Origin of the sequence: Streptomyces pactum (genome assembly GCF_002005225.1) — a bacterium.
GTDB lineage: Bacteria > Actinomycetota > Actinomycetes > Streptomycetales > Streptomycetaceae > Streptomyces > Streptomyces pactum_A.
Genome location: NZ_CP019724.1, coordinates 2,292,017 through 2,349,687, shown reverse-complemented (window position 1 = coordinate 2,349,687; position 57,671 = coordinate 2,292,017). Strand labels below are relative to the sequence as shown.

The window sequence follows — 57,671 nt, the reverse complement described above, 5'->3', positions numbered from 1 at the left end:
GGCCTCGGCCTGACGGTCGGTGGAGCCGGTGAGGCGGTCGCGGTGGCTGGCCACGGAGCGCGGCATGAGCACGTCCGCATAGGCCGACCCCGCCGACGCCGCAGGTGCCGGGGGCTCCTCCACCTCGGGCTCCTCGACCGGTTCCTCCGCCGGTTCCGGAGCGCGCTCGGGCACCACCAGGTCGCCACGGAAGCTCGGTACCGCCTCCAGCAGGCTGGTGAGGGAGTCGCGTTCGCGTTCGGCCGACGCGGTGGCCGCGGTCTCCTCGGCCGGCTCGGACGGCGGCGGAGGCAGGCTCGGCCGCTCCCGCTGTTCCCGGTCGAGAGTGCGGTCCAGCGGCCGGTCGCGTGGCAGCCGGGCGATGCGCGGGACGAACGGGAAGCTCGGCTCGGGCGCGGCGAGGTCGTCGTCGGACTCGCCGATCAGCGTGCGTGCCTCGGCGTCGACGGCCTGGACGAGTCGCCGGGGCGGGTCGTAGGTCCAGCTCGCCGAGTGCGGCTCACCCGCGACCAGGTAGACCAGCAGGACTTCCCAGGTGCCGTCGTCGCGGCGCCAGGAGTCCCACTGGACGGTGTCCTTGTCGGCGCCGCGCAGCAGCAGCCGTTCCTGGACGGCCTCGCCGAGGGGCGGCCCGGAGTTCTCGCCGGGACGACGGACGGGGGTCTTGCGGGCCCGCTCCGCCATGAACGCGCGCTCGGCCAGCACGGGTCCCTCGAAACGCCGTACGCGGTCGACGGGGATGCCGGCCATCTGGGCGACCTCTTCCGCGGTCGCGCCGGCTCGTATACGGGCCTGGATGTCGCGGGGGCGGAGATGACTCTCCACCTCGATCTCGATCTGGCCGAGGCGGGGACGGTCGCCGCGTACGGCGGCCCGGAGCCGCTCGTCGATCGGAAGCGTGTACTCCGTGCTGTCCGCAGCCTTCAGCACCAGTCGTGTGCCGTCATTCGAGACGGCCACGACACGCAGTTCGGGCATGGGGACCTCCCGGGTGGTGCCTGCCGACGTCACGTGCGTCGCTGCTCCCGCTCTGTCGAGTGTGGCCTGCCCGGGTGCAGCCTGCCACAACCTTGCCGAGTTGCCCGGCGTGTCGGGCACGGGCCCTGGATCGCCGTTATGGCACGGTTACCTATTCGCAACGCTAAGTGACCAACTGCGTCACCCTGTGCAACTAGCCCCCTCCCGGCGGTCCTTCAAGATCCTGAACCCCCTGTCGGGAGACCGGACCCAGGGCTCGCAACAGTACTCCATTCGGGCCACGTGCGTGGATTGGCGCGCCGCCCAACTTCTGACGAGAGGCGGCACTTGGCCGCCCCGGCCGGATTTTCGCGATCTTGGACGTGGCGTACTTCACGGAATCGCCAGAAACGGAACTAATGGTTTCGTCCGCACGTCCCTTTCTCGTGCAGTTGATCGATCATGTATGGGAAAGACAGGCAAGGTCCGGTGATGCACGAAAAGCCCGATGACGCAGGCGAGATGGATGCGCGTACGGAGGTGAAGGCCAAGCGAATCGACCTGAGCATGCCCCAGGTCGCCGGCAGTGCCCTCGCGGCGGTGGTGGCCGCGAAACTCGCCTCCTCCTTCGGCGTGTACGGCACGATCCTCGGGGCCGGCCTGATCAGTGTGGTGGCCACGTGCGGAGGGTCGGTCCTCCAGCACTTCTTCAAGCGCACCGGCGAGCAGATCAGGGTCAAGCGCTCCGTCGGCGCCGTGCGGGCGGGCGGGCGGGCCGCACCGGTTCCGGGCGGGTTCACCGAGGGCACCGTCTACCGTGCGCGGACCAAGGGCTGGAAGCGCCCGGTGATCGCGGCGGCCCTCGTCTTCGGCGTCACCATGGCCGGGATCACCACGTACGAACTCGTCTCCGGCGAGAGCCTGAGCGGCGGCCGCAGCACCACCGTCGGCAGCGCCCTCACCGGCCACGACAAGTCCGCGTCGGACCCGGGGGAGTCGGGCGGTTCCGGTGGGTCCGAGTCGGGCGGTTCCGGTGGGTCCGAGGAGGGCTCGCAGGGCGATCAGGACGACCGGGGCAACCAGGACTCCGACGGGACCGGCGGCTCGACGGGCTCCGGCTCCGGCGACGACACCCCGGCGGCCACCCCGTCCGGACCCCCGGGCGAAGCCGGCGACGGCGCGTCGTCGGGCGGCACCTCCACCGAGGACGGCGGTACGGAGCCCAGCGCGACGCCCACCCCGGAGGCCACCGGGACCGACGGCTCCGGCGACGCCACGAGCCCGGCCCCCGACGCCTCGGCTACGGTCCCAGTACCCGGCGCAGGTAGTCGTTCCGGAACAGCCGGTCAGGATCTAGACGGTTCCGCAGCGCCGTGAACTCGCCGAAGCGCGGATACACCCGGGAGAGGTACTCGGCGTCCCTGGTGTGGATCTTGCCCCAGTGCGGCCGCCCCTCGTGCGCCGTGAAGATGCGTTCGGCGGCGGTGAAGTACGCCTGGTAGGGCGTGCCCCGGAACATGTGGACGGCGATGTACGCGCTGTCGCGGCCCGATGCCGTGGACAGCGTGATGTCGTCGGCCGGAGCCGTACGGACCTCGACCGGGAAGCTGATCCGGAGCCGGGACCGGTCCACCATCGCCCTCAGCTCACGCAGGATCTCGACGACGGCCTCGTGCGAAACGGCGTACTCCATCTCAACGAAACGCACCCGGCGCGGAGAAGTGAAGACCTTGTAGGGGGTGTCCGTGTACGTCCGCGCGGACAGCGCCCTGCTGGAGATCCGGGCGATCGAGGGAATGGTGGCGGGCACCGCGCGGCCGACCCAGTTGGCCGCCTGGAAGACGCCGTTGGACAGGAACTCGTCCTCGAACCAGCCCTGGAGCCGCCCCACCGGCTGATCGGGGCCGGCACTGCGGTTGTTGCGCTTGGTGTTGGTGCTCCCGGTGTGCGGGAACCAGTAGAACTCGAAGTGCTCGTTCTCGGTCCACAGTTCGTCGAAGTCGGCGAGGACCCGGTCGAACGGCATCGGCTCCTCGCGGGCCGTGAGCAGGAAGATCGGCTCCACGGCGAAGGTGATCGCGGTGACGACGCCCAGCGCGCCCAGGCCGATCCGGGCGGCGGCGAACACCTCGGGGTTCTCCCGCTCGGAACAGGTCAGCACCGAGCCGTCCGCCGTAACCAGCTCCAGGCCCCGGATCTGGGCGGCGATCGAGGCCGAGTCGCGTCCCGTGCCGTGGGTGCCGGTACTGGTGGCCCCGGAGACGGTCTGCTCCATGATGTCGCCCATGTTCGTCAGCGACAGGCCCTCCCGCGCGAGGGCCAGGTTGAGCCTCTTGAGCGGTGTGCCGGCCTCGACCGTGACCGTCATGGCGTCCCGATCAATATCGCGGATGCCGGTCAGCAGTTGAGGGCGTATCAACACACCGTCCGTCGCGGCTATGGACGTGAAGGAGTGTCCGGTGCCGACGGCCTTGACCGGCAGTCCGTCCCCGGCCGCCCGGCGAACGGCCTCGGCCAGTTCGTCCACGGAGGCGGGAGTGACCTCCCGCGCGGGGCGCGCGGAGACGTTGCCGCCCCAGTTACGCCATGTGCCGTTCTTCCCGCTCGTCATCCCGCTCGCCGTGCGTGTACTGCTCAACGGTCCCTCCCCGACGCGGATCCGGCCGCTTGAGCCGGCGGTACCCGAGGAAACCGACCGCGACCGCGACGGCCCCGGCCACCGCCGGAACCCCGTATCCCGCACGCGCCCCGGAGGCGTCGATCACCCAGCCGCCCGCGGAGGAGCCGAGCGCGACCCCGACCGCGAGGCCGGTGCTCACCCAGGTCATGCCCTCGGTGAGCTGCGTGCGTGGTACGTGCTCTTCGATGAGGGACATCGTCGTGATCATCGTGGGAGCGATGGACAGACCCGCAACGAACAGCGCCGCGGCCAGAAACAGCAGGTTTCCGACCAGTAGGAGGGGGATCATACTCACGGCCATCGCACAGACGCCCAGCAACCAGCGCCGTTCCGGCGGTCCGGCGAAGCGCAGCAGCCCGAAGACCATGGCCGCCGTGCACGAACCCGCCGCGTACAAGGCGAGCACCAGGCTGGCCGCGGCCTTGTGCCCCTCCTCCTCGGCGAAGGCCACGGTGACCACGTCGATGGCCCCGAAGATCGTGCCCGTCGCCACGAACGTGGTGACCAGGACCTGAAGCCCCCGGGAGCGCAGTGCGGTGCCGCCGCCCCTGTGCTCGCGCGGATGCGGTTCCGGCTCGGTGGCACGCTGCGCGGTCAGCCAGAAGACACCCGTGGCCAGGAAGCAGGCGGCGAGCAGCGGTCCGGCCTCCGGGAACCAGGCCGTGGACAGGCCGATGGAGATGATCGGTCCGAAGATGAAGCAGATCTCGTCCACCACGGACTCGAAGGAGTACGCGGTGTGCAACTGGGGGGTGCCCCGGTACAGGGCCGCCCAGCGGGCCCGGACCATCGCGCCGAGGCTCGGCACGCAGCCGATGCCGACGCACGCGACGAACAGCACCCAGTCCGGCCACCCGTAGTGCGCGGCCGGCAGCAGCACGGCCGCCGCGGTGAGCGACACGAGGGTCGCCGGGCGCAGCACCCGTCGCTGGCCGTACCGGTCCACCAGGCGGGAGACCTGCGGCCCGGCCACGGCGGCGGCGAGCGCGATGGTGGCCGACAGGGCCCCGGCCAGTCCGTACCGCCCGGTGAGCTGCGAGATCATCGTCACCACGCCGATGCCCATCATCGACAGTGGCATGCGGCCGAGGAAGCCCGCGGTCGAGAAGGCCTTGGTGCCGGGGGCGGCGAACAGGGCGCGGTAGGGGCTGGGCAACGAGGTCTCCGGGAACGACTCGGTACAGCTCAGTAAGGTGCGAACGCAGTCGATACAGCTTACTCGTCGGGTCGCGCGGAAACACCCCCGCGGACCTGGCCGAACGCACCCTCGGTACCCCACCGTTTCCCCGCTGTCAGTGCCGGGTGGCAGGATCGAGACATGCCAGACGTGCTCGATGCCAGCCCCTACGACGCCCTGCTCCTGCTCTCGTTCGGCGGCCCGGAGGGCCCGGACGACGTGGTCCCGTTCCTGGAGAACGTGACGCGCGGACGCGGCATCCCCAAGGAACGCCTCAAGGAAGTCGGTCAGCACTACTTCCTCTTCGGCGGGGTCAGCCCCATCAACGACCAGAACCGCGCCCTGCTGGACGCCCTCCGCAAGGACTTCGCCGAGCACGGCCTGGACCTGCCGGTCTACTGGGGCAACCGCAACTGGGCGCCGTACCTGACGGACACCCTTCGGGAAATGGTCCGCGACGGCCGCCGCCGCATCCTCGTGCTCGCCACCAGCGCCTACGCCTCGTACTCGGGCTGCCGGCAGTACCGCGAGAACCTCGCGGACGCGCTCGCCGCCCTGGAGGCGGAGGGACTGGAGTTGCCGGAGATCGACAAGATCCGGCACTACTTCAACCACCCGGGCTTCGTCGAGCCCATGGCCGACGGAGTCGTCCGGTCCCTGGCCGAGCTGCCCGAGGAGGTCCGGGACGGCGCGCACATCGCCTTCTCGACCCACTCGATCCCCACCTCCGCCGCGGACACCTCCGGGCCGCTCGAGGAGCACGGTGACGGCGGAGCGTACGTACGCCAGCACCTGGACGTGGCGCAGGTGATCGCCGACGCAGTCCGCGAGCGCACCGGCGTCGACCACCCCTGGCAGCTCGTCTACCAGTCGCGGTCGGGCGCCCCGCACATCCCGTGGCTGGAGCCCGACATCTGCGACCACCTGGAGGAGCGCCACGCGGCCGGCGCCCCCGCTGTGGTCATGGCCCCCATCGGTTTCGTCTCCGACCACATGGAGGTCCTGTACGACCTCGACACGGAGGCCACGGCCAAGGCGGAGGAGCTGGGTCTGCCGGTGCGCCGCTCCGCCACCGTCGGCGCCGACCCGCGGTTCGCCGCCGCGGTCCGGGACCTCGTTCTGGAGCGGGCCGCCGACGAGCGCGGGCAGGAGGTCGCCCCGTGCGCGCTCGGCGCGCTCGGCGCGAGCCACAACCTGTGCCCGGTCGGCTGCTGCCCCGCCCGTGCCCCACGCCCCGCCGCCGCGGGCGCCGACAGCCCTTACGCATGAGGAGCCCCGTGACCGACGTGACGCCCGACCCCCTCCATGCCGAGCTGCTGAAGATCGCCCAGGAGGCCGCGCACCGCGCGGGCGAGCTGCTGCGCGACGGCCGCCCGGCCGACCTCGCGGTCGCCGCAACCAAGTCCAGTCCGATCGACGTGGTCACCGAGATGGACATCGCGGCGGAGAAGCTGATCACCGGCTTGATCGCCGACCGCCGCCCCGACGACGGCGTCCTCGGCGAGGAGGGCTCCGCCACCGAGGGCACGAGCGGTGTCCGCTGGGTCATCGACCCGCTCGACGGCACGGTCAACTACCTGTACGGACTGCCCACCTGGGCGGTCTCGGTCGCCGCCGAGCAGGATGGCGAGCGGGTGGCCGGGGTGGTCGTGGCCCCGATGAGGGGTGAGGCGTACCACGCGGTACTGGGCGGTGGAGCCTGGATGACGGGAGCCTGGGAGGGCGAACGCAGGCTCGCCTGCCGCCCCGCGGCACCGCTCGACCAGGCGCTGGTCTCCACCGGTTTCAACTACGTCGCCGACGTCCGCGCCGAACAGGCCGACATCGCGCGGCGGCTCATTCCGCTGGTGCGCGACATCCGGCGCGGCGGCTCGGCCGCGATCGACCTGTGCGACGTGGCCGCTGGACGACTCGACGGCTACTACGAGCGCGGGCTGCACCCCTGGGATCTCGCGGCGGGCGACCTGATCGCCCGGGAAGCGGGCGCGGTGACCGGTGGACGCCCCGGTGAGCGTCCGTCCGGCGATCTGACGATCGCGGCCACCCCGGACGTGTTCGGGCCCCTCCAGCGGCTCCTGGTGGACTTCGGCGCGTAGGCCCGGCCGGCGCGGACGGGGTGGGGCGGATCGGGTCGGGATCGGATCGGGTCGAGCGGTGCGCCCGACCAGCGCGGCAGGAAGCGCCGCCTCCCTCATCCCGGTGTCTGCGGCGTGATCCGCGCAGGACAGGATCCAGCGCCGACTGCCCGTACGGCCGACCGGCACAGGGAGGGGCAGCGGCTGACGCTCCCCGGCGGCGCTCCGCCGTGGGCGGTTGCCGTCGTCGGGGCAGGATCTCCGACTGACGCGGCCCGAGGCCGACCCGCTGGGCGTTGTACCCCGCGCGGTTCGGAGCGGGTGTTCGTCGTGGCGCCCGTCGGGCCGCGGTGTGCGGCAGCCCGGTGCTGTCCGGTGCGCCGTCCAGCGGGACCCCTGGGGCCGCTCGGTGTTGGTGACCTCGGTGGTGGCCGGTCGGGCCGCGGCCTTCGTGTGTTCCGGTGCTGATGTCCGGAGCCCGGTCCGGCGGGGCCTTCGCGCGGTTTGCCGCCTGACGTGGTTCTCCTGCGGCTCGACGACGGCCTCCTCGGGCGATGGCACGGACTCGCGGGTGTGGGTGGTGGAACGTCCCTGTGCGGGCGGTGGCGTGTGGCGGCGGCGCGTCCCTGGGGCGGGTTGCGCGGCACGGTGTCGGCGGGTGCCGCTGAGCCCGCCTCCCAAGCGACTGCCTTCCTAAGCGCTCGGCTTCGCTCGAGCGGGTCTCATCGCCCGGTGGCACGGCTGCCCGCGGCAGGCCCGCTCCGACGGCCTGGTGCCGCCCGGCCGGGGCGGCACCGGCGTGCGGTCCCTCCGGCGTGCGGTCCCTCCGGCGGGCCGTCCACCCTCGTACCCCCGCTCGCGCCGGGCGTCCCGGCCCCCGCCCGCTCACCGCCGGACGGCAGCACGCACGACGAGGCCCCGGCGCCGGATCGACCGGATGCCGGGTTCTACTGATCCCCGCAACACCCTGGAGTTCAGGGAGCTGCGGGGATCGTGGATTTTGAGGTGCTGAAGGCGAAGTTCTTCGAGGCGCTGGATCGGGAGGGCGGCAGCGTCACCGCTGCTGCTCGCGCGGTCGGAGTGAACCGCAATACGGCGTTCGGATGGGCCCGCCAGGCTGGTGTCCGCGGTCGCGGTAAGTCCGGCACGTCTGGGCATCCCGGTCGGGCGGAGTACGAGCGGCTGCGTGCGGCCGGAGTCCGACGCCGGGATGCCGCCGCGCAGGTCGGTGTCCACGTGCGCACGGCCCACGACTGGGACCAGGGCATCCGGCAGATCGGCCATTCGCGACTGCGCCCTGACGGCCGCCTGATCGTCTATAAGACCGGTGTGACCATCATCCAGCCGCCTCTCGCGGCGGTCGACGCGCCGCTGCACCCCAGGTTCCTGAACGTGGCCGAGCGGGAGACGATCGCCGACATGCACCGGGCCGGCCACTCGCTGGGGGCGATCGGGCGGGCTCTGGGACGGCCGGCGTCCACGGTCAAACGGGAGATCGACGCCCGGGCAGTCGACGGCGTCTACCGGCCGCACCGGGCCCAGCGGACCTGGGCCGAGAGCCGGTCACGGCCCAAGACCTCGAAGCTCGCCGCAGACGGGCCGCTGCGTCGATACGTTGAGGACAAGCTGCGCGAACGCTGGTCTCCAGAGCAGATCAGTCACGCTGTGGTCATCGAGTTCCCCGACGACGAGAGCATGCGGGTGAGTCCGGAGACGATCTACCAGGCCATCTACGTCCAGGCCCGAGGCGGCCTGCGCCGTGAGATCGCGGTCGCACTGCGCAGCGGTCGCACCCGCCGCAAGCCTCACCGCAGCCCGGAGCAGCGCACTCGCCGCTTCGTCGACGAGATGGTGATGATCTCCGAGCGGCCTGCCGAGGTGGAAGACCGGGCGGTTCCCGGCCACTGGGAAGGCGATCTGATCGTCGGTCCCCGCAGCGACAGCGCGATCGTCACCCTGGTCGAGCGCTCCACCCGCTACGTCATGCTCGGACACCTGCCCGGCGGACACACCGCCGAGGAAGTCCGCGACGTGCTGGTGCCGCTGATCCAGACCCTGCCCGAGCACCTGCGCGGCTCGCTGACCTGGGATCAGGGCTGCGAGATGGCCTCCCACAAGCAGCTCACCGTCGCCACGGGAGTGCCGGTCTACTTCTGCGATCCGCACTCCCCCTGGCAACGCGGGTCGAATGAGAACACGAACGGCCTGCTGCGGCAGTACTTCCCCAAGGGCACCGACCTGTCCGCGCACAGCGCCGAAGACCTCGAACACGTTGCCCAACAACTCAACGGCCGGCCACGCAAAACGCTCGGCTGGAGAACCCCAGCCGAGTGCCTGCGTGATCTACTGACAGCCGCGTAAGCCATCAGGTGTTGCGAGGACCCCGAGAATCCGCCGATCCCGCCGGGGCCTCGTCGCTCACGGGCAGATCAGACGCCGGTCGCGCCGACCTCCACACCGTGCTCGGCAGCGAGACGGCGCAGGTCGTCGAGCTCTCCCAGCTCCACCTCGACGAGGAACTCGTCCCCCTCGTCGCGGGCCCGGGACAGGTCGGACTCGGTCGTCTTTATGCGCTGCAGAAGTCCTGCGGTGAAAGCGTCCATGCTGCGCCCCCTCGTCCTGGGTCGTGGGTCGGTGGCACGGGGGTGTGCCGTTCGGAAGGGACGATCACGTCTCCGGTGGAGTGCCCAGCGCTGCCCTGCCGGGCGGCGACGATGCCGGACACCCACGCCCGCTCTGCGGAAGCGGACCGCGGCGTACCGCGCGGTAACGCGGTACAGGCAGAGCGTGATCGCGGGGTGTAAAGCCGTCCTCCCCCCACTCCCTTCCGCGGAAACCTCAACCGCGCGAGAAAATCCCGCATTCCCGCGTCCGCCGCCTTTCCCGGCCCGGCCGGCCGGCGCGGGCCGCTTCGGGACCGGCACCGGTTCCCCACCCGCCTTACAGCCGACTTATGGCCGAAAAGGGCAGGATGGAGGCAACACCCACCAACCCCCTGCCCTCGTGCGTCCGAGAAGCGCTACGCGGGTGGACACAGGAAGGACAAGCGACGTGCGCGTACTCGTCGTCGAGGACGAGCAACTGCTCGCCGATGCGGTGGCCACCGGACTGCGCCGGGAGGCCATGGCCGTCGACGTCGTGTACGACGGTGCGGCCGCCCTGGAGCGCATCGGCGTCAACGACTACGACGTGGTCGTCCTCGACCGCGACCTCCCGCTCGTGCACGGCGACGACGTCTGCCGCAAGATCGTCGAGTTGGGCATGCCCACGCGCGTGCTGATGCTCACGGCCTCCGGTGACGTCAGCGACCGGGTCGAGGGCCTCGAGATCGGCGCCGACGACTATCTGCCCAAGCCCTTCGCGTTCAGCGAGCTCATCGCGCGCGTGCGCGCCCTGGGCCGGCGCACCAGCATGCCCCTGCCGCCCGTCCTGGAGCGTGCCGGCATCAAGCTCGACCCGAACCGGCGTGAGGTCTTCCGGGACGGCCAGGAGGTGCAGCTCGCCCCCAAGGAGTTCGCCGTGCTGGAGGTGCTCATGCGCAGCGAGGGCGCGGTCGTCTCCGCGGAGCAGTTGCTGGAGAAGGCCTGGGACGAGAACACCGACCCGTTCACCAACGTCGTGCGCGTGACGGTGATGACCCTGCGCCGCAAGCTGGGCGAGCCGCCCGTCATCGTCACCGTCCCCGGCTCCGGCTACCGGATCTGATCGACCGTGGCGACGACACCCGCGCCCCCCGGGGCGCCTCCGAAGCCCACCTGGGACCCGCGGTCGGCCACCCCGCTGCCGTGGCTGCGGCCCACCATCCGGATAAGGCTCACGCTGCTGTACGGCGGCATGTTCCTGATCGCCGGGATACTGCTGCTGTCGATCATCTACCTGCTCGCCGCCCAGGCGGTACGCACCGGCAACCAGCCGCTCTACAAGATCGTCGATTTCCAGGACCTCCAGGTCGCGAGCAACGACTGTCCCGGAGTCACCAACGGCAACCTGTCGCTGTCGCAGTTCAACGCCGCGATCAGCGACTGCATCGACCACCAGCGCCAGGTCGCCCTGGACCGACTGCTCAGCCGCTCGCTACTGGCCCTGCTGGGCCTCGCCGTGATCGCGTTCGCCTTCGGCTACGCCATGGCCGGGCGCGTCCTGTCGCCACTGGGCCGGATCACCCGCACCGCGCGCGCGGTGGCGGGTTCGGACCTCTCCCGGCGGATCGAGCTGGACGGCCCGGACGACGAACTGAAGGAACTGGCGGACACCTTCGACGACATGCTGGAGCGGCTGCAGCGCGCCTTCACCGCCCAGCAGCGCTTCGTCGGCAACGCCTCCCACGAGCTGCGCACACCGCTGGCGATCAACCGCACCCTCCTGGAAGTGCACCTCTCCGATCCGAACGCCCCGGTGGAGCTCCAGCAGCTCGGCAAGACGCTGCTGGCCACCAACGAACGCAGCGAGCAGCTCGTCGAGGGCCTGCTGCTGCTCGCCCGCAGCGACAACCAGATCGTCGAGCGCAAGCCGGTCGACCTCGCCGAGGTGGCCGGCCAGGCCATCGACCAGGTGCGTGCGGAGGCGGACACCAATGACGTGGAGATCCGGGGTACGCGGGAGCCCGCCGTGGTCCAGGGCAACGGCGTCCTGCTGGAGCGCATCGCCCTGAACCTGGTGCAGAACGCCGTGCGCTACAACGTGGCCGGACAGGGCTGGGTGGAGGTCACCACCGCGGTCGAGAACGGCCATGCGGTCCTGGTGGTCACCAACACGGGCCCGGTGGTGCCGGCGTACGAGATCGACAACCTCTTCGAGCCGTTCCGGCGGCTGCGGACCGAGCGCACGGGCAGCGACAAGGGCGTGGGCCTCGGCCTGTCGATCGCGCGGTCCGTGGCCCGGGCGCACGGCGGGCACATCTACGCACAGCCGTGCGAGGGCGGAGGGCTCGTGATGCGTGTGACGCTCCCCGTCTGAGATCATGACCCCGACATCTCACCGAGACCCAAGGATGTTCGCTTTGGGCGGAATTCGCAGGCCATCGGACCTGGAGTCGCCTGTGTGATCGATCACAGCGGAGACTTTCCCGCCATTCACTCTCGGTGATCATGCACCCTGTCGGAAAGCCGGGAAAATCCCGGTTTTCAGGGGTCCTGATCACGGGAAGTACACGGTGGGACGCCTTTGAAGTGCGGTATTAGGACCGTGTACGGTCCCCATCGCCATCCAAGCCGATCACTCATGAGGGGTCCGGTTGGGTGTCGATTGAGTAACAGACCTTGATGTGAGGCAAAATCTCCGCCTCAGGTCGGGCACAAGTCCGGCCTCTCACGCGTTACGTGCGCTGGAGACACCCGCAGACACCCAGAGGGGGAGAGCGACCATGGCAACCGATTACGACACTCCACGCAAGACCGACGACGACGTCGACTCGGACAGCCTCGAAGAGCTGAAGGCCAGGCGGAACGACAAGTCCGCCTCGGCCGTCGACGTCGACGAGTTCGAGGCCGCGGAAGGCCTCGAACTTCCCGGCGCCGACCTCTCGAACGAGGAACTGGCCGTCCGTGTACTTCCGAAGCAGCAGGACGAGTTCACCTGCATGAGCTGCTTCCTGGTGCACCACCGCAGCCAACTGGCCCGGGAGAAGAACGGCCAGCCGATCTGCCGCGACTGCGACTGAGGCGGGGTCGGCCGTGACTGGCTCGACCCCTCCCTGGAAGCGCCGCTTCTCCCGGCGGGAAGCGGACCAAGGACCGTCCGACGGTCCCTACAGCGCGCGTGACGACGAGCGGGGCCCGACCGATACGGGGACGGCCTCGCTCGAATCAGTGGTCGACCGGGGTGACCTCCCGGCGACCGCTCAGACGCCGGCGCCCGCTGCCCGGCGCCGGGCAGCGGCGTACCGGCACAAGGCGCGCCAGGGCGTCCGCACCGGCGGCCAGCGCGCCAGGGCCGCCCTGGCGCACCTCGCCGACCGGATCATCGATCTGGCCCCGCGTGTGCCCGTACGGGACCTGGCGACGCTCCGCGGGCAGTTCCCGGGGCTCGGACCCGAGGAGCTCGCCGACCGGCTGGTGGCGGGCGCCGCCAAGGGCACCGCGACCGTCGGCGCGGGCATCGGCGCGGCCGCGATGATGCCCGTACCGCCGGCGATGCCCGCGGAACTGGCCGCCGAGATCACCGGCGTCGCGGCGATCGAACTGAAGATGATCGCCGAACTCCACGAGGTCTACGGCGTACGACCGCCCGGCAACCTCGCGCAGCGCAGCACCGCGTACCTGAACTCCTGGTCGGACGAGCGCGGCGTCGACGTGTCCAAGCCGTCGACTCTCGGTTCGGCCATGAACGGTCACATGAAGCGCCAACTGCGTCAGCAGATCATGAAGCGGATGGTGCGTGACCTGCCGAACCTGATGCCCTTCATGGTGGGCGCGGCCGTCGGCGCCGTCATGAACCGCCGCGACACCAGAAAGCTGGCCGCCAGAATCCGCGCGGACCTGCGCAGGAAGCAGGTGCCGTGGAGCGCCCTCGGCGAACTCCCGGCGCTGGAGGGACCGCGCGACGCGCTGGACATGGGCGCTCTCACGAAGGGATTCGGTCCGAAAGGGCTCGGCCGCCGCCCAGGCGGGGACGGCGAACGCTGACCCCGCGCGTGCGCTACGCCGCGGCCTTCGCCGCCGTCAGGGCCTCCACCAGCCGCTCCGGCTCGCGGGTCGACAGGTACAGGTACGGAGTCGGGTCCTCAGGATCCGTGACCACCACACGCACGGCCCTCGGGATGTAGGCGCGCAGCAGCAGGAAGGCGCGGGTGTCCGCCTTGTGGGTGCGCCAGGCGCGGGCCTCCTCCGGGTCGAGGATCTCCGCCTCGCCCAGGGCCGAGACCGGCACCTTCGCCTCGCCCGCGATCAGCGAGTCGCCCACCACGCGGATGCGGACCGCGCCGTACGAACTGGCCGCCACCGCCGCCACCGCCGTCCCGCCGGCCAGGCCGCCCAGCATCGGCAGCGTGCCGAAGGGCAGCAGGATCAGGGCGAACGAGAGCCCCACCAGGAAGGAGACCAGCCACCAGGAGCGGGGCGCGGTGAGGCGTTCTTCGTACGGGGCGGTGGAGAGCGGCATGAACCAAGCTTGGCACGGTATCGGTGTTCGGCCGACGCGCGGGTAAGGTCTGCGCCTGTGAGTGGTACTTCCCCAGGTCTTCAGCCCCCCGCCGACGCCGTGAAACCCGTGCGGCATCCTGACGCGCCCGCCCCCGGCGAACTGCTCGGCGCGCACTACGGCCAGTGCTTCGGCTGCGGCGGCGACCAGCCCCACGGGCTGCACCTCCAGGCGCGGGCCGGCGAAGGCGTGTCGATCACCGCCGAGTTCACCGTGCAGCCCGCCCACCAGGGCGCCCCCGGCCTGGCGCACGGCGGCGTGCTGGCCACGGCCCTGGACGAGACCCTCGGTTCGCTGAACTGGCTGCTGCGCACGATCGCGGTGACCGGACGGCTGGAGACGGACTTCCTGCGGCCGGTGCCCGTCGACACGACGCTGCACCTGGAGGCCGAGGTGACCGCGGTGGCCGGCCGCAAGATCTACTCCACCGCCACCGGCCGGATCGGCGGCCCCGACGGACCGGTGGCCGTGCGCGCCGACGCGCTGTTCATCGAGGTCAAGATCGATCACTTCGTGGACCACGGCCGCGAGGAGGAGATCCGCGCCGCCATGGACGACCCGGACCAGGTCCGCCGCACCCGCGCCTTCGAGGTGAACCCGTGAGCCGCGAGCCCAGGCCGGAACTCGACGTCCTGATCCGCCGCGTCGACCCCGACGTGCCCCTTCCGACGTACGCGCAGCCCGGTGACGCGGGCGCCGACCTGTGCACCACCGCCGGCTGTGAACTCGCCCCCGGCGAGCGGGCCGTACTGCCCACGGGTGTGTCTGTGGCGCTCCCGGAGGGGTACGCGGCCTTCGTGCACCCACGTTCCGGGCTGGCCGCCCGCTGCGGTGTCGCCCTCGTGAATGCCCCGGGGACGATTGATGCCGGGTACCGTGGGGAGATCAAGGTGATCGTGGTGAATCTCGACCCGCGCGAAACTGTGCGGTTCGAGCGCTTCGACCGGATTGCCCAACTGGTCGTCCAGCAGGTCGAGAGGGTCCGCTTCCGCCAGGTCGCGGAGCTTCCCGACTCGGCACGGGCCGGAGGGGGCTTCGGGTCCACCGGCGGTCACGCCGGGACGGACCGTGCAAGCGGCACAAGCGGTCAGGTCGCCGAGGGCGGCCCGACGGGTGGGAATCGATACGCTTCGGTCGTATCCGACCGGGAAGGACAGTGACGTGTTCGGACGTCGCAAGAAGAAGGATGCCGCCGAGGACGCGGCCGGCGAGACCGAGCAGGTCGTCGACAGCGTCGACACCGAGGCGGACGAAGAGCGCGAGCGTGTGCGGCTCGAGCCCGAACCGCGGCCCGACGGGCCCTGGGACAGCACCGAGGTACGCGACCCGTCCGAGGGCCGGGTGGACCTGGGCGGCCTGTTCGTACCCGGAGTCGACGGCATGGAGCTGCGCGTGGAGGTCGCGGGTGACGCGATCGTCGCCGCGACCGTCGTGCTGCGTGACAGCGCCATCCAGTTGCAGGGTTTCGCAGCGCCCAAGCGCGAGGGCATCTGGGGCGAGGTGCGCGAGGAGATCGGCTCCGGCATCACCCAGCAGGGTGGCATCATCGACGAGGTCGAGGGCCCGCTCGGCTGGGAGCTGCGGGCCCAGGTGCCGGTGCAGCTACCGGACGGCACGGGCGGTTTCCAGGTCGTGCGGTTCGTCGGTGTGGACGGTCCCCGCTGGTTCCTGCGCGGAGTGATCTCGGGCCAGGGTGCGGTGCAGCCGCAGGCCGCCGGTCTGCTGGAGCAGATCTTCCGGGACACGGTCGTGGTCCGCGGTGACGGCCCGATGGCCCCCCGCGACCCGATCGTCCTCAAGCTGCCGAACGACGCGCAGATGGTCCCCGAGGGCGTCCAGCAGGAGGAGGGCTCCCGCTTCGCCGGCGGCATGGGCCAGCTCCAGCGCGGACCGGAGATCACCGAGGTCCGCTAGGCAAGTACCACCACGGAAGGGCCGCGCCCCGCACGGGACGCGGCCCTTCCGCACAGCCGGGCACGATGACGAGCCGGGCCGCGCCGGACCGGACCGGACCGGACCGCTGAGCCGAGCGGCGTCCGCTCGTGAGACCGGTGCCCGGTTCCCGGTTCCCGGTAGGGAGGGCCCCCGGCCAGATGGTCACCGGGGCCATGGTGCGCGTCGAGGACGTGCGCGAGCCGTGCGACCACGGCACCGCCGCCGTGCACGCCTGACCCGTGCGTCTCCGCGGACGACTCCGCGCGACGGCGCCCGCGGTCCCGACGCGACCCCGCGCTCGACGCCGGACGGGCGAGGGCGACGGCCGCGACCTGGCGTCGCCGGACCTGGCGTCGCCGGATCTGGACGAGCGGCCGGCCTGCGCGGCGACGGTGTCGGCTTTGCCCTCCAGCCCTCCAGCCCTCCTGCCAGTGCCGTGACGGCCGCGGACGTCAGAGTTCCGTCAAAGAGCATCCCCTCCCCGTACCCCGCCCTGATTTGTCGGGATTCCTCGCCGTAGGGTCGACGCTGCGCAACGAGCGTTGACCGGAAGACAATGAGGCCATGGGACGAGGCAAGCTTCGGATCTACCTCGGCGCGGCGCCGGGCGTCGGCAAGACGTACGCGATGCTGTCCGAGGCGCACCGCCGCACGGAGCGGGGCACCGACTGCGTGGTGGCCTTCGTGGAGCACCACGGCAGGTCCCGCACCGAGGTGCTGCTGCACGGCCTGGAGCAGGTGCCGCGCCGGGAGCTGGAGCACCGCGGCGCGGTCTTCACGGAGCTGGACCCGGACGCGGTGCTGGCCCGGTCCCCCCGGGTGGCACTGGTGGACGAGCTGGCCCACACCAACGTCCCCGGTGCCCGCAACGCCAAGCGGTGGCAGGACGTGGAGGAACTGCTGGCCGCCGGGATCGACGTGGTCTCGACCGTCAACATCCAGCACCTCGAGTCGCTCGGCGACGTCGTGGAGTCGATCACCGGGGTGCGGCAGCAGGAGACCGTGCCGGACGAGGTGGTGCGGCGCGCGGACCAGATCGAACTGGTCGACATGTCACCGCAGGCGCTGCGCCGGCGCATGGCCCACGGCAACATCTACCAGCCGGACAAGGTCGACGCCGCGCTGTCCAACTACTTCCGGCCCGGCAACCTCACCGCCCTGCGGGAACTCGCGCTCCTGTGGGTCGCGGACCGCGTCGACGAGTACCTGCAGCAGTACCGCAGCGAGCACCGCGTGTCGCGGATCTGGGGCTCACGCGAGCGCATCGTCGTCGGCCTGACCGGCGGTCCCGAGGGCAGGACGCTGATACGGCGGGCCGCGCGCCTCGCGGAGAAGGGCGCCGGCGGCGAGGTGCTGGCCGTCTGCATAGCCCGCAGCGACGGGCTGACCTCCGCCTCCCCGAAGGAACTGGCGGTGCAGCGCACCCTGGTCGAGGACCTCGGCGGAACCTTCCACCACGTGCTCGGCGAGGACATACCGGCCGCACTGCTCGACTTCGCGCGCGGCGTCAACGCCACCCAGATCATCCTCGGCTCCTCACGCCGCAAGGCGTGGCAGTACGTCTTCGGCCCCGGCGTCGGCGCCACGGTCGCCCGCGAGTCCGGACCCGACCTGGACGTCCACATCGTGACCCACGAGGAGGCCGCCAAGGGCCGCGGACTGCCGGTGGCCAGGGGCGCGCGGCTCGGCCGCTCCCGGATCGTGTGGGGCTGGATCGCGGGTCTCGGCGGGCCCGTGCTGCTGACGCTGCTGCTGAACGCCGTCCACCTCGGCCTCGCCAACGACGTCCTGCTCTACCTGGGGCTGACCGTCGCCGCGGCCCTGCTCGGCGGGCTCTACCCCGCGCTCGCCTCGGCCGCCGTCGGATCCCTGCTGCTGAACTGGTTCTTCACGCCCCCGGTCAACCGGATCACCATCGCCGACCCCAGGAACATGCTCGCGCTCGCCATATTCGTGGGCGTCGCACTCTCCGTGGCCTCGGTCGTCGACGTCGCGGCCCGGCGCACCCACCAGGCCGCCCGGCTGCGTGCCGAGTCCGAGATCCTCTCCTTCCTGGCGGGCAACGTCCTGCGCGGCGAGACCAGCCTCGAGGCACTCTTGGAACGGGTCCGTGAGACCTTCGGCATGGAGTCGGCCGCCCTGCTGGAACGGGAGGGCGACGTGGCGCCCTGGACCTGCGCCGGCCGGGCCGGGACGGGACCGCCGGTCCAGCGCCCGGAGGACGCGGACGTGGACATGCCGGTCGGCGACCACATGGCCCTCGCGCTGTCCGGCCGGGTCCTGCCCGCCGAGGACCGCCGGGTACTGGCCGCCTTCGCCAACCAGGCCGCCGTCGTCCTGGACCGGCGGCGCCTGCGCGAGGAGGCCGACCGGGCCCGCGCGCTGGCCGAGGGCAACCGCATCCGCACGGCGCTGCTCGCCGCCGTCAGCCACGACCTGCGTACGCCGCTCGCCGGGATCAAGGCGGCGGTCACCAGCCTCAGGTCCGACGACGTGGCGTGGTCCGAGCAGGACGAGGCGGAACTGCTCGAAGGCATCGAGGAGGGCGCCGACCGCCTCGACCACCTCGTCGGCAATCTGCTGGACATGTCCCGCCTGCAGACCGGCACGGTCACGCCGCTGATCCGCGAGATCGACGTCGACGAGGTGGTGCCGATGGCGCTCGGCGGGGTGCCCGAGGCGGGCGTCGAGCTGGACGTCCCCGAGACGCTGCCCATGGTCGCCGTCGACGCCGGCCTGCTGGAGCGGGCGATGGCCAACCTGGTGGAGAACGCCGTCAAGTACAGTCCAGCCGACCGGACCGTCCTGGTCGCCGCCAGCGCCCTCGCGGACCGCGTCGAGGTACGGGTCGTCGACCGGGGGCCGGGGGTGCCGGACGAGGCCAAGGACCGCATCTTCGAGCCCTTCCAGCGGTACGGCGACGCCCCGCGCGGCGCCGGCGTGGGACTCGGCCTGGCCGTGGCCCGGGGCTTCGCCGAGGCGATGGGCGGCACCCTGAACGCCGAGGACACCCCCGGCGGCGGCCTCACCATGGTGCTCACCCTCCGCGCGGCGGGATCACCCGCCCGCGTCCCCCACCTCACCACAGCGGAAAGGCGGGCCGCCCGATGCCGAGCCTGACCGGGTCAGAACCCCGGACCCCTACGAGGGTGCTCGTGATCGACGACGAACCCCAGATCGTGCGTGCCCTCGTGATCAACCTCAAGGCCCGCCACTACGAGGTCGACGCCGCCCACGACGGCGCCACCGCCCTCCAGCTCGCCGCCGCCCGCCAGCCGGACGTGGTCGTGCTGGACCTGGGTCTGCCCGACATGGACGGCGTCGAGGTGATCAGAGGGCTGCGCGGCTGGACCAGGGTGCCGATCCTGGTGCTGTCCGCCCGGCACTCCTCCGACGAGAAGGTCGAGGCGCTCGACGCGGGCGCCGACGACTACGTCACCAAGCCCTTCGGCATGGACGAACTGCTGGCCCGGCTGCGCGCCGCCGTCCGCCGGGCCGAGCCGGTCCCGGGCGGCGAGGACGGCGTGGTCGTGGACACCCCGGGGTTCACCGTCGACCTGGCCGCGAAGAAGGTGCACCGCGGCGGGAAGGACGTACGGCTCACTCCCACCGAGTGGCATCTGCTGGAGGTGCTGGTGCGCAACACCGGACGCCTGGTCGGCCAGAAGCAACTGCTGCAGGAGGTGTGGGGGCCGTCGTACGGGACGGAGACGAACTACCTGCGCGTCTACATGGCCCAACTGCGCCGCAAGCTGGAGGCGGACCCCGCCCACCCGCGGCACTTCATCACCGAGCCGGGCATGGGGTACCGCTTCGAGAAGTGAGCCTCGCGATACCGGCCCGGAGAGGGTGTCTGGCTGTCGGCGCGCCCCGGTACGCTTCAGATATGAGTGCTGCTCCGCGTTCCGACAAGCCGGTGGGCCGGTTCCGGCGCATGTTCGACCGGCTCTCCTCGTCGCAGGAGGACCTGGAGTCGGAGGAACTGCGCGAGGACGCCGACACCGCCGGCTGCACCCGCATCTGCGACTGCCAGGACCGGCAGATCGTGTCGGTTACTGGTACCTTGCGCACGGTCACCCTGCGACCGCGTGCGGGCGTCCCGGCCCTGGAGGCCGAGCTGTTCGACGGTTCCGCCGCCCTGGACGTGGTGTGGCTGGGCAGACGCTCGATCGTGGGCATAGAGCCGGGGCGCAAGCTCATCGCATCGGGCCGGATCTCGATGAGCCGGGGCCGCCGGGTGCTCTTCAACCCGAAATACGAACTGAGACCCCTCGGACGGGAGTAGCCGGTGACGTCGCTCGACAAGCCGACCGAAGAAACGGAAGCGGACGACGCCCGGGCGGTGACGGAGGCCGCGCTGTTCGAAGCGTTCGGCGGCGTGCGGGGCATGGTCGAGACGGTGCTGCCGGGGCTGCTCTTCGTCACCATCTTCACGCTCAACAACGACCTGCACATGTCGGCGATCGCGGCGCTCGCCGTGTCGCTGGTCCTGGTCGTGGTCCGGCTGGCGATGAAGGACACCGTCAAGCACGCCTTCAGCGGGGTCTTCGGCGTCGCCTTCGGCGTGGTCTTCGCGATGATGACCGACAACGCCAAGAACTTCTACCTGCCGGGCATGCTCTACACCCTGGGCCTGGCCATGGCCTACATCGTCACCTCCCTGGCCGGGGTGCCGCTGATCGGCCTGATCCTCGGCCCGGTCTTCAAGGAGAACCTCTCCTGGCGCACCCGCAACCCGGGCCGCAAGAAGGCGTACACCAAGGCCAGCTACGCCTGGGGTCTGATCCTCCTCGGCAAGAGCGCGATCCTCTTCCCGCTGTACTGGTGGGCGGACACCGAGCAGCTCGGCTGGGTCCTGGTCACCCTGAAGATTCCGCCGTTCCTGCTCGCCGTCTGGCTGACCTGGGTCTTCCTGGCGAAGGCGCCGGCCCCCATCGACGTGTTCGCGGAGATGGAGGCGGCCGAGAAGGCCGAGGAGGAGAAGGCCGAGCGCGAGAAGGCCGAGCGCGAGGCCCTGGTGGGCGAAACCGTGGAGTCCGCCGTGGACTCCACACGCAGCGGCCGGCACCGCAAGGACTGACGGCATACGACGGTGGGGCGCCCGGAGATCTCCGGGCGCCCCACCGTCGTACCGCGGGCCCTGGCCGAGCTCAGCGCGCGGCGTCGGTCCGCCGTGCCGACAGCAGGTCCTCCAACTGCTCCTCGCGGGCCTGGGCCGCCACGAACAGCAACTCGTCGCCCGCCTCCAGGGAGTCCTCCGTGGACGGCGTCAGCACCCGGGTGCCGCGGATGATCGTGACCAGCGAGGTGTCCTGGGGCCACTCCACGTCACCGACCTGGATGCCGGCCAGGGCCGACTCCTCCGGCAGCGTCAGCTCCACCAGGTTAGCGTCGCCGTGGCTGAAGCGCAGAAGCCGCACCAGATCGCCGACGCTCACCGCCTCCTCCACCAGGGCCGACATCAGCCGCGGGGTGGAGACGGCGACGTCCACGCCCCAGGACTCGTTGAACAGCCACTCGTTCTTCGGGTTGTTCACCCGGGCGACGACGCGCGGAACGCCGTACTCCGTCTTGGCCAGCAGGGAGACGACCAGGTTGACCTTGTCATCGCCCGTCGCGGCGATGACGACGTTGCAGCGCTGGAGCGCCGCCTCGTCCAGCGACGTGATCTCGCACGCGTCGGCGAGCAGCCACTCCGCCATCGGGACGCGCTCGACCGAGATGGCGGTCGGCGCCTTGTCGATGAGCAGGACCTCGTGGCCGTTCTCCAGCAGCTCACCCGCGATCGAACGGCCGACCGCACCGGCTCCGGCAATGGCGACCCTCATCAGTGACCGCCCTCCTCTTCGGGACCCTTGGCGAACGACGCCTCGACCTTGTGGACCTCGTCGGCGCGCATCATCACGTGCACCAGGTCACCCTCCTGCAGCACCGTCTGCGAGGTCGGCAGTATGGCCTCCCCGAGCCGGGTGAGGAACGCCACCCGCACACCGGTCTCGTCCTGGAGCCGGCTGATCTTGTGGCCGACCCAGCTCGCCGAGGTGTGCACCTCAGCGAGCTGGACCCCGCCGGTGGGGTCGCGCCACAGCGGCTCGGCGCCCGAGGGGAGCAGCCGGCGCAGCATCTGGTCGGCCGTCCAGCGGACGGTGGCGACCGTGGGGATGCCCAGTCGCTGGTAGACCTCGGCGCGGCGGGGGTCGTAGATACGGGCGGCGACGTTCTCCACGCCGAACATCTCGCGGGCCACGCGGGCGGCGATGATGTTCGAATTGTCGCCGCTGGAGACGGCGGCGAAGGCGCCGGCCTCCTCGACGCCCGCCTCACGCAGGGTGTCCTGGTCGAAACCGATACCGGTGACCCTGCGGCCGCCGAACGTGGAACCGAGGCGACGGAACGCGGTGGGGTCCTGGTCGATCACCGCGACCGTGTGCCCCTGCTGCTCCAGGGTCTGCGCGAGGGCCGAGCCCACGCGCCCGCAGCCCATGATGACGATGTGCATCGCCTCACACCCCGCTTTCTGCGGGCCCGCCGGCCTGTGTGGATGTCCTGCTCATGTCTCTCTTTCGGCTCGCCTGGCGACACGTCGCGGCCAGTGTGCGGGCCGCAGGGGAACATCATGCCGGTGAGCACCGACGTTGACGCCTCTCGGGGCCCCGGGAACCCGGATTCCCCGTCCGGGAAGCCGGCTCCACCTGTCCGCACCCAACGTATCGGCAAGCCTCCGGGGCCCGCAGAGCCCGTCTCACCCCCCGGCCGACGACCCCCGGCGGCCGATGCTGCGGATGCTGGCGAGAGTCAGGATTCCGAGGCCGACGAGCGAGGCGGCGCCGCCGATCAGCTCTGCGCTCAGGTGCATGGGACCTCCAGGGGCGGCAACGGCCGGGAAGCGAACGGCAATCGGCGGGTGCTTGTCATATAGGCATGCGAACCTCGCGACCTGCGCAATCCGCAGCCGTACCACCCCGTGAATTCACCCGTAGAGCAGACGGCGGGCCCATCGGGGGTGGCGGGTGGGCGGGCGCCCGTTCGAACCCTTACGATCCTCTGTTGTGTCCAAACTGACCGACGTGCCCAAACGGCTTCTCATCGGGCGCGCACTGCGCAGTGACCGGCTGGGGGAGACGCTCCTGCCGAAGCGCATCGCCCTACCCGTCTTCGCCTCCGACCCGCTCTCCTCCGTGGCGTACGCGCCGGGCGAGGTGCTGCTGGTCCTGTCCATCGCGGGCGTGTCGGCCTACCACTTCAGTCCCTGGATCGCGGTCGCGGTCGTCGTGCTGATGTTCACCGTGGTCGCCTCCTACCGGCAGAACGTGCACGCCTATCCGAGCGGCGGCGGCGACTACGAGGTCGCGAACACCAACCTCGGGCCCAAGGCGGGCCTGACGGTGGCGAGCGCGCTGCTCGTGGACTACGTCCTGACCGTGGCCGTCTCCATCTCCTCCGGCATCGAGAACCTCGGCTCCGCGATCCCCTTCGTCGTCGAGCACAAGGTGCTCTGCGCGATCGCCGTGATCCTGCTGCTGACGCTGATGAACCTGCGCGGGGTCAGGGAATCGGGCACCCTGTTCGCGATCCCTACGTACGTCTTCGTCGCGGGCGTCTTCGTCATGATCGCCTGGGGCGCGTTCCGCGGCCTGGTGCTCGACGACACCATGCGCGCCCCGACGGCGGACTACGAGATCAAACCGGAACACGGCGGCCTGGCCGGCTTCGCCCTGGTCTTCCTTCTCCTGCGCGCCTTCTCCTCCGGCTGTGCCGCGCTGACCGGCGTCGAGGCGATCTCCAACGGCGTCCCGGCGTTCCGCAAGCCGAAGTCGAAGAACGCGGGCAACACCCTCGCGATGATGGGGCTGCTCGCGGTCACCATGTTCTGCGGCATCATCGCGCTGGCCGCCGCGACCGACGTCCGCATGTCGGAGAACCCGGCCACCGACCTCTTCCACAACGGCGTCGCGGTCGGTGCGGACTACGTCCAGCACCCGGTGATCTCGCAGGTCGCCGAGGCGGTCTTCGGCGAGGGCAGCCTCCTCTTCATCGTCCTGGCCGCCGCCACCGCGCTGGTCCTCTTCCTCGCCGCGAACACCGCGTACAACGGTTTCCCGCTGCTCGGCTCGATCCTCGCCCAGGACCGCTACCTGCCGCGCCAGCTCCACACGCGCGGCGACCGGCTGGCGTTCTCGAACGGCATCGTGCTCCTCGCCGGCGCGGCCATGCTCCTCGTCTTCGTCTACGGCGCCGACTCCACCCGCCTGATCCAGCTCTACATCGTCGGCGTGTTCGTGTCCTTCACGCTCAGCCAGATCGGCATGGTCCGCCACTGGAACCGCCACCTGGCCGCCGAACGGGACCAGGCCAAGCGCCGCCGCATGCACCGCTCCCGCGCGATCAACGCCTTCGGCGCCTTCTTCACCGGCCTGGTCCTGGTCGTCGTCCTGGCGACCAAGTTCACGCACGGCGCCTGGGTCGCCCTGCTCGGCATGTGCATCTTCTTCGCCACGATGACGGCGATCCGCAAGCACTACGACCGCGTCGCCGAGGAGATCGCCGCCCCCGAGGACCCCGACCAGGCACAGAGCGACGACACGGTGCGGCCGTCCCGCGTCCACTCCGTCGTCCTCATCTCCAAGATCCACCGCCCCACCCTGCGCGCCCTCGCCTACGCCAAGCTGATGCGCTCCGACACCCTGGAGGCGCTCAGCGTCAACGTCGACCCCGCGGAGACCAAGGCGCTGCGCGACGAGTGGGAGCGACGCGGCATCGCCGTACCGCTGAAGGTCCTGGACTCGCCCTACCGCGAGGTCACGCGTCCGGTCATCGAGTACGTCAAGAGCCTGCGCAAGGAGTCCCCGCGCGACGCGGTCTCGGTGATCATCCCGGAGTACGTGGTCGGCCACTGGTACGAGCACCTGCTGCACAACCAGAGCGCCCTGCGCCTCAAGGGCCGCCTGCTCTTCACCCCCGGCGTCATGGTCACCTCCGTCCCCTACCAGCTCCAGTCCTCCGAGGCCGCCAAGCGCCGGGCCCGCAAGCGACAGGACTGGAACGCGCCCGGCGCGGTCCGGCGCGGTCCGGCGCAGCCCGACCGGGCGAAGGAGTCCTCCTCGTCGACGTAGACTGGACGGCTGCTGTCCTCAGTCGCTCGCCTTCCGGCGTCCGTCTCGTGTCGTCCCCGTTCTCTGGAGTCACCCCGCCATGCACGCAGAACCGAAGAAAACGCAGGCGGAGGCCCAGGCGGTCTCGCTGGTCGGCGAGGAGTACGAGGTCGAGATCGGCCCCGTCGCCCACGGCGGCCACTGCATCGCCCGTACGTCCGAGGGCCAGGTGCTGTTCGTCCGGCACACGCTGCCCGGCGAGCGGGTCGTGGCCCGGGTGACCGAGGGCGAGGAGGGCGCACGCTTCCTGCGTGCCGACGCGGTCGAGATCCTGGACGCCTCCAAGGACCGCATCGAGGCCCCGTGCCCCTTCGCCGGCCCCGGCCGCTGCGGTGGCTGCGACTGGCAGCACGCCAAGCCGGGCGCCCAGCGCCGCCTGAAGGGCGAGGTCGTCACCGAGCAGCTCAAGCGCCTCGCGGGCCTCACGCCCGAGGAGGCCGGCTGGGACGGCACGGTGATGCCGGCCGAGGGCGACAAGCTGCCCGCCGGCCAGGTCCCGTCGTGGCGTACCCGCGTGCAGTACGCGGTGGACGCCGAAGGCAACGCGGGCCTGCGCAAGCACCGCTCGCACGAGGTCGAACCGATCGACCACTGCATGATCGCCGCCGAGGGCGTCAGCGAGCTGGGTATCGAGGAGCGGGACTGGACGGGCATGGAGTCCGTCGAGGCGATCGCCGCGACCGGCTCCCAGGACCGCCAGGTCATCCTCACCCCGCGACCCGGTGCCCGCCTGCCCATCGTCGAGCTGGACCGCCCCGTCTCGGTCATGCGCGTCGGCGAGAAGGACGGCGGCGTCCACCGCGTCCACGGCCGCCCCTTCGTCCGGGAACGCGCGGACGGCCGCACCTACCGGGTCGGCTCCGGCGGCTTCTGGCAGGTCCACCCCAAGGCCGCCGACACCCTGGTCCTGGCCGTCATGCAGGGCCTGCTCCCACGCAAGGGCGACATGGCCCTCGACCTCTACTGCGGCGTCGGGCTCTTCGCGGGCGCCCTCGCCGATCGCGTCGGCGACAAGGGTGCGGTCCTCGGCATCGAGTCCGGCAAGCGCGCCGTCGAGGACGCCCGGCACAACCTCGCCGACTTCGACCGGGTGCGGATCGAGCAGGGCAAGGTGGAGTCCGTACTGCCGCGCACCGGCATCGACGAGGTCGACCTCATCGTCCTGGACCCCCCGCGCGCGGGGGCGGGCAAGAAGACGGTGCAGCACCTGTCGTCGCTGGGCGCGCGGAGGATCGCGTACGTGGCCTGCGATCCGGCTGCGCTGGCGCGGGACCTGGGGTACTTCCGGGACGGGGGGTATCGGGTGCGGATGCTGCGGGTGTTCGATCTGTTCCCGATGACGCACCATGTGGAGTGCGTTGCGATTCTGGAGCCTGCGGGCAAGGGTGCCTGACCTGCGGTTTCGTAGTTGACCTCACGGGTTCGACGTGTTCTCGTCCCTGCAACAGGTCGATCCGCCCACATGGCCCCGACCTGCGCGTTTCCTCTGGTCGGGGGCGCTGCGGTGCGCGACGGCGCCGGCTTTTCGGAAATCTCGACGCTCGTTTGACGCTCGGATCCCGGTGGATCATGGGGCCGTTCGGGGGAGTGGCCGGTGCGAGGCAGGTCGGCTGTGGCGAGGAGCGAGCCGCACCTACGGATGCCTGCGCATCGGCCACGAACAGTGATATCTCACTGGTGTGGCCTTGGGCCGGGTGACCGGACGTTCTCCTTGACAAGTCTGCCTGTCTGGATTCTGTACAGGTAGACTTGAACATCCTGCGATGTAGCGGACCTGTCCCGATGTGGGGTCTCTCTGATGAACAAGAACCTGCCGCTCAAGCCTGAAGATGTGGTCGACCGGGACCGGGAGTGGGACCTGCTGGCCGAGTTCGTCACGGATCCGGATCCGGCGATGCGCCTGGGCATCGTGTCGGGGCGCAGGCGGCACGGGAAGTCGTACCTCCTGCAGGCGTTGTGCGAGCGGGTGGGCGGCCTCTATGTCACCGCGGTGCGGGAGGAGGGCCGGCTGCCGGCGATCCGGCGGTTCGGCGACGCGGTCGCGGCCCACGCCGGTCTGCAGCCTGGCACGCTGCGGCTGTCTGACTGGCGCGAGGTCCTGACCAACGCCCTTGACGTAACCGTTCGCTCGGGAGCGCCGCTGCTGGTGATCGACGAACTGCCGTATCTGCTCCAGCACTCGCCGGAGATCCCCGGGCTGCTCCAGCAGCTCTACGACGAGCGCCAGCGCGGAAGCGGCACCGGCGTCCGCCCCGGCCCGCGGCTGATCCTCTGCGGCTCCGCCATGAGCGTCATGCACGAACTGCTCTCGGGCACCAAGCCGTTGCGGGGCCGTGCCGTGATCGACCTCCGGCTGGGCGCTTTCGACTACCGGGCCGCACGCGACTTCTGGCGGATCGACGATCCGCTGACCGCCCTGCAGGTCCATGCCGTCCTGGGCGGAGCCCCCGGCTACCGGCCGGTAGCCGCCCGTCCCCACCCGAACGACGGCTTCGCCGCCTGGTTGACCCGCACGCTCCTGGACCCCGGCCGGGCCGTCTACTCGCGCACAGAGACCGAGTACCTGCTGCGGGAGGACCCGCGCATCACCCAGCACACCCTGTACTACGACATCCTCACCGCGATCGCCCAGGGTGCCTCGACCCCGACGAAGATCGGGGCAGCCCTGGAGCGTCAACGCAACGCCGTCACGCACCCGTTGGACGTTCTGGAGTCCACCGGTTACATCCAGCGCGAGCAAGACATCCTGCGCCCGCGCCACCCGGTCATCACGCTCGCCGACCCCGTCATCCGCTTCAACCAACTGATCACGCTGCCGCAGGCCGCCACCGTCGAGCAGGGCTTCGCGGAACAGGCGTGGCAGGCCGCTACGACGACCTTCAACTCCAAGATCCTGGGACCGCACTTCGAGGATCTCGCCCGTAGCTTCACCCGCCGCTACGCCCATACCCTCCTTCCCGGCGGCCTGCCGGGCCCCGTCGGCACCACCGAGGTCGCCGACCCGGCGGCCCGCACCAAGCACGAGGTCGACGTGCTCGCCCTCGCCCTGGGTGAGCGTCCGCAGGCGCCGCGCGCCCGGATCGCCCTGATCGGTGAGGCCAAGGCCACCGCCGCCCGCCGCGGCACCGGCGACCTGCAACGCCTCGAGCACATCCGGGGCTTGCTCACCGGCCAGGGCTACGACACCACAGGCGCCACGCTGGCCCTGTTCTCCCTGCACGGCTTCTACCCGGACCTGGTCGAATTGGCGGCCAGACGTGATGATCTCCTCCTGGTCGACCTGCCGGGTCTCTACGGGGGCGGTTGATCTCAGCAGGGATTTCGCCCGTCAAGTCGATGAACGGCGTAGAGGGGAAGAGATCAGACCCTGACAATGCCTCCGACTAAACTTGTGACGGGAGCACGGGAACGCGCATCAGAGGGAACATGAGCCGGGTTGTTGTGTGCACGGGGTGGGGCGTCAACTTGGTACCGCTGAGACCATGTTGGCGGAAATCGCGCCGGCGTTGCGCGGCGGAGTCGGACTCGCCTTACGCCGAGATCCCACGCTCGGGCGGCTGTCGGACGACGACATTGCCTGCGCCGGATATGGGGACCTCTACAGGCAGACTGGCACGCGCGGCGAGCCCTACTACCGGGCGGAGGATGTGGAGCCCGGGTTCGAGGCCGAGCTGCTGGAGACCTGGTGGCGGGAGGCCGCTCGGCTGGATCCCGGTATCCCCGGCCCGGAGACCACAAGGCCGGACGGTACGGACGACGGCCCCCCTGCCCGTGGCGCCCTCGGCCGTATTGCTGGCCGCTCTCTGTCTGTGGACCGGGTTCGCCGCGCCCTGAACGCTCTCACTCGCATCCGATTCTTCGGTGCCGTCTCCGACCGGCTACTCATCTCGGACCTTAAGCAGGTGCGTCGCTACTTCACGGAGCCCAAGCTGCGGGAAGCCGTACGAACTCGGGCTGCGGAGCTGATCACGCCAGACACCCGGGTGGTCGTGGGTCACTCGCTGGGTTCGGTGGTTGCCTACGAGGTGTTGTGCGCGCTCCCTCCGGAGCGGCCGCCGCTGACCCTGGTAACCCTCGGCTCCCCGCTGGGTCTGGCTGGGCTTGTCTTCGACCGCCTACAGCCTGCACCGCAGCCGGACAGGACAGGGGTCTGGCCGACCCCAGTCAAGCAATGGACAAACCTGGCCGACAGCGGTGACGTGGTTGCGCTCGTCCGCGAACTGGCGCCCCGGTTCGGACCGCAGGTCCTGGATCTGCTCGTGAACAACGGCTCCGAGATGCACAGCATGCGCGCCTATCTGACGGCAGTGGAGACCGGGACGGCGATCGCCATAGGGCTGGCTCGGTGACGCAGGGCCCAATGGCTGGCGCCCCTACGGCAGGCGCACCGAACGGCCCGGCTGCCGACGGGCTCAACCGGTATGTATTCGCCTTCGGCACCGGCACGTTCACCGCCGATCCGCTATTGGGAGACCTGCCGGGCGTGGCCGAGGACCTGGGGCGGGTCATGGCTCTCTTCTCCTCCCTCGGATACGCGGAGATCCTCCCGGAGCTCGCCCGTGCACCCGATGCCCAGCAGGTGCGCGCCGGTCTGGAGGACTGGCTCATGGCGGACGAGCGCAGCCAGGAGGACGTGCTCGTTGTGTACTACGCAGGGCATGGCCTGCGCGACGACCGCTACCACCGGCTTACCTGCCGCAACAGCCGTCGCAACCGCGTGAGCACCACCCTCGCCTCCCGCGAACTCGCGGACTTGCTGGCCGACGCCCAGGTCGGGCACGTTCTGCTGCTGCTCGACACCTGTTACGCCGAACTGGGCGCGGCCGAGATTGCGAACGTCACCGGCCCCTGGTGGACTACCGTCCCCCAGGGGCCGAAGGGCTGTGGCTGGTGGCCTCAGCCCGCTCCCGCGAGCTCGCGTACGACCATGCTTTCGTGACCGCTCTGGAGGCCGTGTGCGCGGGCATGGCCGGGATGCGGCAGCGGTACTTGGACATCCCAACGGTGATCGACCAGGTCAACGACCATTTCCAAGGGCACCGCCCGGACCAGTGCGCCAGCTATCACGCGGTATCCGGCCGGGCGATCCCGCCGTTCTTGCCCAACCCGAAGTACCGGGGCGGCCTGCCCGACGAGGCGATAGACGTGGAGTCGCAGCGGGAGTGGACCGCGCATTTCGGTCCGCGGGGCCGGGGTGTGGAGTACGCGAGCGAGCCGGGTGACTGGTTCACCGGGCGCTTGCAGGCCCTCACCACGCTGGCGAGCTGGCTGCGCGATCCCGTCCACGATGCCCGGGCGCGGGTGGTGACCGGAGATCCGGGGTCCGGCAAGTCGGCCGTCCTCGGTCGGCTGCTCACGCTGGCCCGCCCGGACCACCCGGAGGCGCCTGCACATCTGCTGCCGCCACCCGCTTCGGTCACGGTCTCCGTGCACGCACACGGCACCACCCTGGAGGGGCTCACCGCCCGGCTTGCCGCCGCGCTGGACGTGGAGGCGGACAGTCCGCCGCAACTGCTGGCCCGGCTTGCCGAGTGCGAGGGTGCTCCGCGGACCGTGCTGATCGATGCTTTGGAGGAGGCGGGTACGGCCGTCGGCGGGCGGGAACCGCAGCGCATCGCCCGTGAGCTGCTTCGGCCGATGTCCGTCCTGCACAACCTGCGCCTGCTGATCGGCACCCGGCGGACGATGATTCCCGAACTGGGGCGGGCCGTCGAGGTCATCGACCTGGACACCGACGCGTACACCGGCCGCGACGACATCGAGCACTACGCGCGGCGCACGCTAGCCGGGATGCCCGGCGGGCTGACAGTGGCGGACCGGGAGACCGTGGCTGCCGCGGTGGCCCGGCGGGCGGACCGCTCCTTTTTGGTCGCCCGGATGACCGTACGGGCCCTGCTGCACGGGGACCTGACCCCCGACCTGTCTCGTCCGGGCTGGGAGGAGGAGCTGCCCTCGAAAGTCGGGCAGGCATTCGACGCGTACCTGGCCCGGTACGGTGAGGACGAGGAGCGGGTACGGCGACTGCTGCGGCCCCTGGCGTATGCGGAGGGCTCCGGTCTGCCGTGGGATTCGCTGTGGGCTCCGCTGGCGGCGGCTCTGTCGGGCGAGAAGTGCACCAATGACGACGTGGACTGGCTGTGGCGGCAGGCGGGGGCGTACGTGGTGGAGGTGCCGGCCGGTAAGGACCGGTCGGTGTTCCGGCTGTATCACGAGGCGCTGGCTGAGCACTTGCGCGATCCGCGACGCTGCCGCGAAGACCAGCTCCGGATGACAGCTGAGCTGATCGCGTCGGTGCCGCTGCGGACCGACGGTGATGGCCCTGACTGGGAGCGCGCGCACCCGTACGTCCATGCCCACTTGGCGGGCCACGCAGCGGCCTCGGGGGACCTCGAACACCTCCTGCAGGACCCGTGGTTTCTAGTGCATGCGGAACCGGCCGGGTTGCTGGCCGCGATGGACGGTGTATGGAGCGGAGAGGCGAAGCACGTACGCACGATGTACCGAACCTCGGCCCACCTCTACCGCGATCTGTGTGTACACGAACGGGCCCAGGTGCTGGCCGTGGACGCGGCCCGTTACCGGCTGGGGGAACACCGGAGAAGGTTGGGGCGGAGGCTGGAGTGGGCGCCGCGGTGGGCGACTGGGTCCCAGACGAGCCCCCTGTTCCGGGGAGAGCTGAGCTCGACGTCCGGCGAATCGCTGGTTGCGGCGGAGCTGAACGGAATGCCGGTCGTGCTCAGCGCACAGAGAGGGGGCTGGTGCAGATCTGGGATCCGGCGCAGCAGAGCTGTTTGAGGCTACGCGGTGAGTTCGGTGGGCAGGGCGGGGGAAGTAGCTGCCCTGCCTCAGCTTGGGGACGGCGAGCTCGACGGCGCCGGCGCGGGTGTCCCACTCGCGTGGGCGATAGCCGTTGCGGTGGTCGACCCTCTCGTCGCTGACCTGCCCGTGTTCGGTGTCGCAGAGAGCGTCGGCCTCGGCGGACATGAGGGCGTCGGCGAACATTTTGATCATCACTCCGACGCCGGGCCGAACGCCCGGATCAGGTGGGAACCACTTCCCAGGAGGTGCTTCTCATCTGCCGGATCAGTCATGCCCGGTCTCAGGGCCGCTACGAAAACCGGCTCAGCTCAGTCCGGGCCGTGTCGCGAGAGGCGTTCCACGACGACGGCTGGTTCGAGTACACGGACGATGGCTGGTACCGGCCGGCATTCCTCGACGGCCGACGCGGCGGCGGCCTGGACCGGGTATACGGTCGCGGTCGTGAACCTCCACGCCACCACGTGGCAGGCCGAAGTCAGCCGGTCGCCGCGACCTCGGCTTTGGTGATGAGCATGTCCAGAAGCGAGAGCAGCGCACCGCGCGCGTCGTCACGGGAGCGGGCATCGAGCAAGTGGATGGGGGTGTTCGGGTCACGCAGATGCAGCGCCGCCCTGATCTCCTGGGCGGTGTAGGGCTGTTCGCCGTGGAAACAGTTCGCGGCGACCACGAACGGAAGCCCCCGGTTCTCGAAGAAGTCGACGGCCGGGAAACTGCGGTCGAGGCGTCGTGTGTCGACCAGGACGATCGCCCCGAGTGCCCCGTTCAGCAGGTCGTCCCACATGAACCAGAAGCGCTCCTGGCCAGGTGTGCCGAACAGGTAGAGCACGACCTGTGCGTCGGTGAGGGTGATGCGGCCGAAGTCCATCGCGACGGTGGTAACCGCCTTGGACTCGATGCCGTCGAGGTCATCGACGCCGACGCCCGCGCTCGTCAGCCGCTCCTCGGTGCGCAACGGCTCGATCTCGGAGACCGTCTCGACCAGGGTCGTCTTGCCGACGCCGAATCCCCCAGCGATGAGGATCTTGACGGGGTCCGCTTCCTGGGCAGGAGTGTCATATCCGTGCAAGGTTGTCCCTGATTCTCATGAGCAGGTGGACATTGGTTGTCTCGGCCCCTTCCAGGGGTGGCCGGTGCTCGATCAGCCCCCGATCCGCGAGTTCGCCGAGAAGAAGCGTCATGGGAGTGAGGCGGATGTGCATGCGCGCCGCGATCTCGGCGACCGCCAGGCCGCCCGGAGGCGAGCACATCGCGAGGATGGCCTGCCACTCGCTGGGCAGGCCGCCGTGGCCGTCCGCGACGGCCACCGCCGTGATCGTGGTGTCCATGGTGAGGGCGGTGTGTGCAGCCTCCGTACGTCCATCGGTCAGCGCGTACAGCCGCGTCCGGCGGTGGCCTCCCTCTCGCGGCCTGGGCTCGTCCGCCATTACGACGGCTGCGCCTGGCCGCGATCAGGCGTGCTCAGCCACTCACCGAGCGCCTGGGCGGTGCGCACGGCTTCACCGCCCAGCTCCCCCAGCCGCGCCTTGCGGGAGGTCACCACGATGAGCGTGCTGCCCTCCCCGCACCCGACGATGCAGAGATAGCAGTCGTCCATCTCGACCAGTTGGCGGATCACCCGGCCGCCGTCGACCTCCCTGGATATCGCCTTCATCGTGGAAGCGATGCCTGAGGACGCGGCGGCTATGCGCTCCGCCTGGTCCCGTTCCAGCTCGTACGAGCTGAGCTTGATCCCGTCGTTGGACAGGAGCACGGCTCCCTGGATGCCGGCGATCCTGCTCAGGTTGTTGTCCAGGACGCTGTAGATCATGTCGTTCGTTGTCGTCATGGCTGATCCCGTCGGAGTTCTTCTTCCACTGTCTGAGTCCCGTGTTCGTAGTCCGCCCAGGCGTCGGCCACTTCTTCGGGTGTCGCCGCATCCTGATGGACGCCAGTCTCCGGTGCGTGCGGCGCGCGGAGCTGCTCGGCGATGTGAGCCTGTGGGACCCGCTCGGGGAGGGCCGGCTTCGCGTCACCGCTCCGTGTCAGGGAAGGAACCGACGGCTTACTCTCCACCGGCCGCTCGGGCAAGCGCTCCGGCGTCCTACGGCCGGCCGACCCGGTCTTCGCGTGCAGGACCAGCTCGGGCTTGCGTTCGTCGGACGGGCCCGGTGCCGGGGCGGGCATCGCGTTCGTGCGCGGCGCTTCCTTTTCCGCCCGGACCGGTTCGGTCGGCACAAGGAGTTCCTCGGGAAGGATCACCACGGCCGACGTCCCCCCGTATACCGAGCGGCGCAGCGTCACTGTGGCCCCGAGCTGTTCGGCGATGTGGCCGACCACGAAGAGTCCGAGCCGGTGCGCGTTCTCCGCCAGGACGGAATACGGCGGGGCCGAGTGCAGACGCCCGTTCATCTCCTCGTAGGTTGCGGCGGTCACCCGAGGCCCGCGGTCCTCGATGTCGACCAACAGCCCGTCTGTCACCAGTTCGGCACGGACGACCACCTTCGACTGCGGCGGGGAGAACCGGGTGGCGTTGTCCAGGAGTTCTGCCAGGAGGTGGCTGATCTCGCTGATCACCCGCGGTGCCACGCTGATCTCGTCCAGGGCCTGGCGCTCGATCCGCCGGAAGTCCTCGACTTCCGCGGCGGCTTCGCGCAGCAGGTCGGCGACGCGCATGGGCTCGGTGTGCGGATCGGGGATCTCCCCACCTGCCAGGATGAGCAGGTTCTCGATCTGCCGCCGCATACCCACCGTCAACTGGTCGGATCGCATCAACCGGGCGAGAAGCTCCTCGTCGTGCCCGAAGGCGTCCTGCAGTTCGTCGGTGAGGGCCAACTGGCGGCTGACCAGGTTTCCGGTGCGCGAGGCGATGCCAGCGGCGAACATACCGAAACCCTGACGCTCGGCCGCGAGCCGCGCATGCCCGTCGACGGATACGGAGACGACCCGGGCGAACGCGTCGCTGATACGGCCGACCTCGTCCCGGTCTCCGCTCACCGCGGGCAGCGCATCGTCGTCGACGGGCTGCCCGCGCTGGAGCCGGGCGACGACATCCGGCAGCGTGTCCTCGGCGATGGCCACCGTGCGTTGGTGCAGACCGCGCAGGCGGCGGAGCACGGAGCGCGTGGTGAGCACGATGACGGCCGCGACGGCGGAGACGGCTGCGCCGTTTCCGACGATCAGCCAGATGACCTCGTTCTCCAAGTGCGTGGCCTTGGCGTCGGCGTGCACGAGCAGTGCTCGCCCCTGTTTCGCGTTGAGCGCGGCAAGGCGCGGCGCGAACTCGTCGTACGCGGCCTGCCAGGCGTCGGCTTCCTTGGGTAGCTCGATGCCGGACGCGGTGTTCTGGTGGTCGGAGATGACCGCGTCCTCGATACGGACCTTCGTCTTCCAGCCGTCCGAGGCGAAGACCTGGTCGTAGGCCGCTTTGTCCTCGGCCGTCAGATACGGCGCGACCCACTCGTCGTACTGGTACCGCTGGGATCCGACGGAGTTGACGAATTCGGCGAACCCGGAAGGGCTCAGACGCCTGGACGGCCCGGCCATGGCGAGGATGGTGGTCTCGCGTGCCACCATTTCGGACACCGTGAACACCGTGACGACCAGGCCGCTCTCCTGGATGAGCTCGGCGTCTTCCGCATGGCTGAACTCGTTCTGGTAGACCCGGATGATGCGGTCGACGAGGTCGGAGTAGTAGCCGATCGTCCGATCCGCGTCCCCGCTGCGGGCGTCCGCGCGCTCGCGGAACGCGGCCAGATCCGCGAGGCCGTGCTTCAGCTCCGCGACGTGATGATCGTCCTCGCGCCCGGTCGCCGCCAGAGCTCCGTCCGCCGCCCGGCGGAACTCGTCCGCGGCCCGGTCCGTGGCCGCGCGCTGCTCGCGCAGCTCTTTCTCGGACACGGAGCCGCTCGCCCACCGTGTGGCGGTCATCGTCCGCTCAGCCTGCAGTTCGACCATCAGCGTGGTCAGGGGTACATCGGTCCGCTCACCGACTGCCACATCAGCGCGTAGTTGCTTTGACTGGTGTACCAGTGGCTGTGCGGTCATGGCCACTTGGGCACTCATCCCCAGAATAGGGACGATTGCCAGCCAAATGAGCAGCGTACGCAGGCGCAGAGTACGCCGCCGACGAGTCGCCAGATGTCCTCGTGTGGCTTCGGGTTCTATGGGAGACATCAGTCCTCGGAGAGCGGGGAACCAGGGGGGACGGCCCGACCGCCGAGACCAGACGCAGTCCTGGGCTCAGGATTGGGGGAGTCCGGTTCGGCTTTGACGCGACGTGAGGTACCGATCATAACCAGCCGCGCCGGAGAAACGGAGAGATGACTTCCGTTAGTCACATGTGGTAAAGGCGACGAAGCATCGCACATCGGATGTTGGCGTTCACCTGACGCCTGGGCGCAGGCGTGCTCGTGCAGACAGGGCAACCCGCTCTCCCGGCCGCACGTCTTGGACCGACCGGCAAATGGGTCACCTGAGGCGTCGGGTGATGGGCCGACCATCCGAGCGGTAGCGGCTCGTCGATCGTCGGATGAGCATGCGGAGCGTGACGAGAGCGGCGGCGAGGCGGAGGTAGAAGTACGGCCTCGCCGCTCTTCTCGGTGCAGCGCCGGAGCTTGCGGTAGTCGTTCATCCACGAGTGGGTGCGCTCGATCGCCCAGCGCTTGCCGGCCTGGATCGGGGCCGGCACGCCCTTGTGGGCGATCTCGGCCGTGAACCCCAGATGGGCTACCCATACACGGAACTCGGTGCTGTCGTAGCCGCGCGCTCGGCCCGGGCGGTCGTGCCGGTGGCGGCGCGGCTGGCGCGGCCGTGGAGGTTCGGGGTTACGTGGTCCGCGGCGACCCAGACCTCTGGTCCGGGAGTGCTGGGTTCACGGAAGCAGTGGGCCGCGTCGTACGCGTACTCGCTGACGTGTACCAAGTCGGGCAGAGGAGGCGGGGCCACCTGGTCAAGGGCTGGTGATCGCGCCCCCCGGCGGCTTGTCGGCATCGTGGTCCGGCGGCTACAGCCGACGGCGAACGGAACTCTGTGTTTCGATCTCCCGTGCGGAGAGCTTGTCGGTGAAGTGCCGGCTACCGCGGCGTCCAGGCCGGGTGCACGGTGGTGATGGCCCGGCATCCGGTGTCGGTGAGGGTGACGGTGACACCGCCGGCGCGTTCGCGGGTGACGAGTTGGCGCTTGCCCATGCGGGTGAGCTCCTCGCCGCGCAGTAGGCAGAGAAGAAGTAGGTATCGCATGTTCCTGATGGGCGCGCTGCTGGCTGCAAGTCTGGTCGCTGCGGCGGTGGGCATCGTGGTGGTCCTCGTCCTGCTGAACCACCCGCCGCTGCCCGTGCCCGGGACCTACGCGCTTGTCGCCCTGATCCTGGCTTCCTCGGCGGTGGCGGTGTACTGCTACGGCTGGTTCTCCGTCACCACGGGAGGGCCCTTCCCCGAACTGTGCACGAGCCGGAACGACGTCGGCGCCGACTTGGCGGCCATCAAGCAACAGTACTGGCCTCTTCGAAACGCCTGCGTGTACTCCGACGGGTCGACCGTGGAGTACGTCTCTATGTCGGTCACCGTGTTCGTATGCCTGCTGGCGGGTGCCGCCTCCGTCTCGGCCGGCACCTCCGTATACCTGCGCGAGCGAGTCGGAAGAACTTCTGGGGTGGTCTCATGAGCACCGGTCTCTCGCACCGCCCCCTGATCAGAGGACGCACCGGTGTCGCCGCCGGAGCCACACCGCTCGCCCGGGACCAGACCTCCGGGTCGTCCCGCGAGAAGGGGATGCGGGGACCGTCCCGGCCTGTGTGACGCAACGCCTCCACCACGACGTCACCCGGCTCGAAGCGAGCCGGGGACAGATCATCGGGTACAGCGACGACCGGTGGGGCGGCGACACGGTGTCGCCCGTGGAATCGGTCCCTCGCATCCCCGGGGGTCAGGGGGCGTGCAGAGAGTGGTGAGGGGTTCGCGTGATGCGTTGCAGGAGCCGGGTGAAGGTGTCCGCCCAGGACGTGATGGTGGCTTCGTCGAAGAGGTCCGTGGAGTACTCGAAGGTGACGGTGATCGTGTCGGCGCCGGGGACCAGGACCACGTACAGCTCGTTGCGGGCCACGCCTGACGTCGGGAGGTCGCGTACCGAGGCGGAAAGCGAGCGCATGTCCAGGGTGGGCGCCGGTGTGGTGACCACGGTGAACAGCACGGTCGGGAACAGCGAGTCGCCCGTCTCCGGCGACACCAGCTCCACCACCTCCGTCAGGGGCAGCTCCTGGTGGTCGAGCGCGGTGAAGAGCGTCGCGCCCAGCCGCTTCACCAGATCGGCGAACGTGTCGGCCTCGCCCAGCCGGGCGCGCAGCAGGACCGCGTCGCCCAGCAGCCCCACCACGCCGGACCGCTCGCGGCGGGTGCGGTTCGCGCTGGACGCGGCCAGTACCACGTCGGGCAGCCCGCCGCACAGCTCGGCCGCCCAGGTGGCGAACGTCGCGGCCAGCACGACGTACGGCGTGCTCCCCAGGCGGGTGGCGGCCGCCGTGACCTGCCCCGGGGTGTCCCCGGAGATGGCCCAGGTGTGCAGGGCGCCCTGGCCGGACAGTTTCGCGGGGCGCGGCCTGTCGTAGGGCAGCGGCAGACGCAGGGGTACGCCGTCGAGTTCCGCGCGCCAGAACCGTTCGAGCTCCGCCCGGCGCTCGCCGTCCAGTCCGTGTTCGGCGCGGGCGAAGTCGGTGAACTGCGCGGCGGGCGCCGGAAGCCGGCTGTCGGTGCCCAGGTGCCGGGCGTCGTGGAGCTCCCGCAGCTCGTGCCAGATGACACCCATGGACCAGCCGTCGCACACGGCGTGGTGAAACACGAGCACCAGCACCCAGCGATCCGGACCGAGCCGCGCCAGCCGGAAGCGGAACAGCGGCGCGCGGTCGATGGCGAGTGGACGCGTGGCCTGGTCGCGGCACCACCGCTCGACGGCCTCGTCGTCGTCGGCGTACACCGTCAGGTCGTCCACCGGCAGGTCCACGGACACCTGGGCCAGCACCTCGACCAGATACCGTCCGTCGCGTCGTACGGTCCTGCTCCGCAGCGCGTGATGGCGGCCCACCAGGTCCTCCAGGGCGCCTGCCAGGTTCCGCGGGTCGAGGTCGCCGCGCAGGTCGATGCGGTGCGCGACGTTGTAGACGTCCGGGTCGGCGTGCTCGTGGTGCCGGTGCCACAGCCTGCGCAGCGTGGACGTCATCGGCACCGTGTCCACCACCCGCTCCGCGGGCGCGGGACGTTCGTCGCGGCTCGCGACGCCCCGGATCGTGGGGTTGAGGAAGAACTCGGCCATGGACAGGTCGACGTCCAGTCGGTCCGCCATCAGGTTCAGCAGCCTGATCGCGCTCAGGGAGTGGCCGCCGAGCTCGAAGAAGGACTGGGTCACCGGCACCCGGCGCGCGCCGAGCTCCTCGCACCACAAATCGTGCAGGGTCCTTTCCAAGCGGGTGGCGGGCTGTGCGTCCGCGTCCTCGGCCGCGTCGTCCGGTTCGGACCCGGGCGCGGGCAGCCGCTCCCGGTCCAGCTTGCCCGAGGTGTTCACCGGCAGCCGCTCCAGGCGCACCCAGCGGCGCGGCACCAGGTGGTCGGGGAGCTGTGCGGCAGCCGCCACGCGCAGCGCCCGCAGGTCGACGTCCGGCGCCGCGGGCACCACGTAGGCGACGAGTTCCCGGTCGCCGTGCTGGTCGCGGTGGGACACGACGGCCGCGTCCCGGACGTCCGCCAGGGCGCTCAACGCCTGTCGCACTTCGGCCGGTTCGACCCGATGGCCCCTGATCTTGACCTGGTCGTCCACTCGGCCGCAGTACTGGAGCGAGCCGTCCGTGCGCCAGCGCCCAAGGTCCCCCGTCCGGTACCGCACGGAGCCCGAGCCGTCCGCGAGGAACGCGCCGGCCGTCTCCGCGGGCCGGGCGTGATAGCCGTACGCGACCGGGGAGCCGCCCACGTGGATCTCACCGACCGCTCCCGGCAGGGCCGGCCGCCCGGCGCCGTCCAGCAGGGTGATCCGCGCTCCCGGAACCGGCGTGCCGATCGGCGGCCACTCCTCGCCGTCGGGGTCGACCCGATGCGAGGTGACGATGACGGAGGTCTCCGTCGGCCCGTACTGGTTGTACAGCGCGCAGTCGGGGTGCGCGGCGAGGAACCGGCGGAACGCGCCGGTGAGCTGCAGCGCCTCCCCGGCTGAGAACAGCTCCCGCAGGGACGGCAGTCGAGGCCCGGTCTCGACGAGGTACCTGAGCGGGGTGCACGGCATGAACATCCGCTCCACCCCGTGACGGTGCACCGCCTGGGCCACGGCCGCCGGGTCGTGCCGCACTTCGTCGTCGATCAGCACCAGCGCCGCCCCGGAACACAGCGTGGTGAAGATCTCCTGCACGCTCACGTCGAACGCGGGCGACGTCCACTGCAGGGTGCGCAGCGCGGCATGGCCCGCCAGGTGCCCGCGCACGAGGTTGACCGGGCCCCGATGCGGCACGACGACCCCCTTGGGCCGGCCGGTCGAGCCCGAGGTGTAGATGCAGTACGCGGGGTCCTCGGGCCGCGCGCCGTCGGCCGGGGGGCCTTCCGGGAGGTTGCCGTCGACCTCCTCCACGAGCCGTACTGGCCGGCAGGGGGCGTCCGTCCCGAGCCCGGGATGACGCGCGAGGACGGATGCGGAGGTCAGCAGCAGCACGGGCGCGCCGTCGTCGAGGAGCGTGGCGACCCGAGGGGCCGGCAGGGACGGGTCGAGCGGCAGATACGCGGCACCGCTCTTGAGCACCCCCAGCACGGCGGCGATCAGTTCCGCACCGCGTGGCAGCAGCAGCGCCACGCGCTCCCCCCGCACGGCGCCTCGGGCGCGCAGATCGTGGGCGAGCGTGTTCGCGCGCTCGTCCAGCTCCCGGTAGCTGACGCTCTCCGCCCCGCTCACCAGGGCGACGGCGTCCGGTGTCCGCCGTGCCTGCCGCTCGAACAGCCCGTGCAGGGTGTCCTCGACGGCGGGCGACGGTTCGTCCAGGCGCCCCAGCCTCGCGAGGTCCGCGCGGTCGGTTCCGGTCACGGCGGTCAGTTCACACAGCGGTGCGCCGGGGGTGCCGAGGGCGCGGCGCAGCACCTGCTCCACGTGGTGCGTGAAGCGGCGCACGGTGGTCTCGTCGAACAGGGCCGTGTCGTACTCGACCATGAACCGCACACCGTCGCGGTGGTGCGTGAAGTAGACGCTCAGGTCGAACGGGGCTCGCGCGCTCGGCACGTCGAGCAGCGTCGCCGCCAACCGGGGCGGGTCGAACTCCACCTCGCCCTCGTTCTCGTACTCCACCATCACCTGGAACAGGGGGTTGCGCCCCGGGTCCCGGTGCGGGTTGAGCGCCCCCACCAGCTCGTCGAAGGGGACCCCGCTGTGCTCGTACGCCGCCGTGCTGCCGGCCCGTACCCGGTGCAGCAGCGCCGGGAAGTCCGGGGCACCGGCGAGGTCCAGGCGCAGCGGCACGGTGTCGAGGAAGAGGCCGACATGGTGGTCGGCGCCGGCGGGCCGGGCGGCGAGCACGGTGCCGAGGACCACGTCCTCCTGGCCGCTCATCCGGCCGAGCACCGCCGCGACCGCGCCGGTCAGCGCCATGAACAACGTGGCCCGGTGCCCGGCCGTGAACGCCCGCAGCGCGCCGGTGAGTTCCGCGTCCAGTTCGTGGGTGAGGCTCGCCCCCGCCCCCGACCTCACCGGTGGGCGGGGCCGGTCGGTGGGCAGGGCGAGCTCCGGGGCCCCGGCCAGCTCGCGCCGCCAGAAGCCGAGGGACGCCGCGCGGTCCGCCGGGCGGGCCGGAGCCACCTCCGGCAGGGGCGGCGGCTCGGGGGCGCCGTGCTCCGAGGCCCGGTAGCAGGCGGCGAGGTCGCGGACGAGCACCGCCGTGGAGGCCGAGTCGAAGATGATGTGGTGGGCCAGGAGAAAGAGCAGGTGCCGTTCCTCGGACAGGCGCAGCAGTCGCGCCGTCACCAGTGGTCCCTCGCGCAGGTCGAGGACCCGGCGCCCCTCCGTCGCGAGCGCGGCGCGCAGCGCCTCCTCCTCCGTCGCCCCCGTGTGGTCGTCGACCGGGCATTCCAGCAGTACCCGGTCGCGGATCTCCTGGTACGGGACGCTGCCGTCGTCCAGGAACACCGTACGCAGCGCCGTGTGCCGGTCCGCGACCCGCTGGAGCGCACGGCGCAGGGCCGGCACGTCCAGTGGCCCGTCCAGCCGGATCGCCTTGGGCTCGTGATACATGCCGGTCCCCGGATGCAGTTGCTCCAGGAACCAGATGCGGCGCTGCGCGGGCGTGAGGGGCGCCCGGCCCGGTACCGGCGCCGCCCGGCCCGGTAGGGGCGCAGCCCGCATTCCGGCTTCGGACCGCACGCGGCGGCGGACCCGGTCGAGTACCGGCAGCGCGGCCAGGACCTTCTCCTTCGGCACGCCGAAGTCCACGAAGCAGGCGATCTCGTCCGCCCCGGCGTCCACCAGGCGGCGCACCGTCTCGGCGGCCATGTCCTCGTCGCCGATCAGGGCCCGCGAGGCGCAGTAGCGTGCGTAGGCCCGCTCGAGCAGGAACTCCACGTCTTCCTCGGGGGTGTTGTCCAGGTCCGCCGTGAAGCCGAGGCTGTTGGTGACCTGGCCGAAGAGGGAGAGCGAGGAACGCAGGTAGGACACGAACGGCCGGTATGCCTCCGCCCGCGCGCGGTCCCCGTCCTCACCGAGGTACGTGTGCACCAGCACCACGACGCGGCCCGCCGCCGGGGCGAGCCCGTGCTCGGCGCGGGTGCGCCGGTACAGCGCGATGTTCTCCGCCAGTTGCTCGACGGTCTGCGTCATCAGGTTGGTGACCACGCCCAGGCCCTCTGCGGCGGCCCGGCGGTAGCTGTCGGGATTGCCCACCACTGCCACGTACAAGGGGAGTTCCCGTTGCAGGGGACGGGGATGGAGACGTATCTCGACGGGCTCACCGTCACCGGCGGTCGTCGGCAGCGACCGGCCCGACCAGAGCTGTCGCACGGCCGCCAACTGCTCGTACATCACGTCGCGGTGGCGTCCGAAGTGCTGCGGGGCGAGTGAGAAGTCGGTGGCGTGCCAGCCGCTCGCGACACAGAGGCCCGCCCTGCCGCCGGAGATGTTGTCGACCACCGACCACTCCTCGGCGACCCGCACCGGATGGTGCAGCGGCAGCACGACCGAGCCCGCGTGCAGCCGGATGCGGCGAGTGCTCGCCGCGAGCGCGGCGGCGAGCACGGAGGGGTTGGGGAACAGCGCGCCGAAGGAGTTGAAGTGGCGCTCCGGCAGCCACAGGGCGTGGAACTCGTGTTCGTCCGCGTACTTCGAGGCCTCCATGATCAGCGCGTACTTGTCGCGGTCGGCGTCCTGCGGGTAGTCGCCGAAGAAGTACAGACTGAAGTCGCACCCGGGGGCGGACCTCGGCTGCGGGCGCTGCTCGTGCTCCACCGGTGGGGCGGGCGGGACGGGGATCGCGGGCGGGAGCGGGGAGGGCGCCGGGGGTGGAGCCGGTGTCGATGCCTGGGGCTGGGGCTGGGGCTGGTGCTGGGGTCGGGATGGTGCCGACACGGGAGTGGGCGCGGGCGCCGGGGGAGCGGTGGGCCGGGCTCCCGTGGACGCGAGAAGGTCGAGTTGCCGGGATAGCACGCCGGTCACCTGGTCGACGAGGTGCTCGGTGAGCTGTAGCTGCCGCGCCAGCAGCTCGTGCAGGCCGGAGGACGCCTCGGGTGCCGGGGCGAGGGTGTCCGGTGCCGGTGCCGGTGCCGGTGCCGGTGCCGGTCGCGGTGCTGGTGCCGTGGGTGCTGGCGGGGGCGCGGCCACCGTGTCCGGGCGCGGCTGCGGCTCGTACGCGGCATCCGGCTCCTGCCCCTCCTCCCCACGCGCTCCTGCGGGGTCCGGGGCCGGCCCCGCGCCCAGTTGCGCCAGGCGTTCGGCCAGCGCGCGCGGGGTGTCGGCCGTGGAGAACAGCTCCCGCACCGGAACACGTGCGCCGTACCGCTGCTCCAGCTCCGCCGTCATGCCCATCAGGGAGAGCGAGTCCGCGCCCAGCTCGAAGAACGAGGTGCCGGGCGCGACGTCCGCCAGCCGGCGGCCGAGCTTGTCGGCGGTCAGCCGACGTACGTGGTCGAGCAGTTCGTCCGGCACGGTCGACTCCTTCACAGGCGTGGCCGGTGGCGTGGCGGGGGACGCCACCCGGCGTCTGCGCAGGGGATGCCCCGGCAGCGGCAGCCTGCCCCCGCCGCTGTTGACCGCGCCCCACTCCAGGTCGGCCCCCCTGCGGTAGAGCGAGCCCAGTGACGTCAGGAGCCCGCGCACCTGGTCGGCTGCTTCCGGGCCCGAGCCCTGCCCGACGAGCCAGCGGCTCTCCGGTACGCAGTGGCGGCCGAGGCCGGTGAGGGTGGCATCGGCACCGACTTCCACGAAGTCCCGGCATCCCTGCTGCGTCGCCGCGGCCATGGCCAGATCGAAGCGGACGGGCCGACGCGCCTGGTGGCAGAGGTAGTCGGCATCCGGGGTCCAGCCCACCGGGCGTACCCGCCCGTCGGCCGCCGTGATCAACGGCGTGCGCAGCGGACCGTACGCCACCCGCTCGGCGTGCGAACGGAACTCGCGCAGCGCCGGTTCGACCGCGGCGGAGTGGAACGCCCTGTCGACGGGCAGCGCCCGCCACCGCAGGCCCTCCCCGTCCAGCAGGCGCACCGCCTCCTCCAGGGCGTCCGGCGGGCCGGAGAGCACCTGGGAGCGCGGCCCGTTGACCGCCGCCGACACGGCGCCCGCGGCCCGCGCGATCCGCTCCGCCTCGGCCTCCCCGGCGCGGACGGCGAGCATGCCGCCCGGCGGGCAGGCCGACTGCATCAGCCGCCCGCGCCACGCGGTGAGCCGCAGTCCGTCGTCGAGTGCGAGGGCGCCGCCCGCGTAGAGGGCCGCGTACTCCCCGACGCTGTGGCCGAACAGCAGCGCAGGGCGCACGCCGACGGCGCGCCACACCTCCACGAGTGCCGCCTGATGGGCGAACAGGGCGGCCTGCGCTGTCTCGGTGGGCCAGACGTCGTCGTCGGCGGACTCGTCCGGCAGCAGGAGCAGACTGCCGCCGAACTCGTCGGCGTACAGCTCCTCGCACCGGTCGAGTACCCGCCTGGCGGCCGGGTGGGCGGCGTACAGGCCGCTCGCCATGCCGCGCCGGCCGCTGCCCTGTCCGGCGAAGGCGAAGGCGAGCGGCCCGAGCGGGGCGGGCGGCGCGGCTTGCCGCTCGTCCAGGGCGTCGGCCAGCTCCCCGGCGGTCCGGCCGACGGCCGTGGACCGCGCCGCCCGGTGGGGCCGGCCGAGCGCCATCGTGGCCGCCACGTCCGCCGCCGCGAGGTCCGGCCGCTGCCGCAGCCGGTCGCGGAGCAGGCCGGTGAGCTCGTCCAGCGCCTCCGTGTCGCGGGCCGAGACCGGTACGAGTACGGGAAGTCGGGCCGCGTGCGGTCCGGACCGTACGGGCGGCTCCTCCAGCACCACGTGCGCGTTCGTGCCGCCGACGCCGAGCGCGCTGACCCCGGCCCGGCGCGGCACGCCGTCCCGCGCCGGCCACGGCCGCAGCCCGGTGCCCAGGACGAGCGGGCCGCCCTCCAGGCGCAAGTCGGGGTTGGGCCGTGTCAGGTGCAGTGTGGGCACCAGCGTGCGGTGGCGCAGCATGAGGACCGTCTTGAGGAGGCCGGCCATCCCGGCGCAACTGTCGAGGTGCCCGATGCTCGGCTTCACCGAGCCGACGGTGCAGAACCCGGTACGCCGTGTGCCCTCCCCGAGCGCCCTGCCCAGTGCCTCCAGTTCCACCGGATCACCGAGGCGGGTGCCCGTTCCGTGCGCCTCCACGTACGAGATCGTGTCGGCGGGGACGTCCGCCCTGCGCAGCGCCTGGCGCACGACCTCCACCTGGCCCGCGACGCCGGGCGCGCTGAACCCGACCTTGCTCGCCCCGTCGTTGTTGACGGCGGAGCCCAGGATGACCGCCTGCACGGTGTCGCCGTCGGCCAGCGCCCGGTCGAGCCGCTTGAGCAGTACCGCCGCGACACCGTTGCCGCCGACGGTGCCGTCGGCCTCCGCGTCGAAGGCCCGGCAGCGGCCGGTGGGGGACAGGATCGACCCCGGGTGACTGTGGTAGCCGCTCTCCTGCGGCAGGTGCACGGCCGCCGCGCCGGCCAGCGCCATATGCGCCTCGCCGCTCAGCAGGGCCTGCACGGCGAGGTGGACGGCGACCAGCGAGGTGGAACACGCCGTCTGCACGCCGATGGCCGGGCCGGTGAGGCCGAGCCGGTAGGCGACGCGGGAGGCGAGGAAGTCGGGCTGCTGCCCGATGGCGGCCTGCATGCCGGTGGCCGGGTCGTCGTCCGAGGCGTCGGGCACGCCGCTCGCGGGCGGGTGCTGGTGGTCGTAGAGGTTCATGCCCGTACCGGCGAACACCCCCACCCTGGTGCCCGGTTCGACTGCCCCGTAGCCGCCCTCCTCGAGCGCCTCGTGGCAGCACTCGAGAAACAGCCGGTGCGCGGGATGGGTGAGGCGAGCCTCCTTGGGGCTCACCCCGAAGAAGTCCGCGTCGAAGGCGTCGACGCCGTCGATGACGCCCCCGACCGGCACCAGGCCGGGGGCGCGCCGCTGCTCCGGGGACAGGCCGGCCGCGGCGAGCCGCTCTTCGCCGAAGACCCGGACGCTGTCCACGCCGTCGCGCAGATTCGCCCAGAACCGGTCCGCCGAGTCCGCGCCGGGGAAGCGCAGCGACATGCCGATGATCGCGACGCGCCGCTCGGCCGTGTCGTCCCCCGAGTCGGTGGTCACGGGCCGCGGCCGGTCAGCGGGGGCGGCGGCCAGATGCGCGGCGAGGGCCGCGGCCGTGGGGTGCTCGAAGAACGCGGTCTGGGCGATCGGCGTCGCGAGCCGCCGTTCCAGGAGTGAGCGCAGACGGGTGAGGTGCAGGGAGTCGAGCCCCAGCTCGTAGAACGGCACACGCGCGTCCACCGGGTGCCCCAGTACGGCGCCGATCTCCTCGCACACGATGCCGGTCAGGTCGTCGGAGGCGGCGCCGTCGGCGTGCGGGGCGGGACCGGTGCGCAAGCCACCGGCGATCAGGCGGTGCCGGAGCTCCGCGCGGCGCACCTTCCCGGCGGGAGTCCTCGGGAAGTCGCCGCCCGGTACCGGCAGGACGTGGGAGGCGGTCAGGCGCAGCCGGGAGAAGAGAGCCGCCCTCACCTCCCGTAAGATCCGCTCGTCCTCGTCGGCGCCGCGGCTCACGAAGAACAAGGCCAGCCGCTCCGTACCGCTGTCCTCGTCCGGTACGCCGCAGGCCGCGACCTCCCCCTGACGGACCCCGGCGACGGCGGTCGCCGCCTCCTCGACCTCGTGGCAGTACACGTTGTGCCCGTTGAGGATGATCAGGTCCTTGCGCCGGCCGGTGATCACGACCTGCCCGCCGTCGAGGAAGGCCAGATCGCCCGTGTCCAGCCAGTCCCGCCCCGCCGGGAACGCCTCGGCGTCCGCCTCCGGGTTGTTCACGTAGCCGGGGGTGAGACGGGCGGGCGTGCTCACCTGGAGGCGGCCGATCCTGCCCGCGGGCGCGGGCTCGTCCTGGTCGTCCACGACGCGCAGGGTGACCCCGTGGGCCGGCGAGCCGGCCGCGACGAAGGTGACGCAGTCGTCCTCGGGGGTGCGCGCGTCGGCCCGCACCAGGTCGCCGCCGAGGCTGCTCTTGAGCAGGCGGTGCACGGTGCCCGGCCGGTCCAGCCGCCCGTACGTGACGGCCGTGACCGTCTCGGCCATCCCCCACACCGGCACGATGTGGCCCTCCCGCACTCCGGACGCGGCGGTGGCGTCGAGGAAGCGGTGCAGCACCGGCAGCACGATCTGCTCGCCACCGCACAGCAGGGTCTTGAGGGAGCCCAGGTTCCGTACGCGGTCCGGCCGCTCGGCGAGCGCGTCCGCGACCAGCCCGTACGCGAAGGTCGGCGCCCAACTGTGCTGCGCCGCGTACGACTCGACGAGGTCGAGCCAGCGCAGCGGTTCGGCCAGGACCCGGTCGGTCGGAGCGTGGACATTGGTACAGCCCACGAAGACCGCCAGCACGTGGTACAGCAGGAACGCGCCGCTGTGGTCGACCGGCAGCCAGTTCACCATCGTGTCGTCCGGCCGAACGTCCATGATCCGCCGGGAGCTCGCGGCGAAGTCCACCAGACCGGCGTGGGTGAGCCGCGCCGCCTTGGGCACACCGGTGCTGCCGGAGGACAGCATCAGCAGTGCGACGTCGGACCCGGCCGGGTCGACGTGGCCGTCCGCGGGGTGCGCGCCCAGGCAGTCCCGCGCGACCGCGACCCGCAGGCCGGGAGCGGCGGTGGCCAGGTCCCGCGCCCCGGCCGCGTCGCTCAGCACCAGCGGCCGGTCCAGCACTGTGCAGGCGTGCAGCAGGCGTTCGTACGCGGGTGAGCCCGGGACGGCCCGCTCCGCGATCGCCGCGGGCCGGGCGCCGCCCAGCACACAGGCCCAGAAGGCGGGGAAGAACTCCGCCAGCGGCAGCCCGCACAGCAGCACCGGGTCGCCGGCGCGCAGCCCGCGCTCCCGCAGCCCGGCGAGCAGCCGGCGGGCCCGGGACAGCAGCTCGCGGTAGGGCATGCTGACCGTGGCACCGTCCGGGGCGACCGTGACGACCCCGGCACCGGAGTCCACGGCGGCGGCACGCAGCAGGGCTTCCACGGCGGTGCGCGGGTCGTCCTCGGTGTACTCCGGCTCAGGCCCCCGGCAGAGTGCCTGTCCTTGTACGCGGTCCATGCGTGTCCCCTTCTTCTTCACTCGTGGACGACGGCGACTGGGCCCCGGCGGCGGCGAACAGCAGCAGGAGCAGTGCCCCGCACACCGCCGCACCGTGGAACATCCCGACGACCGTCAGGGCGGGCAGCGCTTCGAGAGCCGACGCGGCGAGCACCGTGCCCAGCGCGAACCCGGCGGTCTCCGCCGTGGCGGACATCCCGAACAGCCGGCTGCGCTGCCGGTCGGGGGAGGCCTGGAGGTGTGAGGTGTAGACGATCTCAGTCCAGCCGTCCGCGAAGCCCGCGCACGCGGCGGCGACCATGAGACCGGCGGCGGGCAGGCCGGTGAACGCCGCCACGAAGGACACCGACATCGCCAACGTGCCGATCGCGAAGGCGCGTTCGGGCCACACCGATCCACACCGGGCGCGCCTGAGCACCAGGTGGGCGGCGATGGTGCCCACCGCCCACGCCACCCAGAAGCGGGTCATGAACAGCGCCGGATCGGACGGGGCGCCCGCGTGCGCGACCACGGGCAGCGCGACGTTGTGCGAGGACGACGCGAGGGCGTCGACCCCCCGGAGCAGGACCATGCCGAGCAGCAGGCCGGGAAGACCGGCCGCGCCGTGCCACAGACGCGGGCGCCGGGGTCGGTCCGCGCGTTTCCCCCGGCCGTCCTCCCCTCGGCCGTCCTTCCCCAGGCCGTCCTCCCCTCGGCCGTCCTCCCCTCGGCCGTCCTCCCCCCGCACGGGCTCCTCCTCGCCGTCCGTCCGCGGCCGCAGGGCGAGCAGCGCTCCCGCCGACACCGCGAAGCTCGCGGCGTTGACGGCGAACGCGCTGCCGTAGCCGCCGAACCCGATGACGGGAGCGGCCGAGGCGAAGCCCAGCACGGTGGCGATCGACCGCGCCGTGACCAGCAGCCCGTTCGCGCGGGTGCGGGACTCCTGGCCGACCATCACAGGGATCGCGCTGCGCAGGGCGACGGTGAAGTACGTGTTCCCCGCGCCCATGACGACGACGGCGCAGCACAGCAGCCACATCGGCGTGCGGGCCGCACACAGGGCCAAGGCGGTCATGGCGAGGCCCTGGGCGACGTCCGCGAAGACCATCGTCCGCAGGCGGGTCGTCCTGGCCGACAGCGACGCGGTGGTGAGCCCGGCGACGAAGCCGGAGAACAGACGCAGCGCCATCACCACGCCCACCCCGAAAGCCGTGCCGGTGACCCGGTACGAGAACAGGCTCAGCGCGATCAGGTTCAGGTAGTTGCCGTAGCCGGACACCGCGTACGCGCAGACGAGGGCACCGAAGCGCCGGTCCACACCCCCCACCACGTCCCCTTCCCGAGCGTGAACGCGCTCACCGGTCCTCGTTCCTGGCCATCACGGGCACGCCGGGCCGCCTTCGCGGAGACCGGCGGAGGCTACGGCGTCACATGATCGGCACAGCGGCCTCGGCGCGCATCTCGCGCAGGACGCCGGCCACTTGGCGAATGCCCTCGGTGAGCACCTGCTCCTCGGCGCTGAGGCTCACGCGGAAGCACCGGGTCGCGTGGCCGGCCAGGGCGGGGGAGGAGAGCGGGTCCACGAAGAAGTGCCGCCCGGGCACGACGAACACCCGCCTCTCCTTCAGCCTGCGGTACAGCTCGACGTCGTCGAACCACGGATGGTCCACCCACAGCCAGCAGAACATCCCCCCGGCACCGGAGTGCATCCGCCAGTCCATGTCCGGCGGCATCGCCTCCGCCAGCAGCTTTGCGGCGAGGCACTTCTTCTCCCGGTAGTAGGGGGTGATCGCCTCCCGGGTGACGTCGTCGAGCCGCCCGTTCCGCATGACGCGGGCCAGGGCGGCCTGGGGGAGCTGCGGGGCGTGCAGGACGGAGTTGGACATGAACGACGCCAGCGCGTCGACGTACCGCGGGGAGCCGATCGCGAACCCGACGCGCTCCCCGGGCAGTCCGGCCTTGGACGCGGAGAAGCAGTGGATCAGGTGGTCGTGCAGCACCGGCTCGGTGCGCACCTCGGCGATCCGGGGGAAGGGCGAGCCGTATGCCTGGTCCAGGAGCAGCGGCACGTCGCGCTCCGCCGCCAGCGCGGTCAGGGCGTCCAGGTCCGCCCGGTCCAAGGCGCGTCCGGTGGGGTTGCCGGGGCTGGAGACCAGCATCATGCCGATGTCCGACCGTCGGCTCAGGCCCTCGAGGTCCAGTACGTAGCGGAACCCGTGGTCGCCCTGGCGCTCGATCAGGGGCGGCACTCCGACGATGCCCCCTGCGTGCATGCACATGCCCTGGTAGCCGGTGTAGTCGGGAACCATGGGCAGGACGATCTTCCGCTCCCCTCGTGCTCCCGGGCCCGCGAAGAGGGCGGCCGCGGCGAAGCACAGCATCTGGCTGCCCGGGCCGACGACGACGTTGTCCGGGCCGAGCCGCCAGCCGTACGTGCGGCGGAAGTAGTCGACGACCGCCTCGATCAGGACCTGGCTGCCGCGTGACGGGCCGTAGCGGCAGCTCGCCCGCCCGAAGTCCTCGCTCAGCGCGTCCGCCAAGGCGGTCCGCCACATCTCGCTCGCCTCCGGGACGGAGGCCGGATTGCCCACGCTGAGGTTGAGCCACTCACCCGCCGACGCGTCCGCCGTACTGGCGGCGACGTCCTCCATGATGCTGCGCAGACCGGAGGCACCAGCCATCTTCGCGCCGCTCAGTGACAACTCCATGGGGATCTCCTGGTACTCGAGGGGTGAGCGCCGGTGCGCGGGCGGAGCACGCGGGACACGCGGAAGCACGCGTGCCCGGCCAGGGGCGGGCCGGGGAGAGGGGAACGGGTGGCGGCGGCGCGTACCGTCCCGGGCAGAGGGCCCGGCGGTGCCGCGGCCCACCGGCGGAGGCGTCGAGAGGAGGCGATGTCCCCGAAGTCCGCGTGGCGGGGCCTTTTCGAACGCGCGCACAGGAAACGCAGCGTGCCGCCCATGTTCTTAGCGTCCGGCGATTCTGTCAACGGCCTTACGGACGGGCCCGTACGGCCGGGCCGGGTGAAGGTTCCGTACGGCGAGGGCAATGCCCGGATCGCGAAGAACTATCCGTTAGCCAATCCGATGCCCCAACAGTCGAACTGCTCCGCAAGAAGTCCGGTGTGGCCCCGGTCACCGCCCTGACGCGGGCTCAAGAGGTGCTCCAGCAAAGAAAGATGATCATCTCTTCCATGAATCGGGTACACGCCATACAGTGAGGAGCGTCCTTCAGGACTCCTCGTGGGGGACGGGTGCATCATCAGCGCATCACCCGGTTGGGCACGGGGCGGGCAGCGGACCTCTCGTCATTGACCGTCGAGGAGGGTGAATCGCTGCCGTTGGACGCAGACTGGCCGGCGTGGAAGGGGGAAATGGAATGCAGGGCGCTGCCCACTTAGCCGTACTTCCGATGTGCGGTGCCGCTGTGTCAGCGTGACCGCTCGCGCGTGCTCAGCCCGTAGAGCCGCGGAAGGCCGACGTTCTGGCGTCCGGCCGCAGGGCGTGGTGGTGAGGCAGCGGCCTCGCCGTGCGTGAGTCCCGTCCGTGTTCTCGGTATTGCCGTGAGACGACACGTCCGTGAAACCCCCCGTGGTGAGGCAAAAGGCGTCCGCGCCCGGGGAAGTGCCTTCAAGGAGTGGGATGTCCGACGCCCGCGCGAGTTTAGCCGACAACGTACGTGCGGAAGTGGCCGGAGGATTCGACCTTTCATCGGTGTCACTTGACGATTCATTCGTGGGTCCGCACGTGAACCCGGTCGCCGTACTGCGCCTGACGGCCGCTTCTGAGGAGCGGTTCGAAATCCCCCCGGAGCTGGGCGACCCGTTTCGCGCCGAATCCGTGGGCGGTCTCGTGGAACTCGTCGACGCTTTCGTGAACCGCTGGAAAGGGGAATGAAGTGGAGACAGCGGGGACGAGGACGGAAACCGCCCTCCGGCGCCGGAGGGCCGACGTGGACCGCAGACGGCGAGGGGGATGTGAGCAACGCACCTCGCACCGCCCGGACACCGAGCGGCGCCGCCTGACCCAGACGCTCGCGCGCGTCGACGTGGCCCACGACCGCCACCTCGACCGCGTTCACCCGCGCACGAAATAGCGGACACATGAAGACGATACGAGACGCCTTCGAGGCCCAGGCGACGCGCACCCCGGACGCGATCGCCGTGCGGGCCGCCCACACCCGCACCTACCGTGAACTCTCGGCGCGGGCCGCCGCCCTCGGCGAGGAGATCCTCGCCCACACCCCGGCCGGGTCACTGGTCGCCCTCGACGCGGCCGGCCCCGCCGGTGGGGCGCTCGGCATCCTCGCCGCCGCCGGCAGCGGGTGCGGGGTACTCCCGCTGAACCGGGAGAGCCCGCCCGCCCACCGCGAGCGGATCCTGGCGAACGCCAGGCCCTCCCTGGTGCTGCGCGAGACCGCCGAGTGCGCGTTCACCGCCGAGCCCGTCCCCGCCGCCGGGGGGCGCTACGTCCCCCGTGAGCCGACCATGGCCGACGTCGCCTACGTCATGTACACCTCGGGGTCGACCGGTCTGCCGAAGGGCGTCATGGTCCCGCACACGGCGCTGCTCGACCGGCTCGCGGGGCTCGCCACCACCCCCGGGCTCACGGCGGGCGAGACGATGGTCGCCGCGACGGCCCTGTCCTTCGACATCTCCATGGCGGAGATGCTGCTGCCGCTGACGGTCGGCGCGTCCTGCCTCGTGGTCCCGGACGAGGTGCGCTTCGACCCGTACTCCTTCACGGACTTCGTCGACGAGCACGCCCCGCAGGTCATCCAGGCCACGCCCAGCTTCTGGCGCATGCTCCTCGCCGCGGAGTGGCAGGGCGCCGAGAACGCCAGGCTCTGGTGCGGCGGAGAGGCGCTCACCCCGGGACTGGCGCGTCGCCTCCTGCCCCGCGGCGCGGAGCTGTGGAACCTGTACGGGCCGACGGAGGCCACGATCTGGGCCACCGCCTCGCGCGTCGAGTCGCCGGACGTGATCTCCCTGGGGAGCCCGCTGGACGGCAGCGGCCTCTACCTGGCCGCCGTGGACGACGCCGGTACGACCCACCTGGACGAGGCGGTCACCGAGCCCGGCACGATCGGCGAGATCGTCCTGTACGGGGCCGGGATCGCGCTCGGCTACCTGGAGCGGGACGACCTGACCGCCGAGCGCTTCCCCAGCCGGGACGTCTCCCGCGCCGGGGTACGGCTCTACCGCACGGGCGACCGTGCCAGGTACCGGGCGGACGGCTCCCTGGAGTTCCTCGGGCGTGCCGACGACCAGATCAAACTGCGCGGCCACCGCATCGAGCTCGGTGAGATCGAGGCGATTCTGGAGGAGCATCCCGACATCACCGCCGCGGTCGCCGTCCTGCGCGACGCCGACCGGCCGCAGCACGCGTCGATCACGGCCCATGTCACGGCCCGCGGGCACGACGTGTCCGGCAAGGACATCCGGGACTGGCTGCGTGCACGGCTCCCGGCCAGCCACTGCCCGAACCGGATCGTCGTCCGCGAGGCGCTCCCGCGCACCACGGCCGGAAAGGTCGACCGGGTGCTCCTGGCCGGCGAGTAGGGCACGCGGCCGGACCGCCGGGAGACCGCGGCCGACCACGGGCCGCGCCCGCCGGCCCCACCCCGGACGGGGGCCTCGCACGGAACGAGAGCCGCGCGCCCCCGCCGACGTGCCAGGACATCAGCAAGCGTATGGAGGCAACGAGTTGAGCCAGGTGAAGACCGCTCCGCTGACCTTCGGTCAGCTATCGGTGCTGAGGGACCTCGACCTGTCGGGGCCCGACGAGCAGAGCGACGGCAATCTCCCCCTTGTCCTCGACGTCCCTCCCGGTACGGGCGTGGCCGAGGCCACCGCGGCCTGGGCGCGGCTGGTCGAGCGGCACGAGGCGCTGCGGACCGTCTACGACCGCCGTGCCGCGGAGCCCACCCAGACGGTCCGGCCGTTCCAGGGCGTCCGGCTCGACACGGTGGAACTGCCCGCCCCCACCCGGGAAGCGGCTCTGAGCGTCGCCGGGGAGTGGGCGGAGCAGGAGATCCGCGTCGACGTGGAGCACTCCTGGCGCGCCGCCGTCGGGGTCCACCAGGGCGTCGCCACGCACCTGGTGTGCGTCGTGCACCACCTGGCCGTCGACAGCGCCGCCTGCACCCTGCTGGAGGACGAGTTCCGCACGCTCGTCTCCGGGGGCACGCTCGCCCCCGACCCGCCGCAGCCCGTCGACCTCGCGCTGGACCAGCACGGCGACGCACAGCAGCGTGCGCAGACGACCGAGTTCTGGCTCGACGAGTGGCGGGGGTTCGTCGACGAGGACCGGCAGGGCGGCGACACGAGCCGGCGCTACCGGGCGGCGCTGTACTCCGAGCGGGCCCAGGACGCCGCCCGCGCGGTCTCCGAACGTCTCGCCGTGTCCGTCCAGTCCGTGATCCTCGGCGCGGCCGCCCTCGCCCTGTTCGACCTGAAGGGCCGCGACCGGGCCACGTTCGGCCTGCTCGCCGGCAACCGCATGGACAAGCGCTGGCAGGCGCTGCTCAGCAGCATGAACCAGCTCGCCCCGATGACCGTCGCCGCCGACCGGGACGCCGCCCCCGCGGTGTTCCTGCGCACGCTCTACATGAACAGCCTGGAACGCCTGCTCCACGGCTCGTACAGCATCGACGAACTCCGCGCCCGGCTCACGGAGACCGGCTGCGCCAACCCCGACCCCCTGCAGTTCGACTGCTACTTCAACTACCTCGGGGACATCGCCCGGCCCCCGGCCGAAGGATCACCCGCGCTCGACGACGTCGAGTGGCTCGCCGGCGCCTGGCAGAGCGGGCCGCGTTTCAACCTCAGGGCCGCCACGGGCTCCGGCCTGCACCTGTCCCTGACCGCGAGTGACGACTACCTCGGCGCCGGGGCGACCGGCCGCTTCCTCGCCTCCGTGGAGGCCGCGCTGGTGAGCCTCGCCGACGGCGCATCCGACACCGTGGGCGCCGTCGACCTGGCCCCGCTGCGGAAGGTGAGCCCGCCGCCGCCCGCCCAGGACGGGAACGCCGCCCATGAGTGACACACGGCAGGCGGCCCCGGACACCGCTCCGCGCACGGGCCGGTGCCCGTACCACGTGACCGGCCGGGCGCAGGCCGACCCCTGCATGGACTACCTCCACCTGCGGGACGACGAGCCGGTCCGCTGGGACGAGGACCTCGGCGTATGGCTGGTCACCGGATTCCGCGAGGTGACCGAACTGCTGCGCAACCCGTCCCTCTCCGCGGCCTGGCCCGAACAGGGCAGGAGCAGGCTGCACACTCCGGCCGACGGCGAGGGCGGCGACGGGAGCCGCACCTCCGAACTGGTGCGCAAGTGGTTCATGTTCAACGACGACCCCGCGCACGCCGACGCCCGCAGGATCGTCGCCCCGCTCTTCTCGGCCGAACGCCTGGCGGCGGCACGCACCTTCGTGGAGGGGCTCGTCGACGAACTCCTCGCGCCGGAACGCGACGTCCTCGACGTCATGGACGACCTGGCCGTACCGCTGTCGAGCCGGGTCATCTGTCACATCCTCGGGCTGCCCGAGGACATCGCGCCCCGCCTCGCCGTGTGGGCTCCCGACATCGCCGCGCTGCTCGTCGCGGACTACCTCCCCGAGGTCGTCACCCGCGGGTACCGGGCGCTGCACGAGGTGACCGCGGCAGTCGACGAGGCGCTCCGGGGAGAGGTGCCCGAGGACTCGGGCCTGTGGCTGCTGCGCGAGGCGCACCGGCGCGGCGAGATCGGACTCCAGGACGTGTGGGCCACGGCGAGCCTGCTCATCTACGCGGGTTTCGAGACGACCTCCACCTTCATCGGCAAAGCCGTACGGGCGGCCCTGCACGCCGGGGCCGGGCCGGACGTCCTGAAGGCCGAGCCGGCCGCCGTCGTGGAGGAACTGCTGCGTTTCGACACCTCCGTCCAGCAGGTCGCCCGCTTCGCGGTGGCGCCCGTCGACGTGGCGGGGCGGCGTATCGCGGCCGGCGACCTCGTCCTGATCATGCTGGGGGCGGCCAACCGCGATCCGGACGTCTTCGACGGCCCCGACCACCTCCGGCCCGGCCGGGGGATCAGACGGCACCTCACGTTCGGATTCGGCGCGCACTACTGCCTGGGAGCCGGACTGGCGCGGCTGGAGGCCGAGGTCGCCCTGCGCAGGCTCGGCGAGCGATGGGACGTGATCGAGGAGGCCGCCGCCCCTGTGACCCGGTCGCACTACGGCCTCACCGTCCTGGAACACCTCGAGGTCACAGGGGGGACCCGCCATGGCGCGTGACGCCGAAACCACCGAGTACGTCCACGGTGAGCTCATCCATGAGGCGGTGGCCCACCAGGCCCGCGCCCAGCCCGGCGCCGCCGCCGTCGTGCAGGGCGGCCGTCGCCTGACGTACGGGGAACTGGACGCGGCCGGCGACGACTACGCCGCCGAACTGCGTGCCCTGGGCGTCTCCGCGGGACACCGGGTGCCCGTGCTGATGAGCCGCTCGCCCGAGTACGCGGCCGTCGTCCTCGCCGTGCTCAAGTGCGGGGCCGCCTACGCCACCCTGGACCCGCGCTGGTCCGAGGAGCGGCTGGACTCCATCCTCCGGCGGCTTGGACCGCCGCTCGCGGTCGTCGAGAAGCCCCAGGACCTCCGCGTGCCCACCTGGTCCCCGGCCGACCACCCCGTCGACGAGGCGGTACGGCGCCGGCGCCGCGTCCGGGCCGTGGCCTGCGACGGCGGTAGCGAGGCCACCGTCTTCTTCACCTCGGGGAGTACCGGCGTCCCCAAGGGCGTCGTCACCCCGCACCGGGCCACCACCCGGCTGTTCCAGCCCGGCGGCTTCGCCGACCTCGGCCCCGGCCATGTCATGCTCGCATCGGCCGCGCTCCCCTGGGACGTCGCCAGCCTGGAGCTGTGGGGGCCCCTCACCAGCGGCGGCACGGTGGCCCTGGTGGAGGACGAGTACCTGCTGCCCTCGGGGCTCGCCGCGCTCGTAC

The 57,671-nt window shown here is 71.5% G+C and carries 42 protein-coding genes and 2 pseudogenes (2 of these 44 running past the window's edge); 27 read left to right on the top strand and 17 right to left on the bottom strand.

All coding sequences use genetic code 11. The features are described from left to right. A protein-coding gene (gene sepH / locus B1H29_RS09510; RefSeq protein WP_055419825.1) for a septation protein SepH crosses the window boundary here: on the bottom strand, positions 1 to 978 show its 5' portion. It extends 84 nt beyond the left edge of the window; the window shows 978 of its 1,062 coding nt (coding positions 1–978); the start codon lies at positions 976 to 978; its stop codon lies off the left edge, out of view. 471 nt (positions 979 to 1,449) lie between these two features. On the opposite strand from sepH, the gene B1H29_RS09505 reads away from it, so the two are divergent. Then, positions 1,450 to 2,334 (top strand): hypothetical protein, encoded by an 885-nt coding sequence (locus B1H29_RS09505; RefSeq protein ID WP_055419824.1) that lies wholly within the window; start codon positions 1,450 to 1,452, stop codon positions 2,332 to 2,334. On the opposite strand, the gene B1H29_RS09500 is transcribed toward B1H29_RS09505, so the two are convergent. Next, positions 2,258 to 3,568 (bottom strand): D-arabinono-1,4-lactone oxidase, encoded by a 1,311-nt coding sequence (locus tag B1H29_RS09500; protein WP_055419823.1) that lies wholly within the window; start codon positions 3,566 to 3,568, stop codon positions 2,258 to 2,260. The two genes, B1H29_RS09505 and B1H29_RS09500, sit on opposite strands and share 77 nt — an antisense overlap. After that, positions 3,537 to 4,793, bottom strand: coding sequence for an MFS transporter (locus tag B1H29_RS09495; protein ID WP_055419822.1), 1,257 nt, complete (start codon positions 4,791 to 4,793; stop codon positions 3,537 to 3,539). The genes B1H29_RS09500 and B1H29_RS09495 overlap by 32 nt, the downstream gene beginning before the upstream one ends. Positions 4,794 to 4,955: 162 nt before the next feature. Between B1H29_RS09495 and B1H29_RS09490 the strand changes: the two genes are divergently transcribed. The 3 genes from B1H29_RS09490 (at position 4,956) to B1H29_RS09480 (ending at position 9,250) form a co-directional block, all read left to right on the top strand. Next, a complete protein-coding gene (locus B1H29_RS09490; RefSeq protein WP_055419821.1) occupies positions 4,956 to 6,083 on the top strand; it encodes a ferrochelatase in 1,128 nt (375 codons plus the stop codon). Further along, a complete protein-coding gene (locus B1H29_RS09485; RefSeq protein ID WP_055419820.1) occupies positions 6,080 to 6,910 on the top strand; it encodes an inositol monophosphatase family protein in 831 nt (276 codons plus the stop codon). Before B1H29_RS09490 ends, B1H29_RS09485 begins: the two co-directional genes overlap by 4 nt. Positions 6,911 to 8,125: 1,215 nt before the next feature. Continuing rightward, a complete protein-coding gene (locus tag B1H29_RS09480) occupies positions 8,126 to 9,250 on the top strand; it encodes an IS30 family transposase (RefSeq protein WP_234393050.1) in 1,125 nt (374 codons plus the stop codon). A gap of 68 nt (positions 9,251 to 9,318) precedes the next feature. Here the strand turns inward: B1H29_RS09480 and B1H29_RS38485 are convergent, their stop codons facing one another. After that, positions 9,319 to 9,492, bottom strand: coding sequence for a hypothetical protein (locus tag B1H29_RS38485; RefSeq protein WP_167392522.1), 174 nt, complete (start codon positions 9,490 to 9,492; stop codon positions 9,319 to 9,321). A 448-nt stretch (positions 9,493 to 9,940) separates the two neighbouring features. Between B1H29_RS38485 and B1H29_RS09470 the strand changes: the two genes are divergently transcribed. The 4 genes from B1H29_RS09470 to B1H29_RS09455 all read left to right on the top strand — a co-directional run bounded on the left by B1H29_RS09470 (position 9,941) and on the right by B1H29_RS09455 (position 13,512). After that, positions 9,941 to 10,594, top strand: coding sequence for a response regulator transcription factor (locus B1H29_RS09470; protein ID WP_055419819.1), 654 nt, complete (start codon positions 9,941 to 9,943; stop codon positions 10,592 to 10,594). Between the two features lie 6 nt (positions 10,595 to 10,600). Then, positions 10,601 to 11,845: a sensor histidine kinase gene (locus B1H29_RS09465; protein WP_055419818.1), complete on the top strand. Its 1,245-nt coding sequence runs from the start codon at positions 10,601 to 10,603 to the stop codon at positions 11,843 to 11,845. 406 nt (positions 11,846 to 12,251) lie between these two features. Next, complete coding sequence (locus B1H29_RS09460; RefSeq protein ID WP_003993510.1) at positions 12,252 to 12,548, top strand: DUF4193 domain-containing protein; 297 nt, start codon at positions 12,252 to 12,254, stop codon at positions 12,546 to 12,548. A gap of 13 nt (positions 12,549 to 12,561) precedes the next feature. Next, positions 12,562 to 13,512, top strand: a complete 951-nt coding sequence (locus B1H29_RS09455; protein ID WP_055419817.1) for a hypothetical protein — start codon at positions 12,562 to 12,564, stop codon at positions 13,510 to 13,512. Positions 13,513 to 13,525: 13 nt separating this feature from the next. On the opposite strand, the gene B1H29_RS09450 is transcribed toward B1H29_RS09455, so the two are convergent. Beyond that, complete coding sequence (locus B1H29_RS09450) at positions 13,526 to 13,987, bottom strand: DUF3093 domain-containing protein (RefSeq protein ID WP_055419816.1); 462 nt, start codon at positions 13,985 to 13,987, stop codon at positions 13,526 to 13,528. A gap of 57 nt (positions 13,988 to 14,044) precedes the next feature. Between B1H29_RS09450 and B1H29_RS09445 the strand changes: the two genes are divergently transcribed. The 7 genes from B1H29_RS09445 to B1H29_RS09415 all read left to right on the top strand — a co-directional run bounded on the left by B1H29_RS09445 (position 14,045) and on the right by B1H29_RS09415 (position 21,041). Beyond that, positions 14,045 to 14,629, top strand: coding sequence for a PaaI family thioesterase (locus B1H29_RS09445; protein WP_055419815.1), 585 nt, complete (start codon positions 14,045 to 14,047; stop codon positions 14,627 to 14,629). Continuing rightward, entirely contained in the window at positions 14,626 to 15,186 is a 561-nt protein-coding gene (dut, locus tag B1H29_RS09440) for a dUTP diphosphatase (protein WP_055419814.1), read from the top strand. Before B1H29_RS09445 ends, dut begins: the two co-directional genes overlap by 4 nt. 1 nt (position 15,187) lies before the next feature. Further along, complete coding sequence (locus B1H29_RS09435; RefSeq protein ID WP_055419813.1) at positions 15,188 to 15,940, top strand: DUF3710 domain-containing protein; 753 nt, start codon at positions 15,188 to 15,190, stop codon at positions 15,938 to 15,940. Between the two features lie 585 nt (positions 15,941 to 16,525). Continuing rightward, a complete protein-coding gene (locus B1H29_RS09430; RefSeq protein ID WP_055419812.1) occupies positions 16,526 to 19,081 on the top strand; it encodes a sensor histidine kinase in 2,556 nt (851 codons plus the stop codon). Continuing rightward, positions 19,069 to 19,785, top strand: a complete 717-nt coding sequence (locus B1H29_RS09425; RefSeq protein WP_055419811.1) for a response regulator — start codon at positions 19,069 to 19,071, stop codon at positions 19,783 to 19,785. The genes B1H29_RS09430 and B1H29_RS09425 overlap by 13 nt, the downstream gene beginning before the upstream one ends. 62 nt (positions 19,786 to 19,847) lie before the next feature. Further along, positions 19,848 to 20,246, top strand: a complete 399-nt coding sequence (locus tag B1H29_RS09420) for an OB-fold nucleic acid binding domain-containing protein (RefSeq protein ID WP_073731801.1) — start codon at positions 19,848 to 19,850, stop codon at positions 20,244 to 20,246. A gap of 3 nt (positions 20,247 to 20,249) precedes the next feature. Next, the gene (locus B1H29_RS09415) at positions 20,250 to 21,041 is read left to right on the top strand and encodes a DUF3159 domain-containing protein (RefSeq protein WP_055419810.1); all 792 of its coding nucleotides are present in this window, start codon (positions 20,250 to 20,252) and stop codon (positions 21,039 to 21,041) included. Positions 21,042 to 21,111: 70 nt separating this feature from the next. On the opposite strand, the gene B1H29_RS09410 is transcribed toward B1H29_RS09415, so the two are convergent. Next, on the bottom strand, positions 21,112 to 21,789 hold the full coding sequence (locus B1H29_RS09410; protein WP_055419809.1) for a potassium channel family protein: 678 nt from the start codon (positions 21,787 to 21,789) through the stop codon (positions 21,112 to 21,114). Then, the gene (locus B1H29_RS09405; RefSeq protein ID WP_055419808.1) at positions 21,789 to 22,460 is read right to left on the bottom strand and encodes a potassium channel family protein; all 672 of its coding nucleotides are present in this window, start codon (positions 22,458 to 22,460) and stop codon (positions 21,789 to 21,791) included. Before B1H29_RS09405 ends, B1H29_RS09410 begins: the two co-directional genes overlap by 1 nt. A gap of 550 nt (positions 22,461 to 23,010) precedes the next feature. Between B1H29_RS09405 and B1H29_RS09400 the strand changes: the two genes are divergently transcribed. From B1H29_RS09400 to B1H29_RS09375, 6 genes are all read left to right on the top strand, one after another. Further along, entirely contained in the window at positions 23,011 to 25,074 is a 2,064-nt protein-coding gene (locus tag B1H29_RS09400) for an APC family permease (RefSeq protein ID WP_055419807.1), read from the top strand. 79 nt (positions 25,075 to 25,153) lie between these two features. Continuing rightward, entirely contained in the window at positions 25,154 to 26,506 is a 1,353-nt protein-coding gene (locus B1H29_RS09395) for a class I SAM-dependent RNA methyltransferase (RefSeq protein WP_055419806.1), read from the top strand. 405 nt (positions 26,507 to 26,911) lie between these two features. After that, positions 26,912 to 28,420 (top strand): AAA family ATPase, encoded by a 1,509-nt coding sequence (locus tag B1H29_RS09390; RefSeq protein ID WP_055419805.1) that lies wholly within the window; start codon positions 26,912 to 26,914, stop codon positions 28,418 to 28,420. A 175-nt stretch (positions 28,421 to 28,595) separates the two neighbouring features. Next, positions 28,596 to 29,462: a hypothetical protein gene (locus tag B1H29_RS09385; protein ID WP_055419990.1), complete on the top strand. Its 867-nt coding sequence runs from the start codon at positions 28,596 to 28,598 to the stop codon at positions 29,460 to 29,462. A gap of 11 nt (positions 29,463 to 29,473) precedes the next feature. Then, complete coding sequence (locus tag B1H29_RS09380; protein ID WP_159027812.1) at positions 29,474 to 30,052, top strand: caspase family protein; 579 nt, start codon at positions 29,474 to 29,476, stop codon at positions 30,050 to 30,052. After that, a complete protein-coding gene (locus tag B1H29_RS09375) occupies positions 30,049 to 31,908 on the top strand; it encodes an ATP-binding protein (RefSeq protein ID WP_159027811.1) in 1,860 nt (619 codons plus the stop codon). The genes B1H29_RS09380 and B1H29_RS09375 overlap by 4 nt, the downstream gene beginning before the upstream one ends. Positions 31,909 to 31,923: 15 nt before the next feature. On the opposite strand, the pseudogene B1H29_RS39255 reads toward B1H29_RS09375, so the two are convergent. From B1H29_RS39255 to B1H29_RS38045, 7 genes and pseudogenes are all read right to left on the bottom strand, one after another. After that, positions 31,924 to 32,115 (bottom strand): annotated as a pseudogene (locus B1H29_RS39255) (transposase); the annotation flags it as partial. A gap of 292 nt (positions 32,116 to 32,407) precedes the next feature. After that, a complete protein-coding gene (locus tag B1H29_RS09365) occupies positions 32,408 to 32,998 on the bottom strand; it encodes a GTP-binding protein (protein WP_055419802.1) in 591 nt (196 codons plus the stop codon). Continuing rightward, positions 32,985 to 33,356, bottom strand: a complete 372-nt coding sequence (locus B1H29_RS09360; RefSeq protein ID WP_055419801.1) for a DUF742 domain-containing protein — start codon at positions 33,354 to 33,356, stop codon at positions 32,985 to 32,987. Before B1H29_RS09360 ends, B1H29_RS09365 begins: the two co-directional genes overlap by 14 nt. Continuing rightward, on the bottom strand, positions 33,356 to 33,757 hold the full coding sequence (locus B1H29_RS09355) for a roadblock/LC7 domain-containing protein (protein ID WP_030826382.1): 402 nt from the start codon (positions 33,755 to 33,757) through the stop codon (positions 33,356 to 33,358). Before B1H29_RS09355 ends, B1H29_RS09360 begins: the two co-directional genes overlap by 1 nt. Continuing rightward, positions 33,754 to 36,084 carry a nitrate- and nitrite sensing domain-containing protein gene (locus tag B1H29_RS09350; RefSeq protein ID WP_055419800.1) on the bottom strand — a complete coding sequence of 777 codons (2,331 nt, stop codon included), beginning with the start codon at positions 36,082 to 36,084 and terminating at the stop codon, positions 33,754 to 33,756. Before B1H29_RS09350 ends, B1H29_RS09355 begins: the two co-directional genes overlap by 4 nt. A 294-nt stretch (positions 36,085 to 36,378) precedes the next feature. After that, positions 36,379 to 36,673: pseudogene (locus tag B1H29_RS09345) on the bottom strand (transposase); the annotation flags it as partial. Between the two features lie 310 nt (positions 36,674 to 36,983). Further along, complete coding sequence (locus B1H29_RS38045) at positions 36,984 to 37,148, bottom strand: hypothetical protein (protein WP_159027810.1); 165 nt, start codon at positions 37,146 to 37,148, stop codon at positions 36,984 to 36,986. Between B1H29_RS38045 and B1H29_RS09340 the strand changes: the two genes are divergently transcribed. Next, positions 37,147 to 37,572, top strand: a complete 426-nt coding sequence (locus tag B1H29_RS09340) for a hypothetical protein (protein WP_055419799.1) — start codon at positions 37,147 to 37,149, stop codon at positions 37,570 to 37,572. The genes B1H29_RS38045 and B1H29_RS09340 overlap by 2 nt on opposite strands. 261 nt (positions 37,573 to 37,833) lie before the next feature. Here the strand turns inward: B1H29_RS09340 and B1H29_RS09335 are convergent, their stop codons facing one another. The 3 genes from B1H29_RS09335 to B1H29_RS09325 all read right to left on the bottom strand — a co-directional run bounded on the left by B1H29_RS09335 (position 37,834) and on the right by B1H29_RS09325 (position 51,395). Next, positions 37,834 to 48,708 (bottom strand): hybrid non-ribosomal peptide synthetase/type I polyketide synthase, encoded by a 10,875-nt coding sequence (locus tag B1H29_RS09335; protein WP_055419798.1) that lies wholly within the window; start codon positions 48,706 to 48,708, stop codon positions 37,834 to 37,836. Beyond that, a complete protein-coding gene (locus tag B1H29_RS09330) occupies positions 48,668 to 50,014 on the bottom strand; it encodes an MFS transporter (protein WP_234393083.1) in 1,347 nt (448 codons plus the stop codon). The genes B1H29_RS09335 and B1H29_RS09330 overlap by 41 nt, the downstream gene beginning before the upstream one ends. Positions 50,015 to 50,114: 100 nt before the next feature. Then, positions 50,115 to 51,395, bottom strand: coding sequence for a valine--pyruvate transaminase (locus B1H29_RS09325; RefSeq protein ID WP_055419797.1), 1,281 nt, complete (start codon positions 51,393 to 51,395; stop codon positions 50,115 to 50,117). A gap of 933 nt (positions 51,396 to 52,328) precedes the next feature. On the opposite strand from B1H29_RS09325, the gene B1H29_RS38040 reads away from it, so the two are divergent. The 5 genes from B1H29_RS38040 to B1H29_RS09300 form a co-directional block, all read left to right on the top strand. Next, a complete protein-coding gene (locus B1H29_RS38040; protein ID WP_159027809.1) occupies positions 52,329 to 52,583 on the top strand; it encodes a hypothetical protein in 255 nt (84 codons plus the stop codon). Positions 52,584 to 52,789: 206 nt separating this feature from the next. Beyond that, positions 52,790 to 54,247 carry an AMP-binding protein gene (locus tag B1H29_RS09315; protein WP_055419795.1) on the top strand — a complete coding sequence of 486 codons (1,458 nt, stop codon included), beginning with the start codon at positions 52,790 to 52,792 and terminating at the stop codon, positions 54,245 to 54,247. Between the two features lie 154 nt (positions 54,248 to 54,401). Beyond that, on the top strand, positions 54,402 to 55,730 hold the full coding sequence (locus tag B1H29_RS09310) for a condensation domain-containing protein (RefSeq protein WP_055419794.1): 1,329 nt from the start codon (positions 54,402 to 54,404) through the stop codon (positions 55,728 to 55,730). Next, complete coding sequence (locus B1H29_RS09305) at positions 55,723 to 56,967, top strand: cytochrome P450 (protein WP_079160125.1); 1,245 nt, start codon at positions 55,723 to 55,725, stop codon at positions 56,965 to 56,967. Before B1H29_RS09310 ends, B1H29_RS09305 begins: the two co-directional genes overlap by 8 nt. Then, positions 56,957 to 57,671 carry the 5' end (the start) of a non-ribosomal peptide synthetase gene (locus tag B1H29_RS09300; protein ID WP_055419793.1) on the top strand. It continues 2,402 nt past the right edge of the window, so the window shows 715 of its 3,117 coding nt (coding positions 1–715); the start codon lies at positions 56,957 to 56,959; its stop codon lies beyond the right edge, outside the window. The genes B1H29_RS09305 and B1H29_RS09300 overlap by 11 nt, the downstream gene beginning before the upstream one ends.

Excerpts from the sequence above, each read along its gene's own strand:
- B1H29_RS09325 (WP_055419797.1), bottom strand. The coding sequence starts at position 51,395 with ATGGAGTTGTCACTGAGCGGCGCGAAGATGGCTGGTGCCTCCGGTCTG.
- B1H29_RS09335 (WP_055419798.1), bottom strand. The coding sequence starts at position 48,708 with ATGGACCGCGTACAAGGACAGGCACTCTGCCGGGGGCCTGAGCCGGAG.
- B1H29_RS09385 (WP_055419990.1), top strand. The coding sequence starts at position 28,596 with ATGTTGGCGGAAATCGCGCCGGCGTTGCGCGGCGGAGTCGGACTCGCC.
- B1H29_RS09350 (WP_055419800.1), bottom strand. The coding sequence starts at position 36,084 with ATGTCTCCCATAGAACCCGAAGCCACACGAGGACATCTGGCGACTCGT.
- B1H29_RS09315 (WP_055419795.1), top strand. The coding sequence starts at position 52,790 with ATGAAGACGATACGAGACGCCTTCGAGGCCCAGGCGACGCGCACCCCG.
- B1H29_RS09505 (WP_055419824.1), top strand. The coding sequence starts at position 1,450 with ATGCACGAAAAGCCCGATGACGCAGGCGAGATGGATGCGCGTACGGAG.
- B1H29_RS09395 (WP_055419806.1), top strand. The coding sequence starts at position 25,154 with ATGCACGCAGAACCGAAGAAAACGCAGGCGGAGGCCCAGGCGGTCTCG.
- B1H29_RS09490 (WP_055419821.1), top strand. The coding sequence starts at position 4,956 with ATGCCAGACGTGCTCGATGCCAGCCCCTACGACGCCCTGCTCCTGCTC.
- B1H29_RS09420 (WP_073731801.1), top strand. The coding sequence starts at position 19,848 with ATGAGTGCTGCTCCGCGTTCCGACAAGCCGGTGGGCCGGTTCCGGCGC.
- B1H29_RS09405 (WP_055419808.1), bottom strand. The coding sequence starts at position 22,460 with ATGCACATCGTCATCATGGGCTGCGGGCGCGTGGGCTCGGCCCTCGCG.
- B1H29_RS09355 (WP_030826382.1), bottom strand. The coding sequence starts at position 33,757 with ATGACGACAACGAACGACATGATCTACAGCGTCCTGGACAACAACCTG.
- B1H29_RS09485 (WP_055419820.1), top strand. The coding sequence starts at position 6,080 with ATGAGGAGCCCCGTGACCGACGTGACGCCCGACCCCCTCCATGCCGAG.
- B1H29_RS09340 (WP_055419799.1), top strand. The coding sequence starts at position 37,147 with ATGTTCCTGATGGGCGCGCTGCTGGCTGCAAGTCTGGTCGCTGCGGCG.
- B1H29_RS38045 (WP_159027810.1), bottom strand. The coding sequence starts at position 37,148 with ATGCGATACCTACTTCTTCTCTGCCTACTGCGCGGCGAGGAGCTCACC.
- B1H29_RS38040 (WP_159027809.1), top strand. The coding sequence starts at position 52,329 with ATGTCCGACGCCCGCGCGAGTTTAGCCGACAACGTACGTGCGGAAGTG.
- B1H29_RS09460 (WP_003993510.1), top strand. The coding sequence starts at position 12,252 with ATGGCAACCGATTACGACACTCCACGCAAGACCGACGACGACGTCGAC.
- B1H29_RS09390 (WP_055419805.1), top strand. The coding sequence starts at position 26,912 with ATGAACAAGAACCTGCCGCTCAAGCCTGAAGATGTGGTCGACCGGGAC.
- B1H29_RS09425 (WP_055419811.1), top strand. The coding sequence starts at position 19,069 with ATGCCGAGCCTGACCGGGTCAGAACCCCGGACCCCTACGAGGGTGCTC.
- B1H29_RS09360 (WP_055419801.1), bottom strand. The coding sequence starts at position 33,356 with ATGGCGGACGAGCCCAGGCCGCGAGAGGGAGGCCACCGCCGGACGCGG.
- B1H29_RS09410 (WP_055419809.1), bottom strand. The coding sequence starts at position 21,789 with ATGAGGGTCGCCATTGCCGGAGCCGGTGCGGTCGGCCGTTCGATCGCG.
- B1H29_RS09430 (WP_055419812.1), top strand. The coding sequence starts at position 16,526 with ATGGGACGAGGCAAGCTTCGGATCTACCTCGGCGCGGCGCCGGGCGTC.
- B1H29_RS09450 (WP_055419816.1), bottom strand. The coding sequence starts at position 13,987 with ATGCCGCTCTCCACCGCCCCGTACGAAGAACGCCTCACCGCGCCCCGC.
- B1H29_RS09500 (WP_055419823.1), bottom strand. The coding sequence starts at position 3,568 with ATGACGAGCGGGAAGAACGGCACATGGCGTAACTGGGGCGGCAACGTC.
- B1H29_RS09305 (WP_079160125.1), top strand. The coding sequence starts at position 55,723 with ATGAGTGACACACGGCAGGCGGCCCCGGACACCGCTCCGCGCACGGGC.
- B1H29_RS09380 (WP_159027812.1), top strand. The coding sequence starts at position 29,474 with ATGGCTGGCGCCCCTACGGCAGGCGCACCGAACGGCCCGGCTGCCGAC.
- B1H29_RS38485 (WP_167392522.1), bottom strand. The coding sequence starts at position 9,492 with ATGGACGCTTTCACCGCAGGACTTCTGCAGCGCATAAAGACGACCGAG.